Source organism: Nonomuraea sp. NPDC048881, assembly GCF_040649795.1.
In the GTDB taxonomy this organism is placed as follows: domain Bacteria; phylum Actinomycetota; class Actinomycetes; order Streptosporangiales; family Streptosporangiaceae; genus Nonomuraea.
Window position 1 is genome coordinate 56,777 of sequence record NZ_JBEZGC010000019.1, and the last position, 54,231, is coordinate 111,007.

The following is a 54,231-nucleotide window of genomic DNA, read 5'->3' on the forward strand; positions in this document are numbered from 1 at the left end:
CGCCGCCCGCCTCGCCGCCCGTCTCGTCGCCGGCTGTCTCCGCGCCCGCCTCGCCGGGCGCGGCGCCCAGTGCCACGCCGTCGAAGTCCCCCAAGCCCACGCTGTCACGGCTGCGGGACGTGGAGCGCCGGGCCGCGGCGCAGCGGCCCCGTCAGCTCGCCGGTCTGTCCCCCGGCGTGGCCCAGCTCCTCGCCAGCATCGGGGCGTGCGAGGCGGTCCACGCCGTGTCGCTGCCCAAGTCGTCGTGAACGGGATCGTGATGAACAGGATCGTGGTGGCAGCGTCGTGACGGCCGGGGACGACGTCGAGAAGCTGCGCAAGGCTCTGGCCGCCGAGCACGCCGCCGTGTTCGCCTACGGGCTCCTGGGGGCGCGTACGACCGGCTCCCTGCGGGACCTGACCGGCGCCGCGTACGAGGCCCACCGGGCCCGCCGCGACCAGCTCCGCAATCTGATCACCGGCCGCGGGGGCCGCCCGAACGAGTCGGAGCCCTCCTACGCGCTGCCGTACGTGCCCACGGGCGCCGCGCAGGCCGCCCGGCTGGCCGTGCAGCTGGAGAACGGCATCACGGCCGCCTACCTGGAGCTGGCCGCCGCCGCGGACCCGGCGCTGCGCAAGTACGCCGCCCTGGCCATGCAGGAGTCGGCGACCCGCGCCTACGCCTTCCAGCCGGCACCGCCCGCGGCCTTCCCCGGCATGCCGGGCAGCACCCCGCCTCCGACGCCGCCTCCCACGCCGGCACCGTCCCGCTCCGGCGGCTGACGACACCACGCCCGGCCCGGCACCACGGCCCCCCATCACGGGCCCGGACAGCGGTCCCGGCCCCATCACGGGAGCCGGGACAACGGACCAGTCCCATCACCGGAGCCGGACAGCCACCCGGCCCGCGGGGGTGTGGGTCAGCGGCAGGCGGCCAGGATGCGGGTGGCGGCCTCGGCGAGGGGGATCTCCTCCTTGACGCCGGTCACCCGGTCGCGCAGCTCGATGACGCCCTGCGACAGCCCGCGCCCGATCACCACGATCGTGGGCACGCCCAGCAGCTCGGCGTCCTTGAACTTGACGCCCGGCGAGACCTGGGCGCGGTCGTCGACGAGCACCCGCAGCCCCTGCGCCTCCAGCTCGCCGGCCAGCTCAAGGGCGGCCTCGACCTGGTTCTCCTTGCCGGTGCCGACGATGTGCACGTCGGCGGGCGCGACCTCGCGCGGCCACACCAGGCCGAGCTGGTCGTGGGCCTGCTCGGCGATGACGGCCACGGCCCGCGAGACGCCGATGCCGTAGGAGCCCATGGTGATGCGGACGGGCTTGCCGTCGGGGCCGAGGGCGTCGAGGCCGGCGGCGTCGGCGTACTTGCGGCCGAGCTGGAAGATGTGGCCGATCTCGATGCCGCGGTCGATGGACAGCGGGGAGCCGCAGCGGGGGCAGGGGTCGCCGGCGCGCACCTCGGCGGCCTCGATCGTGCCGTCGGGGACGAAGTCGCGCCCGGCGACCACGTCGGCGGCGTGCTTGCCGGGCTCGTTGGCGCCGGTGACCCAGGAGCTGCCGGTGACGACGCGGGGGTCGACGAGGTAGCGGATGCCGAGCTCGCGCAGGATCTGCGGGCCGATGTAGCCGCGGACGAGCCCGGGGTGGGCGGCGAAGTCGGCGGCCTCGAAGATGGCGGGCTCGCCGGGCGCGAGCGCGGCCTCCAGGCGCTTGAAGTCGACCTCGCGGTCGCCGGGCACGCCGATGATCAGCGTCTCGACCTTGTCGGAGCCGGGGGTGGTGACCTTGACGACGACGTTCTTCAGCGTGTCGGCGGCGGTGACGGACAGGCCGTGGCGCTCGTTGACGTAGGACACCAGGGACTCGATGGTCGGGGTGTCGGGCGTGTCGAGGACCCGCATCGGCGCGGCGCCGTCGAGGTCGCGGGCGGGCGGCGCGGTGGTGGTGACGGCCTCGGCGTTGGCCGCGTAGCCGCAGGAGTGGCAGGCCACGAACGTGTCCTCGCCGGTGGGGGTCGGCGCCAGGAACTCCTCGGAGGCCGAGCCGCCCATCGCGCCCGAGGTGGCGAACACGATCTTGTACTCGATGCCGAGCCGCTCGAACGTGCGGATGTAGGTCTCGCGGTGCTGCTCGTAGGAGCGCTTGAGACCGTCGTCGTCGAGGTCGAAGGAGTAGGAGTCCTTCATGAGGAACTCGCGGCCGCGCAGGATGCCGGCCCGGGGCCTGGCTTCGTCGCGGTATTTGGTCTGGATCTGGTAGAGCGTGACCGGGTAGTCCTTGTACGAGGAGTATTCGCCCTTGACCATGTCGGTGAAGAGCTCCTCGTGCGTGGGGCCGAGGAGGTAGTCGGCGCCCTTGCGGTCCTGGAGCCGGAACAGGGTGTCGCCGTATTCGGTCCAGCGGCCGGTGGCCTCGTAGTACTCGCGGGGCAGCAGGGCGGGGAAGAGCACCTCCTGGCCGCCCATCCGGTTCATCTCCTCGCGGACGATCCTGGTGACGTTCTCCAGCACCAGCTTGCCGAGGGGCAGCCACGAGTAGATGCCGGGGGCCACGCGGCGGACGTAGCCGGCGCGGACGAGGAGCTTGTGGCTCGGCACTTCCGCGTCTGCCGGGTCGTCCCGCAGGGTGCGAAGAAACAACGACGACATGCGCAGCAACACGGCTACTCCTTGCTCGGGCCTGGATCTGAAGGATTACAGGCTATCGACTCGGGGAGCCGCGCCGCGCGGCGTTAATCGGGCGCGGGTCCGGATCGGCCCGGATCGCCGGATTCGCGGCCGGTACGCGGGCTCAGGCCGAGAGGGGCAGCCAGCCGCCCACGAAGACGCCCAGGCAGAGGGTGAACAGTCCGGCGAAGACGGCCGAGACCGCCAGGGCGCGCACGCGGGCCCGCCGGTTCCTGCGCAGCACCGCGACCAGCGCCACGGCCAGCAGCGCGACCACCGTGGCCGGTCCGGGCCAGAACGACTGCTCGCTGTCGATGAAGCCGGGGGTCGCCCGGTCGACGACGTCGGCGATCAGCAGCGCGCCGATCGCGCCCGCGGCCAGGTCGCCCCAGCGGTCCCGCCTGCGGGTGACGTAGGCGAGCAGGCCGAGGCCGACGAGCAGGCCGACCGTCCAGTTCAGCCCGGCGACGCCGCCGCCGATGACGTCGAAGCCGTCCACACCGCGCAGCGCGCCCGCGCCCATGGCCGCGACCAGGGTGGACACGGCCGCCAGGAACGTGGTCAGCAGCGCCCAGCCGAACCCCGACGCGGTGGCGCCCACGACCAGCGCGAGGGTCAGGTAGGCGTACGGGTCGTAGAGCTGGCCGAACCATTCGGGGCCCTTGCCGGCGGTGAGCATGCCGATGAGGCCGACGGCCAGTCCTGCCAGGAAGGCCGCCAGCACATGGCGTTCCATGCGGCGCAGACGCCGGTCGCATTCGGCGAAGTCGGCGTACTCGATCGCGGTGTGGTTCATCTTCATTCCCTGGTCAATCCCTCCCCCGGAAATGTCTAGGGATGACCGCATCCAGATTATGTATCCATCCAAAAAAGGCAAATTTCGGTCATCCGTATCTAAGACAAGCAATCGCTTGGTTTACCATGCTCGGGTGACCCTCTCCGATGAGCTCGGCGCCGTCGTCCGTGCCTACCTCGCCGACCGGCCGGACGCGACCTGGCAGGCGTTCGCGCGGGACGTGGGCGCGGCGGGGCTGCTCGTGCCCGAGCGGTACGGCGGCGCGGGCTGCGGCCCGGCCGAGGCGGCGGCCGTGGCCGAGGAGCTGGGACGCGCGCTGTCACCCCACCCGTTCCTGCAGTCGGCCGTGCTGGCCGTCGGGGCGCTCATGGCCGACGGGGACGAGGACGCGCGGGCCCGGCTGCTGCCGGAGCTGGCCTCGGGGGCGGCGACGGCGACCGTCGTGCTGCCGGACGACGGGGACCTGGCACTGGCGGACGACCGGCTCTCGGGCTCGGCGCCGTACGCGCTGGACGGCGAGATCGTGCTCGTCTACACCGGCGGGCACCTGGTCGAGGCCGAGCCGACGCGGCGGACGGCGTACCCGACCATGGACGAGACCCGCCCCCTGGTCTCCCTGACCTTCGACCGCGCACCCGTACGAAGGCTGGGCCCGGGGACGTCGTGGGCCCGCGTACGCGACCTCGGGATCGCGGCCCTGGCGGCCGAGCAGACCGGCGGCGCGGCGCGCTGCCTGGAGATGGCCACCGAGTACGCGCGCTCGCGCCGGCAGTTCGGCCGGCCGATCGGCTCCTTCCAGGCGATCAAACACAAGCTGGCCGACGTCCTGCTGCTCGTGGAGTCCGCCCGCTCGGCGGCACGGGCGGCGGCGGAGGCGGCGGCTGCGGAGGCGGCGGCGGACACAGAGGCGGAGGCGGACACAGAGGCGGAGGTCTTCGCGGCTGTCGCGGGGTCGTACTGCGCGGAGGCCTACCTGACGGCGGCGGGCGAGAACATCCAGGTGCACGGCGGGATCGGGGTGACCTGGGAGCATCCGGCGCACCGGTATCTCAAGCGGGCCACGTCCGACGCCCAGCTCCTGTGCCCGCCGCGGACGCACCGCGCCCGCCTGGCCGCGCACGTCTTCGGCGAGGCGTGAGGCGGCTCAGCCGCCGAGCAACTCCTCCCACGGATGGCGGGTGTTGGTGCGGCGGGTGGTGTCGAGCGCCTCGGCCAGACGCCACAACCCCGGCCGCGCGCGCACCCGCGCCCGGCCCATGGGGTCGATCGCGCGCAGCTCGAGGCGCACCCCCAGCACCTCCAGCACCGCCGAGCCCGCGCCCGCGGGGCCGGCGGCCGTGAGCGGCGCGCCGCCGGCGTCGCCGACCTGGCCGGCGAGCAGCGCGGCCACCTCCGAGGCGTACGGCCCGTCGCGCCACTCGATGTGCCAGCTCCGGTCGGCGCCGCGCCACCACGTCAGGTCGCGGCACGACTCGATGACGTCGGCCTCGGTCGCGAGGGCGGCCATGACCCGGCCGAAAGCCTCGTAGCCGCGCGCGTCGGGGAGCGAGGGATCGTCGTCGCCATGGTCGTGGAACGTGCCGTCCTTCGACCGCCGCAGCGCGTGCTTTCGCCTCACGAGCAACCACTCTGATCGGCGGCGCGCCCTTCCCGCAAGTGTTCGGCCCTGATACGCTCTACCAAGCGAGCGCTTGGTTCACTACTTTCGCCGGAGGCGCGATGACGTCCCTACGGATCAGCCTGGGGTACGAACTGGAGGTCCGCGGCCGCACCCGCGAGGTCGAACGACAGGCGTTCCAGAACGTGATCGAGCAGGTCGTCCTCGGCGATCGGCTGGGGTTCGACACGGCCTGGTTCGTCGAGCACCACTTCACCAGGGGCTTCTCCCACTCCTCCGCCCCCGACCTGGTCCTCGCGGCCATCTCGCAGCGCACCGAGCGCATCCACCTCGGGCTCGGCGTGGTGCTGCTGCCGTTCCAGTCGCCCATCCGCACCGCCGAGCGGGTCGCCACCCTCGACGTGCTGAGCGGCGGCCGGGTCGAGTTCGGCACCGGACGCGGCGCCTCCCCCCTGGAGTACCAGGCCTTCCAGCGGCCGTTCGAGAAGTCGCGGCAGATCTGGGAGGACTCGCTGGAGGCCACCCTCGCCATCTGGCGCGCCGACGGCGAGCCGATCAGCAGGTCGACCGAGTTCTTCGAGATCCCCGACGTGGCCGTCTACCCCCGTCCGGTCCAGGAGCCGCACCCGCCCGTGTGGGTGGCCTCCACCTCGCTGGAGGGCTACCTGGCCGCCGCCCGGCACGGCTACAACCTGCTGGGCATGACGATGCTCAAGGGCATCGACGACGTCGCCGCCGACATCGCAAAATACCGGGAGTGCCTGGCCGAGAGCGGTTTCGACCCCGCCTCCCGGCGCGTGGCGCTGATGATCCCCTGGTTCGCCGCCCCCACCCGGGACGAGGCCACCGCCACCGCCGCCGACGCCGTCCTGTGGTACATCCGCCGCCAGGTCAACCTGGTCACCCCGCCCGACTACTACGACGCCCGGCACGCCACCCACCGCGTGCTGGGCCAGCTCGCCGCCGGGATGCCGCCGGAGGAGGCGATGGCCACCCTGCGCGAGCACCTCATGGTCGTGGTGGACGACGTCGAGGGCTCGCGCAAGGCCCTGGCCAGGATCGCCGAGGCCGGCGCCACGGACCTGATCATCCAGGCGCAGGTCGGCGGGCTGGCCCACGAGAAGGTGTGCGAGTCGATGACGCTGTTCATGAACGAGGTGGCCCGTTGACCGCCGCCCGCTGGCTGACCCGCGACGACCTCGCCTCGTCCGCACGCACCGCCGAAGGGCTGCTGCTCGTCGCGCCCGACCTGTCCAGCGTGTTCCCGCTCGGCCCGGAGGACGCCGCCGCCGCGACCGGGCTCACCGCGGCGGCGCTGCGCGCGGCCGGCGTCGGCGGGCGCGACCGGGTCGTGGTGGCGCTCGCCGAGCCCGCGGGCGCGTTGTGGACCGCCGCCGCCGCGCAGGTCGCGCGGGCCGCCGCCGCCGTCGGGCCGCGCGGCCGCCTGCGCCTGCACCACGCGCTGACCGCGCTCGGCGCGACCACGCTGGTCAGCACCCCGACGGGCGCGATGGACCTGCTGGCCCGCCTGCACCTGGAGTTCCTGCTCGACCCGCTCGACCTCGGGCTCGACCACATCGTCCTGACCGGCGAGATCGCCTCCAGGCGGACGATGGGACATCTGGCCGGCGAGTTCGGCTGCGCGGTCACCGAAGTGCTCGCCAGCCCGTTCGGCGGGGCCGCGCTCGCGTTCAGGGCCGCCGAGGACGCGCCGCTCACCCCGCTCGCGGACGGCGTGCTGGGCCTCGCCTCGCTGACCAAGGACGACCTGGCCGGCCCGCAGGACGCGCTCGCCGAGCTGGTCCTCACGCCGTCCGGGCACTCCACGCTGGGCGACGCCGTGCTCAGGACCGGCCTGGTGGCCAGGGCCGACGGATCCGGCGGCTCCGGGCTGCCCGCGCCCGCGCACACCGTCGGCGACCACGTGCTCGTCAGGGGCGTGTGGCTGGCGTTGCCGCGGGTCGAGAAGGCGCTGTCGAAGATCGACGGCGTGACCGGCTGGGAGCTGTCGGTCGAACGCCAGGGCACCCTGGACGCCGCCGCCCTGACCGTCTCCTTCGGCCGGGAGAGCCTGGTCAGGAACCCGATGTGGCGGTCGAGGATCGAGCAGGCCGTGCGCGCCCTGACCCCGATCTCGATCGACGTCCGCATCGCCCAGGACGTCCTGGAGACCCCCGTGCCCGGCACGGTGGACGACCGGCGCGGCCACCATCTCGGCCGGGACAGGGCCCTCGTCAGCTAGCGCGACGGAGTAGCCGATGGCATCGATGCCCGACTGGGGGACGCTCCCCCGCATGCTGCGCGACCAGGCCGCACGCCATCCGGACGCCGTCGCGGTCGTCGAGGGCGGCGCGCGCGTCACGCTGTCGGAGCTCAGGACGGGAGCCGCCGAGGTCGCCCGCGGGCTGATCGCCCTCGGCGTGGAGCCCGGCGACCGGGTGGCGATCTGGGGCCCGAACTCGGCGTCCTGGGTGCGGCACGCGTTCGGCGTCTGGGACGCGGGGGCCGTCCTCGTGCCGTTGTCGTCGCGGTACAAGGGCATCGAGGCGGCCGAGCTGATCGGCCGGACCGGGGTGAAGGTCGTCATCGTCGGCGATCCGCCGCTCGCCGGCCTGCTGCCGCCCATGGACGCCCGGGTGGCCGTGCGCGCGGCCGGCGACCTGGAGGCGGGCGGGGTGAGCGCACGGGCGGCCGAGGAACGGGCGCTGGCGGTCGGGCCCGGCGACCTGTGCGAGATCATGTCCACGTCCGGCACCACGGGCACGCCCAAGGGCGTGATGCTCGACCACGCCCAGGTCCTGCGCGGCTACTGGGACTGGGCGGAGATCGTCACGCTGGACGAGCACGACCGCTATCCGGTGATCGCGCCGTTCAACCACGGGTTCGGGCTGAACGCCGGGCTCGTCGCGTGCGTGCTGCGGCGGGCCACGATGTTGCCGATCCCGGTGTTCTCGCCGGACGCCCTGATGTCGCTGATCTCCTCCGAGAAGGTGACGATCCTGGCCGGGCCGCCCACCCTGTTCGCCCGGATCCTGGACGAGCTGGACCGCGCCGACTGGGACGTCTCCTCGCTGCGGGTGGCCATCTGCGGGGCCGCCTCCGTGCCCGCCACGCTGATCACCCGGCTGGCCGAGCGGGTCGGCCTGGAACGGATGATCAACGCGTACGGGCTGATGGAGGGCACGGTCGTGTCCATGACCCGGGCCGGCGACCCCATCGACGTGATCGCGAACACCACCGGCAGGGCCGTCCCGGGCATCGAGGTCAAGATCGTGGACGACGACGGCAAGGAGGTCGCGCCCGGCCGGCGCGGCGAGATCCTGCAACGCGGCTACGGCGTCATGCGCGGCTACTGGGACGAGCCCGCCAGGACGGCCGAGGTGATCGACGCCGACGGCTGGCTGCACACCGGCGACGTCGGCGTGCTGGACGAGGCGGGCAACCTCGCCATCGTGGACAGGAAGAAGGAGCTCTACATCGTCAACGGGTTCAACGTCTCCCCCGCCGAGGTCGAGTCGCTCCTGCTGCGCGAGGGCTCGCTGGCCCAGGCCGCCGTGGTCGGCGTGCCCGACCCGGTCTCCGGCGAGGCCGGCGTGGCGTACGTGGTGCCCCGGCCGGACGCCCGCGTCACCGCCGACGCGCTGCTGGCCTGGGCGAAGGCCAACATGTCCAACTACAAGGTGCCCAAGCGCGTCGAGGTGGTGGACGCGCTGCCCGTCAACGTCAACGGCAAGGTCGACAAGCTCGCCCTGCGCTCGCGGGCCGTCCCCGGATAGCGGCGTTTCAGGGGCTGCCATGAGGGGCCCCGTGAGCGAGAATCCGGTTGGACGGGTATTCACGGGAGACGGGTTCACCTGCGGGCGACCGGGGATACATCGAGCACACGGGCCGGTTGCACCTCTAGGGACGCGTCCTCCGCGTCGCACCTTCACCGGCATGAGGAGGCAGCGTGGCGTTGCACGTGGCGGTCATCGGGTCGGGGCCGGCCGGGATCTACACGGCCGAGGCGCTGGTCAAGCAGTCGGCCGAGCCTGTGCTGGTCGACGTCCTGGAACGGCTGCCCACGCCGTACGGGCTGGTCAGGTACGGCGTGGCGCCCGACCACACCTCGATCAAGTCGATCGCGAACTACCTGCGCAGGGTCCTCGAACTGCCCCAGGTGCGCTTCCTCGGCGGCGTCACGCTGGGCGACCACGTCTCGGTCGCGGACCTGCTTCGCGTCTACGACGCGGTCGTCTACTGCACGGGCGCGATGGTCGACCGGCGGCTCGGCATCCCCGGCGAGGAGCTGCCGGGCAGCGTGGCGGCCACCGACTTCGTCAACTGGTACTGCGGCCACCCCGACGTCGATCCCGGCCGCTTCACGCTGGACAGCTCCGAGGTCGCGGTGATCGGGGTCGGCAACGTGGCCGTCGACGTCGTCCGCGTGCTGGCCAAGACCGCCGACGAGCTGCGGCACACCGACGTGCCCCACGACGTCCTCGACCGGCTGAGCCAGAGCCAGGTCAAGGCGATCCACATGGTCGGCAGGCGGGGGCCCGAGCACGCCAAGTTCACCCTGAAGGAGCTGCGCGAGCTCGGCGAGCTGGCCAACGCCGACGTCTGCGTGCGCCCCGACGAGGCGGCCGTCCTCGGCGCCGACTTCCCGCGCCAGGTCCAGGGCAACATCAAGGTCCTGCAGTCGTGGGCCGGCCGCGAGCCCGTGGGCCGGCCGCGCCGCCTCGACGTGCGCTTCTGGCTGCGGCCGGTGGAGATCCTGGGCGCCGACCGGGTCGAGGGGCTCCGGCTCGAACGCACCCGCCTGTCGGAGGAGGGCCGCGTCGTCGGCACCGGCGAGTACGAGACGCTGCCCGTCGGCATGGTGCTGCGCTCGGTCGGCTACCAGAGCGTCCCGCTGCCCGGCGTGCCGTTCTCCGAGCGGACCATGACCGTGCCCAACGAGGCGGGCCGGGTGCGTCCGCGCGAGTACGTGGCGGGCTGGCTCAAACGCGGGCCGACGGGCGTCATCGGCACCAACAAGTCCGACGCCGCCGAGACGGTCCGCACGCTGCTGGCCGACCTGGAGGGCGAGTCCCTGGAGGGCGGCGCGCCGGTGTCGCGGCCGACGGTCGAGTCGCTGCTGGCCGAGCGGGGCGTGCGGCCGGTGACCTACGACGACTGGCTGGCCATCGAACGGGCCGAGGGCGAGCTGGCCAGGTCGCTCGGCCGGGGCGAACGCGTCAAGCTGGTCGGCGTCGACACCATGCTCCGCGCCTGCGCCCACCCGGAATGAGCCCGTACGTGCACGACGAGCCCGTGCCCGGCTTCGCCGAGGTCTACGCGGCGCAGCAGGCCCGCTACCCCATGGCCGAGCCGGGCTGGCAGCCGGTCCACACCGTCTACGTGCCGGCCGACCGGTTCTCCGCCTCGACCGTCGCCGAGTGGGGAGGGCGGGCGCTGTCGCTGGCCGAGGCGCATCTGGAGGCGTTCGCGCCCGGCGTGCGCGACCGGGTGCTCGGCAAGCTGGCCCGCGAGCCGGTCGAGGACCTGCGGATCGACTTCGAGGACGGCTACGGCGTGCGCCCGCACGAGGAGGAGGACGGGCACGCCGAACAGGCCGCGGGGGCTGTGGCCCGCCTGCACGCCGCCGGGACCCTGCCGCGGCGGTGGGGGCTGCGGGTGAAGTCGTTCGCCGACGGCGACCCGGCGAGGTCGGTGCGCACGCTCGGCGGCTTCCTGGCCGGGGTGCTGGAGCGGGCGGGCGAGCTGCCGGCGGGGTTCACGGTGACGTTCCCGAAGGTGCTGATGGAGGCGTACCTCGGGCAGTTCGCGGGCGTGCTGGAGCGGCTGGAGGCGCGGCTCGGCCTGTCCGGGCTGCGCTTCGAGATGCAGGTGGAGGCTCCCCAGACGCTGCCCTTCCTGCGGGCCGAGCTGCCCGGGACGCTCGGCGGGCGGCTGGCCGCGGCGCACTTCGGCGTGTTCGACTACACCGCCGCCATCGGCCTGCCGCCGCACGAGCAGCGGCTCGACCATCCGGCCTGCGACCACGCCAGGCACGTGATGCAGACGGCGTTCGCGGGCACGGGCGTCGAGCTGTCCGACGGCTCGCTGGCCGCCGGGCCCGCCTCCGACCGGGCGGACGACGTCCACGCCCTGTGGGGCAGGCACGCCCGGCTGGTCGGCCATTCCCTCGCCCACGGCTTCCACCAGGGCTGGGACATGCATCCGGCGCAGCTCGTCAGCAGGTTCGCCACCGTCTACGCCTTCCACCTCGCCCACTACGACTCCTACCGGGAGCGCGTACGGGCCTGGGAGGAGCGGCGGGCGGCCGGGGGCGGCGTCATGGACGAGCCGGCCACCGTCAGGACGCTGGCCGCCGCCCTCCGCCGCGCCGACGCGGCCCTGTACCCCTGAGGCGCGCGTCCAGAGGATCCGTGGGGCCCTGAGGGGCTCAGTCGCGCTCGACCAGGGAGCGCCACTGCCGGACCAGCCGCCACTCGACAGGGTCCGTCCAGCTCGCCCGTACGGCCGAGCCCACGTGGAAGGCGCGGATGCCGTAGTCCAGCAGGTCGGGCACGTGAGCGGGCTTGAGCCCGCCGCCGGCCAGGATGATCGACCCGTCGCCGGCCTCGGCCCTGGACCTGAGCGTGGACAGCCCCGCGCCGACGCCCTGGGGGGAGCCGGAGGTGAGCACGGTGGCCAGGTTGGGCAGCAGCCGCACGGCCCGCCAGGACGCCTGCACGTCGGCGGCGTGGTCGACCGCGCGGTGGAAGGTCCACGGGAGCGGCGAGACGGCGTGAATGAGCGCCTCGGTGGCCGCCAGGTCGACCACGCCCGCGTCGTCGAGGAAGCCGAACACGAACCCGGCCGCGCCGGCCTGCGCGAGCGCCTTGGCGTCGCGGCGCAGCCGGTCCAGGACATCGGGGTCGGCGGTGAAGTTGGCCTCGCAGCGCAGCATCACCATCTGGGGAAGGGGGCACTCCGCGGCGATCGCGGCGACCGTCTCCGGTGCAGGGGTGAGCCCGTCGGCCGCCATGTCGGCGACGACCTCCAGGCGGTCGGCGCCGCCCTGCTCGGCGGCCACGGCGTCGCGCACATTGAGCGCGATCACCTCAAGGAGGGATCCGGTCATGGCAAAGAGGTTATATGGCGCTCTGTCCACTTGCGCCGGAAACGCACGTGCCCATCGGGGCCGCTGCGGTACATGCCGACGAGGTGACCTGCCGCCTGACGTGAGGTGGCGCGCGACCACCGGCCGGGCCCGGCCCCCACCCGGACCGGGTCCGGCCAGAGGGGTTCGCTAGGCGCTGATCAGCTCCGCGACCGTCAGGTCACGGAAGGCCGTCGTGGACAGGTCGCGCGACGGCCGCTGGAACAGGGCCCCGGACGAGCGGTGCGGCAGGTCCACCGTACGGACGTGCCGGAAGCCGCGCATGCGGTAGTACTCCTGCAGCCGCGGGTTGGCCTTGGCGCAGTCGAGCCGGAGCCAGGGCAGCCCGGCGGAACGGGCCGCCGAGCAGGCCCAGTCGAGGAGCGCGTCGCCGAGCCCGCTGCCGGACCACGGCCTGGCCACGGCCAGCTTGTGGACGTAGAGCGCGGCCCCCGGGTCGTCGGCCGGGGTCCAGAACTCCGGGTCGGCGTTGCCGTCGAGGGCGATGGTCGCCACGGGCGGGGCCTGGACGTCGGGGTCGAGATAGCGCAGCTCGTCGTCGAGCAGGTACAGGACCCGCTCCTCGATGAGCGGCTCGATCCGCTCGGGGCCGAATCCCTGCCGCGGCCACTGCCGCACTCCCTGGGTGTGCAGCCACTCGGCGGTGTCCGCGAGCAGCCTGAGCACGCCGGGAAGGTCCGCGGGCTCCGCGCGCCGGAGTGCGAGCGGGTGAAGGAGGGTGTTTGTGTGCATAATACAGCCCTTCGATGCGTTGGGTGCCCATGCCGACACACAGCGTGATGACGCAATGTCGCGCAGGGGCGATATGGGTCCTCAACCCGATATATATGGATAAATGGCGATTTAGGGGAGTATGCACGACTCCCCTAGGCCAGCGAGGCGGCTTTCTCGCTGCGCCCGGCCGGCGGGATCACCCCTTCAACCGAGCCCGTCAGCGGCGACGATCGAGCTCGTATCTGATCAGATGTTTGTCGGCGGGCAGCACCGACACAGCGACACGCACTGGCATGTCGGCCCCGTCGTATCCGACTCGGACGTAGACCATGACTGGCGTGCCGAGTTCGAGTTGGAGGCGCTCGGCCTCCTCCTGGTTGGGCATACGGGCCCAGATGTCGTCGACGACGCGTATCTGCGCGTGCCCGAGTTCTTCCAGAACCCTGTTCGCCCCGCGCGCGATGTCTCCGGGCCTGGCGATCTCGGAGTCGGCGACCAGATCACGGGGGAAGTAGGAGTCGTTGGTGTTGTACGGCTGGCCGTCGACGAACCGCAGGCGGCGACGCACGACCGCCAGCTCTCCGTCGGCCAGTTCCAGCCTGCTGGCGATCTCCTCGACGGGAGAAACCGTCAGCACTTCAATGTACTGGCTCGGGGCCCGGCCTTCCTGCGCAACGGCGTAGGCGAAGGCCTCCTTCAGTTCTCCGGTGGGCTGCGGCTCCAGCTCGCGCTGCGGGTAGATGAGCAGCGGCCTGCGGTCGCGGACCACCGTGCCGCGCCTCGGCGTGCGCGTGACCAGCCCCTCGTTGACGAGCTCCCCGAGAGCCAGCCTGACGGTGTTCCTGCTCACCCCGTGGTCTTCCATGAGCTGTGCCTCGGTCGGCAGCTGCGCCCCGGGGCCGAGGACACCCGAGTAGATGGCTCGACGCAATTCCGCCGCCACCTGCTGATACAGCACCGACCTTGCCACTTTCACCCCTTTTGTTCCAACAATTTAGACGATCTGGTTCTAGCAGGCCACAACCCCTTGACCGAAGCCCCTCGACCGGCCCATCATCCATTCGTTGGTACAAATCCATCTAAAGGCCGGTGAGGGGGTGGAGGCCAAGTGTTGCCGGTTCACTCGGACACGCCGTTCCTGCCCTGGCAGGACCCCCGCGAAGCAACTCGTTTACTGCGTTACGCGTTGCGGCGCGACGGGTTCTCCCACAAGCACCAGAGCAAGGAAAAGGCGATGTCCGTGCTCTCGGTGTCGACCGAACTGACCGTGTGGTGCATAGACGGATCCTTTGTCTGGAACGAGGAGGGTGGCGCCCCCGTCACGCACCCCATCGATGACCCTGTCGGTGCGGCTCGACGCAGCACCGTTCGTCACCGGCGGCACGTGCCTTCGCACACCCCCACCGACTCCGTGCGCGAACTCGCGGCCTAGGACTCCATCCCTCGCCGGAGTCCTGGCGTCGCCGCGCACGGGGCAGGAAGCGCGTCCTGGCGGGTCCCCCACGCCCGCCAGGACGCGCCTTCCTCCGAGAGGGACCCTCTTGCGCCGCCGTACCGCCCCCGTGCCCGGAGGGCTGCGCGCCATCCGAGCCAGGCCCGGGCCGGCGGCAGGAGTCAGCGGTCGTGACCTCGGTGTCACGTCTGTCGCCGAGTCGCTACCGCACACGTACGCCGCCACGTCCGGGTCGCCTCCATGGTTGACGCCTCAGCTTCATCATCAACCCTCACGGGCCAACCTGTAGGCACCTTCGCAATGGTGGGACTGGTGGGAATTTCCGGTACGAATCGAATGTCCGGTTCTGGACCGATCAGCGGGAGGATGTGCGCTCGGGCGAATGGGCATCCGCGTCCCCGTCCAGGGGCTCCCAGTCGAGCAGGGTCAGCCGGTCGTCGATGCGCGTGCGCACCCCTCGTACGCGCTGGCCGGGCAGCGGCTCGGGAGCGGCGCTGCGCCAGTTCCCGTGCACCAGGCAGCCGGGGACGGCGTCCAGCCGGACCATCACCACGACGTACGGCTCCTCCGAACCCGGCAGGAAGGCCCGGCGGTTGACGATCCAGCTCTCGACCACGCCCTCGGCCGGCACCGGGAGCCACCGCCACGCCTCGCCCCGGCAGGACGGGCAGAAGGCCCGCGCCGGGAAGCGCGCGGTGCCGCAGCCGTCGCAGCGCTGCACCGCGAACCCCTCCCGCGCCAGGCGCTCCCACCATTCGGCGGAGTCGCGGTCGGGCTCGGGACGGGGACCGTGGGTCATGGGTCACGACCTCCTGAGGATCAGCGCGGAGGTGGCGGGCAGGATGTAGCCGGGCTGGGCCGTCGAGAGCGCCACCTCGGCGCCGGGCACCTGGCGGTCGCCGGCCTCGCCCCGGAGCTGGGCGACCGCCTCGGCGACGTGGTTGAGGCCGTGCACGTACCCCTCCGACAGGAAACCGCCGTGGGTGTTCACGGGCAGCTCGCCGTCCGGCGCCGTGGCGCCCGACTCCACGTACGGGCCGCCCTCGCCCTTGGCGCAGAAGCCGTAGTCCTCCAGCTGCACGATCACCGAGTACGTGAAGCAGTCGTAGATCTCGGCCACGTCCACGTCGCCGGGGCCGAGGCCGGCCTGCGCGTACAGGCGCGGGGCCAGGGCGGCGGCCGCGGTCACCGTGGGATCGGCCGGGCCCGTGCCCGACAGGTGGGACGTGCCGCCGCCCCAGGCCGCCGCCGAGATCAGGACGGGGTGGCGGCGCAGGTCGCGGGCGCGTTCGGCGGTGGTGACGACGAGGGCGCAGGCGCCGTCGGTCTCCAGGCAGCAGTCCAGCAGGCGGAACGGCTCGGCGATCCACCTGCCGGCCAGGTAGTCCTCCAGCGTGATCGGGGTGCGCATGAGGGCCCGCGGGTTCTTGACCGCGTTGGCGCGCTGGGTGACGGCGACGCGGCCGAAGTGCTCGGGCCTGGTGCCGTACCGGAGCATGTGGGCGCGGGCGTACATGGCGTACTGCTGCGGCGGGGCGAAGTAGCCGTACGGGGCCTGGTACTGGACCTCGGGGCTGACCGGCACGCCGCGCCCGGTGCCGCCCATGCGGAACTCGGAACGGGCGTTGATCGCGCGGTAGCAGACGACGGTCTCGGCCATCCCCGTCGCCACGGCCAGGGCGGCCTGGCCGACGACGGCGTGCGAGACGCTGCCGCCGCCGAACTGGTCGAGGTGCCAGGCGAGGTCGGGCAGGCCGAGGGCGGGGGCCACCAGGGAGGGCGCGGCCGAGTCGCCGACGCGGTGGGTGGCCAGGCCGTCCACGGCGTCCGGGGGCAGGCCGGCGTCGTCGAGGGCAGCCAGGACGGCACGGCAGGCCAGGGTGAGGGTGCTGACGCCCGAGTTCTTGGTGAAGGGGGTGTAGCCGATCCCCGCTATGGCGGTCACATCCCGGAAATCAAGCAAGCGCTTGGGCACACAGAGCACGCTAGACCCACCTTTTTTCCCATGTCAACCGCGGGCGACCCGGCCACCGGACGGCGGGCGGCAGCCGGGACGGGGTCCGGGCGGGTTGACAGGGCCTCCGGAACGCGCCTAGTGTCCAAGCAAGCGCTTGGTATGTATGATGGGCGCAGTCGGTGACGAGGAGGCGGACCCCATGAGCACACACGCTGCCCGGCTCATCGCGCCGGACGGCTGTCGCGGCCTTCCGACGCCCTACCAGCGCAGCAGGACTCGTAACGGAGCCGCCATGCCGCCCGGCCCTACACAGCACAACGGGAACGGCCGCATCGACGGCCGCCGGTTCCGTCAGGTCCTCGGCAGGTTCGCGACCGGCGTGGTGGCGATCACCGCCCTCGACCCGGCGAACGACCAGCCGTGCGGCCTGGCGGCCAACTCCTTCACCTCCGTCTCGCTCGACCCGCCGCTGGTGGCCTTCTGCGTGGCCCACACCAGCACGAGCTGGCCCCGGGTGCGCGGCGCGAAGGTCGTCACCGTGAACGTGCTGGCCGAGCATCAGCAGCCGGTCTGCGCGCAGATGGCGGCCAAGGGCGGCGACAAGTTCGCCGGCCTGGCCTGGACCGGCTCCCCCGGCGGCAACCCGGTGCTCGAAGGCGCGCTGGCCTGGCTCGACTGCGTGATCGAGGCCGAGCACCCGGCCGGCGACCACATGATCGTGGTGGCCCGGGTGCTGCAGCTCGACACGCACGCCGACGGCGGCCCCCTGGTCTTCTTCCAGGGCGGCTACGGGGGATTTGTTGAGCCTTCGTGAGCAGGCCCGCGCCTGGCTGGAGGAGAGCCTGTCCGGCGAGTTCGCGCACGTCCGCGGTCTCGGCGGCCCCGGCAGGGAGCACGAGGGGCACGACCTGCGCCTGGCCTGGGAACGCCGGCTCGGCCAGGCGGGCTGGACCTGCCTGAGCTGGCCCGAGCGGTACGGCGGCCGGGCCGCCTCCCTCGACGACCAGGTCGCCTTCTACGAGGAGTACGCCAGGGCCGACGCCCCCGCCCGGGTCGGCCTGATCGGCGAGGGGCTGATCGGCCCGACCATCCTGGAGTTCGGCACCGACGAGCAGAAGGACCGGTTCCTCCCGCCGATCCAGCGCGGCGAGGAGCTGTGGTGCCAGGGCTACTCCGAGCCCGAGGCCGGGTCCGACCTGGCGAACGTCCGGACCAGGGCGCGGCTCGAAGGCGACGAGTGGGTGATCACCGGGCAGAAGGTGTGGACGTCGCTGGCCCACGTCGCCGACTGGTGCTTCGTCCTGTGCCGTACCGAGGAGGGCTCGCAGCGGCATCGCGGGCTGTCGTACCTGCTGGTGCCGATGGGCGGGCCGGGCGTCACCGTACGCCCGATCAGGCAGCTCACCGGCACCTCCGAGTTCAACGAGGTGTTCTTCGACGGCGCGCGCACGGCGGCGGGGAACCTGCTCGGGGCGCCGGGCGAGGGCTGGCGGGTGGCCATGGCCACGCTGGGCCACGAGCGCGGCGCGTCCACGCTGGGGCAGCAGATCGGGTTCCGGCGGGAGCTGGCCGAGGTGATCGCGACCGCCCGGCGGACCGGGGCGGCGAAGGACCCGGTGCTGCGCGACCGGCTCGTCCGGTCGTGGCTGGAGCTGGAGATCATGCGGCTGAACGCCCTGCGGATGCTGGGCCCGGACCCGGGCCCGGAGGCGTCGATCGCCAAGCTCTACTGGTCGGAGTGGCATCGCCGGCTGGGCGAGCTGGCGCAGGAGGTGCAGGGCAAGGCCGGGCTCGTGGCGGCGGACGGCCTGAACGACCTGCAGCGCTTGTATTTGTTCAGCCGGGCGGACACGATCTATGCCGGGTCGAGTGAGATCCAGCGGAACATCATCGCCGAGCGCACTCTTGGACTCCCCCGCTGATTGGAGCACGGATGGCACCGCCCTATCCGAAGTCGCACGGTCTGCTCGACGGCAAGGTCACGCTGGTGACCGCCGCCGCGGGCGCGGGCATCGGCTACGCCACCGCCAGGCGCTGCGCGGAGGAGGGGGCGACGATCGTCCTGTCCGACCGGCACGAGCGCCGCCTGGCCGCCGCCGCAGAGGCGCTGACCGAGCTGACCGGCGTCAAGCCGCTGGCGGTCCCGTGCGACGTGACGTCGGAGCCGCAGGTGCTGGCGCTGTTCGACGCGGTGGTGGAGGCGCACGGCCGGCTCGACGTGGTGATCAACAACGCCGGCCTCGGCGGTACGGCCCCGCTGGCCGAGATGACCGACGAGCAGTGGCACGCGGTGCTCGACGTCACCCTCAACGGCACCATGCGCTGCACCAGGGCGGCGGTCCGGCACATGATCGGCCAGGGCTCCGGCGTGATCGTGAACAACGCCTCGGTGGCCGGCTGGCGGGCGCAGCGCGGGCAGGCGCACTACGCGGCGGCCAAGGCCGGGGTGATGGCGCTGACGAGGTGCGTCGCGCTGGAGGTCGCCGAGCACGGCGTCCGGGTGAACGCGGTGGCGCCGTCACTGGCCGTGCACCCCTTCCTGGCGAAGGTGACGAGCGAGGAGCTGCTGGCGGAGCTGGCCGCCAAGGAGGCGTTCGGGCGGTCGGCCGAGCCGTGGGAGGTGGCCAACGTGATCGTCTTCCTGGCCAGCGACTACTCCTCGTACATGACGGGCGAGACCGTCTCGGTGTCCTCGCAACATCCCTGACCTGGCCCTGTCAGGGAGAATTCGGGGTAGGCGGCGGGCATCGGGCGGGCTACCGTCCGTTGCATGGGCACACGCTCCTCCTTCCTGCTCGACGTCCTGATCAGCGAGTTCGGCGAGTCGATCAAACGGGACCCGGCCGCCTTCCGGCGCAAGTTCCGCAAGATGGCGGCCTCCCCCTTCGCCTTCTACCGGGGCAGCGCCGGCCTGTTCTACGCCGACCTGACCGGCGACTTCGCCGACGGCTCCTACCTCGACGAGCCCACGGGCCGGGTGTGGATCCACGGCGACCTGCACGCCGAGAACTTCGGCACGTACATGAACGCCTCCGGGGTGCTGGTCTTCAACGTCAACGACTTCGACGAGGCCTACGTCGGCCCCTACGTCTGGGACCTCAAGCGCTTCGCCGCCAGCGTGGCGCTGATCGGCTACGCCAAGGCGCTGTCGGACGAGACGATCAGCGCGCTGGTGACCGAGTTCGCGCGGGCGTACCTGGCCGAGCTGCACGGCATCGCCACCGGCGGCGACGACGCCATCGGCTCGCTCACCCTGGAGACCACCGGCGGCGTGCTGCACCGGGTGCTGCAGACGGCGCGGCTCAGCACGCGGGTGGCGATGCTCGACGTGGAGACCGTGATCGAGGACTACGACCGGCGCTTCGCCCTCATGGACGGCCGGGAGGAGGTCGACGCCGCCACCCGGGAGCGGGTGCTGGCGGCGTTCGAGGGCTACCTGGGGACGCTGCCCACGCCGTCCAGCCCGGTCGAGCACGTCGTCAAGGACGTGGCGCTGCGCAAGGGCGTGGGCATCGGGTCGGCGGGGCTGCCGTCGTACAACCTGCTGCTGGAGGGGCGTTCGCAGGCGCTGGAGAACGACGTCATCCTCTACATGAAGCAGGCCCAGGCGCCGGCCGTGGCCCGGTACGTCGACAACGAGAAGGCGGCCTCCTACTTCCTGCACCAGGGCCACCGCACGGCCGAGTCGCAGCGGGCGCTGCAGGCCTACGCCGACCCCTGGCTCGGGTACGCCTCGCTCGACGGGGTGGGCCAGCTCGTGGCCGAGGTGTCGCCGTACTCGGCCGACCTCGACTGGGACGACGTCAACGAGCCCGACGAGCTGCGTTCCATCATGCGCGACCTGGGACGGGCGGTGGCGCGCATGCACTCGGTGGCCGACGACGAGTCCAGCCACGACCTGGTGGACTTCTCGACGGAGGAGGCGATCGTCGCGGTCATCAATGGCGATCAATCCGGATTCATCGGCATGTTGGTGGATTTCGCCCACCGATATGGGGCACAGGCTCGTGAAGACCATCAACGGTTCGTCGACCTGTTCAGGAACGGTCGCCTGCCCGGCCTGTGAGCCCTCGCGGCGGCCGCGGAGGAGCATCGTGCGTCATCTCATGGGGCTGCTGCTGGGGACCGAGGAGGACTGGCCGGCGGCGTTCGAGACCGTGTTACGCCGGTTGGGGCCGATCAAGGGGGTGGGCGAGTTCGACGTCGAGCGCATCACGATCGAGCCGTTCGACCTGCGTGCCAAGCCACGTCACGAGCTGGTGATCGACCGGCTGGCGTACTGGTACTACCACCCCCGCGAGTGGCTGAAGAAGATCGCCATGATGGACGACGTCTATCTGCTGAACAGCCCGTTCACGTTCCAGTCGATGGAGAAGCACGCGGCCTACTGCGCGATGATGCGGCTCGGGCTCAAGGTGCCGGAGACGGTGCTGGTGCCGTACAAGAACCCGCTGGACAACTCCCGCTACGCCTACACCGCCGAGCGCTACAACCGGGCCTTCGACCTCGACGCGGTCGCCGAGCGCATCGGCTATCCGCTGTTCATGAAGCCGTACGACGGCGGCGCCTGGCGGGGCGTCTCCCGCGTCCGCGACCGCGACGAGCTGCACCGCGCCTACGACCAGAGCGGCGAGATGCTCATGCACCTCCAGCAGTCCGTCGAGGGGTACGACGCCTTCGCCAGGTCGTTGTCGATCGGCGCGGAGACCATGGTCATGCGCTTCCGCCCCGACGAGCCGATGCACGCCCGGTACGCCGTGGACCACGAGTTCCTCTCGCCGTCCGTGGGCGAGGAGGTCGTCACCGTCGGGCGGCTGGTGAACGCGTTCTTCCGCTGGGAGTTCAACTCCTGCGAGACGCTGGTCAAGGGCGCCGACGTGCACCCGATCGACTACGCCAACGCCTGCCCCGACGTGGCCCTGACCAGCCTGCACTACTACTTCCCCTGGGCGATCAAGGCGCTGGTGAAGTGGAGCGTGTTCTGCGTGGCCACCCGCCGCCGGCCGCGCATCGACCTGGAGACGCACGACTACTTCGAGGTCACCGGCGACTACGGGGAACGGCTGGACCAGTACCGGAAGCTGGCCGACCGGTATTTCGAGGTGGACCGGTACGAGGAGTTCTGCCGTACGCATCTGGGACACATCGACGAGATCGTGCTGGATTGGGTGGCCGGGCCGGAGTTCGACCGGTTACTGGTCGACACGGTGGCGGCCACGTACCCGGCGGCCGAGCGCGAGCGGTTCACCGAGCACTTCCGCGGGCTGCTGCGACTCTGGGTGAAGGACGAGGGCAGCTAGTAACCGACCAGTCGGTATGGCATGCTTCCGGAACATGAGTCTGTTCTCGGTGGAAGGCAAGACGGTCGTCGTCACCGGCGGTTCGCGCGGCATCGGCCGCATGATCGCCGCCGGGTTCGTGGCGGCCGGCGCGACCGTCGTCATATCGGCACGCAAGGCGGCGGAGGTCGACAAGACCGCCGCCGAGCTGGGCTGCACGGCCGTCCAGGCCGACCTGTCCACGCCCGAGGGGGTGGACACGCTGGTCACGGCGGTGGGCGGCCCGCTGCACGTGCTGGTCAACAACGCCGGCGCCACCTGGGGCGCGCCTCTGGAGGAGTATCCGGAGCACGCCTTCGACAAGCTCTGGGACATCAACGTCAAGGGCGTCTTCTACCTGACCCAGAAGTTCCTGCCGAACCTGCGCCAGGCGGCCGGCCCGGACGACCCGGCCCGGGTGATCAACGTGGGCTCGATCGACGGCATCCGGGTGCCCGCCCTGGAGAGCTACGCCTACTCCTCCACCAAGGCGGCCGTGCACATGCTGACCCGCCACCTGGCCAGGCAGCTGGCCAAGGAGCACATCACGGTCAACGCCATCGCCCCCGGCCCGTTCGACTCCAAGATGATGGCCTTCGCCCTGGACGACCCCTCCACCCGCGCCGCCATCGCCTCGACCGTGCCCCTGGGACGGATCGGCCGGCCCGACGACATGGCGGGCGCGGCCGTCTTCCTGTCCTCGCGGGCGGGGTCGTACCTGACGGGCACGGTCATCCCGGTGGACGGCGGGATCTCCTGCTGATCAGACCAGCTCTCCCAGAGCCCTGGCGAAGTTCGCCGGGGCGTCCGGCGCGTACCGCAGGAACAGGTACGGCTCGGTCAGCTCCAGCTCGATGACCACCGGCGTGCCGTCGGACAGCCGGACCAGGTCGATCCTGGCGTAGAGAAGGGCGTGGGGAATGGCTGCTAGCACCTTCTCGGCCAGGTCGACCTGGTCCGGGGCCGGGGTGCGGAGCTCGGCCCGCGCGTTGTAGTCGAGGGTGGTCCCCGCCGCCAGCATCGGATGGCGGCGGACGGCGTGGCTGAGGCGGCCGTTGAAGTACAGCAGGGAGGTCTCGCCCTCCGACTCCACCATGTCGAGGTAGGGCTGGACCATCGGCTGCCGCCCCGCGGCCTGGAGCGCGGCGGCCAGCTCCGCCGCCTTGTCACGGTCGGTGGTCCTGGTCGTGTCGCGGGCTCCGGCGGAGATCGCGGGCTTGACGACGTACTCGGGCCAGTCGGGCAGGTCGTGGGCGGACCAATGGGTCGGCACGGTCGGCACGCCCAGGTCTCTCAGGTACGTCTTGTCGGTGTTGCCCTCCAGGACGACGGCCGGGTTGAGCAGCTTGGTGACGGACTCGACGCGGCGGGCCCAGGCCAGGAACTCCGCGCGCCGGTCGATGTAGTCCCAGGCCGATCGCACCACGACGGCGTCGTAGGCGCTCCAGTCGGCCGCGGGGTCGTCCCAGCGTTCGGCGCGGCCCTCGATGCCGTTGGCGTGCCAGTGGGAGAGCGCGAGGTCACGCTCGTCGTCCTGGCCGGTTGGGTCATCAAAGGTGACATATGCACAGTTCGTCATCCAGGGATGGTAGTGGGGGCGGGCCGGGCCGCCTCGACCCGGCCCGCACGGGGACGCCCTCTCCGCGCCGGAGGGCGCCCCCGGGCCTGGCTAGGAGTCGACGCTGGTGCCGGCGTGGCCGGCGTCGTCGGCGGTCGTGGCGTTGCCGTTGACGTTGTTGACGCTGGTGGCGTCGGTGCCGCTCACGTTGACGTTCACGACGTTGCCGAAGTTGTTGCCCGACTGGGAGGTGTCGTGATTGGAGCTGGAGTTGCCCGCGGTGACGTCGGCGTGGGCCGGGGCGGACAGGAGCGTCAGGGCGGCGGCCGCGGCGACGGCGCCGGTGGTCACGCAGAGCTTCTTCATCATGTCGATGTCCCTTCCTCGGAGTTGTACGGAGGTCAGTAGAAGATGTAGGTCACCGCGATGCCGCCGTCGGTGGCGGTGGTCGCGACGCCGTTGATGTTGTTGACGTTGGTCGAGTCCCAGCCACCGCGGTTGGCCGCGGAGACGTCGCCGAAGTTGTTGCCCGACTGCGACGAGTCGCTGTTGCTGCTCCAGTTGTCGGACCAGGTGTCAGCGTGGGCGGGAACGGCCGATATGGCGACGCCGGCGGCCGCGGCCAGCACGGCACCTGCGGCGCACAGCCTTTTGATCACTTCTGCTCCTTCACCGGTGTGGACCCCTGCGAGGCGGCGGGCGCCAGGGCCCTGGGCAGCCGCCGCCCCCTTTTTGACCTTCTGTGACCCATTGGGATCAAGGTCAATGCGACTATATAACTCTGCGTTGCCGTTCGGTAGCACAGAGTTATCAGAACATTGTTCGCCGCCGACGCTGACATGAGGTGGCAGTGATCCGGCCCTAGCGTCCGGCCATGATCTACGAACTACGGCGGTACACCCTTCACCCCGGACGGCGCGACACCCTGATCACGCTGTTCGAGCGCGAGTTCGTCGAGCCGCAGGAGGCGGTCGGCATGCGCGTTCTGGGCACCTTCCGCGATCCCGACGCGCCCGACACCTTCACCTGGCTGCGCGCCTTCCCCGACATGCGGGCGCGCCGGGCGGCGCTGGAGGGCTTCTACGACGGCCCCGTCTGGCGGGCGCACCGCGACGCCGCCAACGCCACGATGATCGACTCCGACGACGTGCTGCTGCTCCGCCCGTCCGGTCCGGAGCTGCCCTCCTGGGAACGGCCGCCCGCGGGCGCCGCCGAGCCGCCCGCCGCCCTGTACGTCGCGACGATCTGCCACGTCGAAGAGGGCTTCGCCGAGTTCTTCGCAGGTCAGGTCGCGCCCGCGCTGGCCGAGGCCGGGACGCCGCCGGTCGGCTGCCTGGAGAGCGAGCACGCCGAGAACACCTTCCCCCGCCTGCCGGTCCGGGCCGGGGAGAACGTGTTCGTGTGGTTCACCCAGTTCGCCCGGCCCGAGGACGAGCGCCCGGCGGACCTCTCCATGCTGGACCCCCGCCTGACCGCGCCGCCGGTGCGGCTGCGCCTGCGTCCCACCGCCCGGTCGTCGATGCGCTGACGACTTCTTCCAACTTTCGCGCCCTCGGCGGAGTTGATGTCCTACATGGACCGCTACGAGGGGTTCCACGAGTTCGTACGCGCCCGTCAGCAGTCGCTGATGCGGACCGCGTACCTGCTCACCGGAGACCCCCATCTCGCCGAGGACCTGTTGCAGACGGTCCTCACCCGTGTCGCCTCGCATTGGGGCAAGCTCGCCGAGGACGGCAACCCCGAGGCGTACGCGCGCCGGGCCCTGGTGAACCAGACCATCTCCTGGCGCCGGCGCAGGCGGCCCGAGGTGCCCGCCGCCGAGTTGCCGGAGACCGGCGGGCACGCGCACGACGAGGCGACCGTGCGCCGCCTGACCCTGCTCAAGGCGCTGGCCCGGCTCACCCCGAAACAGCGCGCGGTGATCGTGCTGCGCTTCTACGAGGACCGCACCGAGCACGAGACCGCCCGGCTCATGGGCGTCTCGCTCGGCACGGTCAAGAGCCAGACGCACTACGCGCTGTCCAAGCTGCGCGCCCTCACCCCCGCGGAGGTGTACCGATGAAGACGCTGCGCGAGGACCTGCACGCGCTGGCCGAGCAGGCGCCGGTCGTCGACCTGGGGGCGCGGGCCGTCCTGCGCGCCCGGCGCAGGCGCGCGACCCGCCTGGCCGTGAGCGTCGCGGCGGCGGTCTGCGTGATCGGGGGCGGCGGTGCCGTGCTCCTGCAGCAGGCGCGTCCGGCGCCGCCGATCGTGCTCACCCCGCCGGCGGCCACCGCCCTTCCGCTGCCCGCCAAGGGGGTCGCGCCGGTCGAGCAGTTCTACCGGCCGATCTGCCGCACCGGCGGCCCGGCGTGCCCGTGGCGGCTGGTGACCCGGGACGGCGCCACGTACGAGCTGACCGACGGGCCGCAGAACGGGCCGGTCGAGGCGACGGCCGACGGGCGCCGGATCGCCTACTACAGCCCCGGCAGGCGCGCGATCGTCGTCCGGGACCTGGCCGGCGGCCAGATGTGGACGTCACCGCTGCCGCAGGACGACCAGGACTTCGCCGCCGAGTACGCGCTGCGGCTCTCCCCCGGCGGCCTGCGGTTCGTGGTGGCGGCGACGGGCGCGCCCCGGCTCGTGGACGTGGCGGGCGGCATGTCGATCTCCCTGCCGAAGGGCTCGTGGCCGGTGAGCGTGGCCGACGGGACGGGCCCGGTCGTGCTGGCCAGGGCCAAGGGGGACACCACGGCGCTGTGGGTGCTCGGCCGCGACCCGGTGACGGTCCCGGAGCACACCTACGACTTCAGCGCCCTGGCCCCGGACGGGCGCACGATCGCCCGCGTCGGCACGACCCTCGACCGGAGCCGCGAGCCCATGGTGCAGCGCGACGGCACGATCGTCGTCTTCGACGTCAAGGGAGGCGCGGAGCGCCGGGTCAGGCCGTCCGGGCTCGCCGAGGGGCTGCGGCCGGCCAAGCTGGGCGGCTGGACGTCCCCCCGCGAGGTGACGTTGCTGGCCTATCCGGACGACGACCCCCGCGCCGTCGCCGTGGTGTATGCGGTGGACGTGACCTCGGGGCGCGCCACCGAGCTGTTCGCGCTGCGGGGGGACGGCCAGACGTCCGTGCCCGGGCTGGTCCGCTAGCCGGCGGGGATCAGGGGGCCGCGCCGTAGACGGGCTCGGGGGCGGGCGCGGCCTCCAGGAGCGTGGCGACGGCCTCGCCCACCTCCTCCGGCGACCAGCGGGCGCCCCGGTCCGCGGCGGGGCCGTGGCGCCAGCCGGTGGCCAGCGCGATCGTGCCGCCCTCGACCTCGAAGACCCGGCCCGTCACGTGCGCGGAGGCCGCCGAGCCGAGCCAGACCACGAGCGGGGCGACGTTCGCCGGGTCCATGGGGTCGAACCCGGCCTGCGGCCTGGCCATGGTCGCCGCGAACACCTCCTCGGTCATCCGGGTGCGGGCGGCCGGCGCGATGGCGTTGACGGTGACGCCGTAGCGGGCCAGCTCGGCGGCGGCGACCTGGGTGAGCGCGGCGATCCCGGCCTTGGCCGCCGAATAGCCGGCCTGGCCGACGCTGCCCAGCAGGCCCGCGCCCGAGGAGGTGTTGACCACCCTGCCGGACACCTCCTCGCCCGCCTTCGACCGCTCCCGCCAGTACGCGGCCGCGTGCCGCAGCGGCAGGAAGTGGCCTTTGAGGTGCACGCGGACGACGTCGTCCCAGTCCTGCTCGGTCATCGAGACCAGCATGCGGTCGCGCAGGAAGCCGGCGTTGTTGACCAGGACGTCCAGCCGGCCGTACGCGCTGACGGCGGTCTTCACCAGCCGGGCGGCGCCGGCCCAGTCGGACACGTCGTCGCAGTTGGCCACCGCCCTGCCGCCGAGGGCCTCGATCTCGGCGACGACCTCGTGGGCCGGGCCGGCGGACGCGCCGCCGCCGTCGCGGGCGGTGCCGAGGTCGTTCACCACGACGCGGGCGCCCTGCCGGGCGAACTCCAGGGCGTGCTGCCTGCCGATGCCGCGTCCGGCGCCTGTCACGATCACCACGCGGCCAGCGCAAATGCCCACAAGACCTCCCAAGGGGATCATGCACAGATATCAAGAAATATCGTCAGAAGCCAGGTGTTGCCAGGCGGGGATCTCGCCGCCGCCGTCCACCCGTACCTCGGCGCCGGTCACGTAGCCGGGGGCGGCCAGCCACAGGCAGGCCGCGGCCACGTCGGCGGGCGTGGCGGGGCGGCCCGCGGGGATGGCGGCGTCCGCCCGCCCCTGGCCGGTGTACCGCTCGGCCGCCGTGGTGTCGGCCAGGCCGACCACGACCGAGTTGACCCTGACCTCGGGGGCCCATTCGGCGGCCAGGCAGCGGGCCAGGTGGTGCAGGCCCGCCTTGGCGGCGCCGTACGCGGCGGTGCCGGGCGAGGGACGGGCGCCGCTGACGCTGCCGATCATCACGATCGCCCCGCGGGCGGCGGCCAGCAGCGGGTGGGCCCGCTGGGAGACCAGCAGGGGGGCGGTCAGGTTGAGCTCGATGACGCGGGCGTGCAGGCGCGGCGAGGTGCCCGACACGGGGGCGGGCGGCGAGCCGCCGGCGTTGTTGACCAGCACGTCCAGCCGGTCGAACCCGGCGACCAGCCGTTCGACGTCCGCCGGGACGCGCACGTCGGCCTGGACGAAGCGCAGGCCGTCCAGGGGGCCGGGGTCCTTCCTGGCGCAGACCGTCACGTCGGCGCCGGCCGCGCGGAAGGCCCTGGCGATGCCCGCGCCGATGCCCTGGGTGCCGCCCGTCACCAGCACGGACCTGCCCGTGTAGTCGTAAGTGACCGTCACGGATGCTACCGTACCAAGCAAGCGTTAGGTGCGACCAGGGAGCGCGATGGGGATCACACTGCGGGACGGGCCGATCGCCGAGGTCGTGGTGGACGTGCCGCCGGTGAACGCGTTGACCGTCCAGGGCTGGGCCGACCTGGCGGCGGCGGTGCGCGCGGCCGGGCGCGACCCGGCGACCAGGGTGGTGGTGCTGTGGGCCGAGGGCCGCGGGTTCAACGCCGGCGTGGACATCAAGGAGATGCAGGCCGATCCCGGGCACACGGCGCTCGTCGGCGCGAACCGGCAGTGTTTCGAGGCGTTCGCGGCCGTCTACGAGTGCGAGGTGCCGGTGCTCGCCGCCGTGCACGGACACTGCCTGGGCGGCGGCGTCGGCCTGGCCGGCAACGCGGACGTGGTGGTGGCCAGCGAGGACGCCTACTTCGGGCTGCCCGAGGTGGACCGCGGCGCGCTCGGGGCGGCCACGCACCTGGCCCGGCTGGTGCCCCAGCACCTCATGCGGGCCATGGTCTACACGTGCCGGAACGTCACGGCGGCCGAGCTGCACGCGTTCGGGTCGGTGCTGGAGGTGGTGCCGCGCGACAAGCTGCGCGCGGCGGCGATGGAGGTGGCCGGGCGGATCGCGGCCAAGGACCCGTACGTCATCCGCCGCGCCAAGGAGTCGCTGAACGGCATCGACCCGGTGGACGTGCGGCGCAGCTACCGCTTCGAGCAGGGCTTCACCTTCGAGCTGAACCTCATGGGCATGGGCGACGAGCACAGGGAGCGGTTCCGATGAGCAAGGTGATGTCCGTCGAGGAGGTCGCGGCCTCGGTGGAGAGCGGGATGACGGTCGGGATCGGCGGCTGGGGCTCGCGGCGCAAGCCCATGGCCCTGGTGGGCGGCCTGCTGCGGACGTCCGTCCGGGATCTGACGGTCGTCTCCTACGGCGGCCCGGACGTCGGCATGTTGTGCGCGGCGGGCAAGGTGCGCCGGGTCGTGGCGCCGTTCGTCACGCTCGACTCCATCCCCCTCGAACCGCACTTCCGGGCGGCCAGGCAGGCCGGCACGGTCGAGTTCACCGAGTACGACGAGGGCATGTTCATGTTCGGGCTGCTGGCGGCGGCGCACCGGCTGCCGTTCCTGCCGACGCGGGCGGGGCTGGGGTCCGGCGTGCTGCGGGTCAACCCGGAGCTGCGGACCGTGCGCTCGCCGTACGGGGACGGGGAGGAGCTGGTCGCGGTGCCCGCCCTGACCATGGACGTGGCGCTGGTGCACCTGAACCGGGCCGACGCCCGCGGGAACGCGCAGTACCTGGGCCCCGACCCGTACTTCGACGACCTGTACGCCAAGGCGGCCGGGCGCTGCTACGTGTCCTGCGAGCGGCTGGTGGACACCGCCGACCTGCTGAAGGAGGGGCCGGTGCAGTCGTTGCTGATCAGCCGGTCGATGGTGACCGGCGTGGTCGAGGCGCCCGGCGGGGCCGGGTTCACCTCCTGCGAGCCGGACTACGGGCGCGACGAGGAGCGGCAGCGGCGGTACGCGGAGGGCGGCGTCGATGAGTGGAAGTGAGACGAGCAGGGCTGACGTGTGTGTGCTGGCCTGCGCGGAGGCGTTCAGGGGCGACGGGGAGATCCTGGCGGCCGGGATCGGCGGGGCGATCACGGTGCTGGCCGCGCGGCTGGCCCGGCTGACGTTCGAGCCCGATCTGCTCACCTCCGACGGCGTCTGCCTGCTCACCGGCGACGTGCCCGCGCTGGGGGTGGCGCCCGGGGTGGTGGAGGGGTGGCTGCCGTTCCGGGAGCACCTGTGGCTGGTGCTGAACGGCCGCCGGCACGTGATGCTCGGCGCGAGCCAGATCGACCGGCACGGGAACAGCAACATCTCCTGCATCGGCGACTGGGCCCGTCCCAAGGCGCAGCTCCTCGGGGTGCGCGGGGCGCCGGGGAACACGCGGTGCGACCCGACGAGCTACTGGATCCCGCGGCACTCGCGGCGGGTGTTCGTGCCCGAGGTGGACATGGTGAGCGGGCTGGGCACCGACCGGGGGGCGTACGAGCTGCGGCGGGTGGTGACGGACCTGGCGGTGCTCGACTTCGGCACGCCCGACGGCTCGATGCGCCTGGTGTCCACGCATCCGGGGGTGAGCGTGGCCGACGTGCTGGCCGCCACCGGCTTCGACCTGGTCGTCCCGCCGGAGGTGCCCACGACGCGGGAGCCGGACGCGGTCGAGCTGGCCGTCCTGGACCGGCTGGATCCCGGCCGGGCGCGCGACCGCGAGGTGGCCCGGTGAGGACGGCGCTGACCGAGCTCACCGGCTGCCGCCATCCCGTCGTCCAGACCGGCATGGGGTACGTCGCGGGCGCCCGGCTGGCCGCGGCCGTCTCGGCGGCGGGCGGGCTGGGCGTGATCGGCGCCGCCACCATGTCGGTGCCCGAGATGACGGCGGCGGTCAGGCGGGTCAAGGAGCGGACCGACGCCCCCTTCGGGGTGAACATCCGCTCCGACGCCGACGACGCGGCCGAGCGGGTGGCGGTGATGATCAGGGAGGGCGTGCGGGTGGCGTCGTTCGCCCAGGCGCCCCGGCGCGAGCTGATCGCCCGGCTCAAGGACGCGGGGGTCGTCACCATCCCGTCGGTGGGAGCGCGCCGGCACGCCGAGAAGGTGGCCGCGTGGGGTGTGGACGCGGTGATCGTGCAGGGCGGCGAGGGCGGCGGGCACACCGGCCCGCTGGCCACCACGCTGCTGCTGCCACAGGTCGTGGACGCGGTGGACATCCCGGTGATCGCGGCGGGCGGCTTCTTCGACGGCCGGGGCCTGGTCGCCGCGCTGGCCTACGGCGCGTGCGGGATCGCCATGGGCACCCGGTTCCTGCTGACCCGCGAGTCCCCGGTGCCCGGCGCGGTCAAGGACGTCTACCTGGCCGCCCGCGAGACCGTCGTGACGACCAGGGTGGACGGCGTGCCGCACCGCGTGCTCAGCACCCCGTTCGTGGCCTCGCTGGAACGGTCGCGGCTGCTGCGCGCGGTGCTGAACGGCGCCCGGTTCCGGCGGCTGTCCGGCCTGTCGTGGGGCGCGCTGGTCCGCGAGGGACGCCGGATGCGCCGCGGCCGGGAGCTGACCTGGGCGCAGGTGCTCCAGGCGGCCAACACGCCGGTGCTGCTGCGCGCGGCGATGGTGGACGGCCGGGCCGACCTCGGGGTGATGGCATCGGGGCAGGTGGTGGGCGTGATCGAGGACCTGCCGTCGTGCGCCGAGCTGATCGGCCGGGTGATGGCCGAGGCCGAGGAGGCGCGCAAACGCCTGGCCTGACCCCACGCGGAGCCTGACCCCACGCGGAGCCTGACCCCACGCGGAGCCTGACCCCACGCGGAGCCTGGCTCACAGGACGGTGATGCCGCGGACCAGCAGGATGGCGTTGGCCTGGGTCTGGTTGATGATCGCGCCGGCGAAGGCGCGCAGCTTGGCGTCGTCGGGCTGCCCGAGGTCGGCGCCGCGCAGGTCGGCCTTGGCGAACGTGGTGTTGAGCAGCCGCGTGCCGATGAGCCGGCAGTCGCTGAAGGTGGCCTCGGTGAAGTCGCAGCCCGACAGGTCGGCGTCGTCGAAGCGCACGCCCTCGATGAACTCGCCGCGCAGCGAGCAGCCGCCGAGGTTGGCCAGCGTCAGGTTGCACCGCGCGACCTTGAAGCCGGTGCCGCGCGAGGCCGTGAGCGCGGCGCCGATCATGCGGCAGCCCTGGAAGGAGGCGTCGGTGAGCAGGGCGCCGCCGAACTGGGCCGAGGACAGGTCGACGTCGGTGAACGTGGCGTCGATCAGGTCGGCGTCGTTGAACCTCGGGCGCATGCCGCCGCCGCCCGCGAAGACCGCGCCGTCGAGGTCGGCCTTGCGCAGGTCGGCGCCGTCGAGCACGCAGGACTCGAAGCGGGAGCCGGCGAGTGCGGCTCCGGACAGGTCGGCCTCGGTCAGGTCGCAGCCGCGGAAGACGTGCGGCCCGTCGTGGAGGGCGGGGCGGCTGTGGGAGAGGTCTTCGCCGTCGAGGATCACGGTGTCACAGCGTACCGGTGAGCACCTCCGCCGCCGCCTGGCCGCAGACCCGCGCCGACCCGTACGTGGCGATGTGCACGGCGCCGAGGTCGGAGCGGGCGGGCAGGCCCATCTCCACGACGACGGCGTCCGGCCGGGCGCTGAGCAGGTGCCGCAGCGCCTCGCCCTGCCAGGCGTAGCGGTGGGCGTCGCGGACCACGATCACCAGGGGGCGCTGCGCCGCCTCGCCGATCAGCCGCTCCAGCCTGGCCCCGGTGGTGTCCCCGGCCGCCAGCCGGGTGACGGCGGTGCCGGGCAGCAGCCGTCCGAGCGGCTCGCCGACGCCCCACGGGGTGCCCTTGTCGATGGCCAGGTTCATCTCGGGCGTCAGCTCGACCACGTGCGCCGCCCCGGTGAGCGGCAGCACGGGGGCCGTGGACCTGCGGGTGACGCGGACGGCCCGGCGGGCGGCGGAGAGCCCGAGGTAGCCGTCCTCCGGTACGGGGCTGCCCGAGGAGGTGGTCCAGGCGGCCAGCTCGCGGACCCTGCGTGCGGCGTCGGCCAGTCGCTCCTCGGGCAGCAGTCCTTCGGTCACGGCGGCGGCGATGGCGTCGCGGACCTCGACGGCGGTGGCCTCGTCGGCCCGCTCGCCGCCCACGCAGATCGCGTCGGCCCCCGCGGCTATGGCGCGGGCGGAGGCGCCCCCGATCCCGTACGCCCCCGACACCGCGGCCATCTCTATGCCGTCCGTGATGATCATTCCCTGGAAGCCCAGCTCCTCGCGCAGCAGGCCCGTGAGGACCTTGGGGCTGAGCGTGGCGGGCAGTTCGGCGTCGTAGGAGGGCACGAGCAGGTGGCCGGTCATGATCGACCTGACCCCCTCCTTGATCGCCTCCCGGAACGGGAAGAGCGCCTCCTCGATGCCGGCGTCGGCCACCACGGGCACGCCGTGGTGGGAGTCGACGGTGGTGTCCCCGTGGCCGGGGAAGTGCTTGGCGCAGGCGGCCACCCCGGCCGACTGCATGCCGCGGACGAACGCCCTGGTGTGCCGGGCGACGAGCGCGGGGTCGGCCCCGAAGGAGCGCAGGCCGATGACCGGGTTGTCGGGGTTGGAGTTGACGTCGGCGGACGGGGCGAAGTCGATCGTGATGCCCGCGGCCGCCAGTTCGCCGCCCATGTCCCTGGCCAGCGCCTCGGTGAGGCCGACGTCGTCCACGACGCCGAGCGCGTACCCGCCGGGACGGCTGCTGCCGGTGCTCACCTCCAGCCGGGTGACCTCGCCGGACTCCTCGTCGGTGCCGACGAGCACCGCGGGGTTCTCCGCGCGCAGCGCGGCGGTGAGCCGGGCGACCTGCGCGGGGTCGGCGATGTTGCGGGAGAACAGCACCACGCCGGCCAGTCCCTCGCCGAGTCGGCGGCGGAGCCAGTCCGGAGGCATCTGTCCCGCGAAACCAGGGAGGAGGACGGCGTCGGCGAGGCGAAGAAGGTCACCGCTGAGGGGCATGACCCGAAATCTAATAGGAAAGTTTCCTATTTGCTAGAGGCATTTTCTGATGTCAGCCCGGTTCCTTCCGTGTCTTATTCAACCATTGCCGCAAATGCTCACTTCAGTTGCGCGGCGCGGCCTTTCAGCCGAGGCGTTCGATGACGGTGACGTTCGCCTGTCCCCCGCCTTCGCACATCGTCTGCAGGCCGTACCGGCCGCCGGTGCGTTCGAGTTCGTGCAGCAGCTTCACGGTCAGGACCGCGCCGGTCGCGCCGAGCGGATGGCCGAGCGCGATGGCGCCGCCGTTGGGGTTCACCCGGGCCGGGTCGGCGCCGGTCTCCTTGATCCAGGCCAGCACGACGGAGGCGAACGCCTCGTTGATCTCGATCGCGTCGAAGTCGTCGATGGCCAGGCCGGTCCGGCCCAGGGCGTGGGCCGTGGCGGGGATGGGCGCGGAGAGCATCATGATCGGGTCCGCGCCGCGCGCCGAGAGGTGGTGCACGCGGGCGCGCGGGGTCAGCCCGTGGTCGCGTACGGCCCGGGGCGAGGCGACCAGCAGCGCCGCCGCGCCGTCGGAGATCTGGGACGCCAGCGCCGCCGTGAGCCGCCCCCCTTCGGTCAGCGGCCGGAGCGCGGCCATCTTCTCCGGCGTGGTGTCCCGGCGGGGGGCCTCGTCGTCGGCGACGCCCTCGCAGGGGACGATCTCGCGCCGGAAGCGCCCCTCGTCCACGGCCCGCAGCGCGCGGCGGTGGGACTCGTAGGCATAACGCTCCATGTCCTCGCGCGACAGGTCCCAGGCCACCGCCATCTGCTCGGCCCCGGCGAACTGGGAGACCTCCGCCGTGCCGTAGCGGGCGGACCAGCCCTTGGACCCGGCGTACGGGGTCTCGTGCCCGAGCGGCCGGCCCGCCAGCATGGCCGAGGAGATCGGGATCATGCTCATGTTCTGCACGCCGCCCGCCACCACCAGGTCGCTGGTGCCCGACAGCACGGCCTGGGCGGCGAAGTGCAGGGCCTGCTGCGAGGAGCCGCACTGGCGGTCGACGGTGACGCCCGGCACCTCCTCGGGCAGCCCGGCGGCCAGCCAGCAGGTGCGCGCGACGTCCCCGGCCTGCGGCCCGATCGTGTCCACGCAGCCGAAGATCACGTCCTCGACGGCGGCGGGATCGGCGTCCGCGCGGTCCATCAGCTCGCGGAGCACGTGCGCGCCGAGGTCGGCGGGGTGGGCCGCGGCCAGCCCGCCGTTCCTGCGCCCGACGGGGGTACGGACGGCGGCGACGATGTAAGCCTCGTTCATCCCCGCATCCTAACAAGCGCTTGGTAAGCAAGATAATGCCCTACGAGCTGGGGCTGACGTGTGAACAAGCGATTGTCTGAGGGCTCATAATGGGAAACGTGACCACGCGAAAGAACTCCGGCACCACCACGTCACCGGCGAAGCGTCAGCGCGCCTCCTCCACTGGGGCGGCCTCAGAGCGGCGCGACCACCTCGTCAAACTCGCCGCGGAGCTCTTCGCGCGCAAGGGCTTCCAGGCCACGACCGTACGCGAGATCGCCGACGAGGCGGGCATCCTGTCCGGCAGCCTCTACCACCACTTCGACTCCAAGGAGACGATCGTCGACGAGGTGCTGTCCACCTTCCTCGACGACCTCATCGCCCGCTACCGTGCCGCCGTCGACACCAGCTCCGACGCCCGCACGGTCCTGTCGGAGATGGTCCGCATCGGCTTCGGCACGCTGGAGCCCCACCGCGCCGCGATCACCGTCATGCAGAACGACTGGAACTACCTGCGCCAGTTCGAGCGCTTCAACTACCTGGTCAAGGCCGAGGACGAGGTCGAGCAGATCTGGGTGACCCAGATCAAGGCCGGTCAGGCGGCCGGGCTGTTCAGGGCCGACGTCGATCCCAAGCTGACCTACCGGATGATCCGCGACACCATCTGGGTGGCCGTGCGCTGGTTCCGTCCCGGCGGCAGGCTCAACACCACCGCGCTGGCCGAGCACTACATCACGGTGCTGTTCGACGGGCTCGCCACCGGCGAGCGCACGACCCAGCGTCAGGGATGAGCCTGGGCAAGGCGGTGCGGCTGGCCCTTGAGGAGGCCGCCGAGCCGGACAAGGCCGAGCCGATGCGCGCGTACATGAAGTCGGAGATGCCCTTCCTCGGCGTGCAGGCCACGCCGAGGCGTGCGGCGCTGCGGCGGGTGTTCGCCCGCCACCGCATCGACTCCGCGCCCGAGTGGCGGCGCGCGGTGCTCTCGCTGTGGCGGGAGGCCGAGTACCGCGAGGAGCGTTACGCCGCCGTCGAGCTGACCGGCCACCACTACTACCGCGACTTCCAGACCCTCTACACCGTGCCGATGTACGAGGAGATGATCGTCACCGGCGCCTGGTGGGACCTGGTCGACGAGCTGGCCACCCATCGCGTCGGCGACCTGCTGGCGGCCTTTCCCGACACCATGCGCCCGCTCATGCTGGAGTGGGCGGCCGACGCCGACCTGTGGAAGCGCCGCACCGCGATCCTGTGCCAGAACCGCTTCAAGTCCCGCACCGACACGGCCCTGCTGTACGCCTGCATCGAGCCCAGCCTGTCCGACACCGACTTCTTCGCCCGCAAGGCCATCGGCTGGTCCTTACGCGAGTACGCCAAGACCAACCCCGACGAAGTCATCCGATACGTCCGCGCCAAGGGCATCTCCGGCCTGAGCCGCCGCGAGGCCCTGAAGAACCTGCCTGTGAGTTAGCCGTCCTCATCTGGTCCAGAGCGCGTCCTGCACCGCCTGCACCAGCGCCATCAGCTCCGGCGTCACGCGCTCCCGCGCCCAGGCCAGCGCGTAGGTGATGCGCAGCTCCCCCGCCTCCAGCGGCACGAACCGCACGTCGTCCCGTCTGACGGACCTGACCAGGAGCTGCGGGATCGGCAGCACCCCCGCCCCGGCGGCCACCAGGTCGAGCGCGGCGGCGAAGTCGTCGTCGGCCACCATCCGCGCACGCCCCGGCAGCCCCGCCCACGGCCGGCTCCCCGGCGTCAGCAGCACCTGGCCGCCCAGGTCGTCCGGCGTGACCCTGCCGTGCCCGGCCAGCCGGTGCCCGAGCGGGACGGCCAGATGGTCGACGGACACGTGGAAGCGGGCCGCCGTGACGAACTGCGCGGGCGCCGGCGTGGCCAGGATCGCGGCCGAGACCTCCCCGCCGCCCAGGGCCTGGGCCGCGGCGCCCCGTCCGGCCACGACGAGTTCCACGCCGATCGCCGGAGCGCGGCCGGCCAGCCGTCTGGCGATGCGCGCGGCGAGCGTGCCCACCAGCGGTGGATAAGCCAGGTGAATCGTCGGCCGGGCCAGTCTGGCGGCTTCCGCGGTGAACGCCTGGGCCGATTCGAGCACCTGCCGGGCGTACGGCAGCAGGCCCTTGCCCTCGGCGGTCAACCGCACCTCGCGGGCGTTGCGCTCGAAGAGCCTGACCCCGGCCGCGCGTTCGAGCCGGGTGATGGCCTGGCTCACGGCGGGCTGCGACATGCCCAGGTCGGCGGCGGCGGCCGAGAAGCCGAGCCGCTCGGCGACCAGGAGGAAGCAGTGGATCTCCTTGAGCATAAGCAGCACTTATCGATGATGCACCACCTCGGTCCCGCCGGACACGATTCCCGCATCTGACCGACGTGATCGAGGAGCTGAGATGTCGCCATTCCCCACGTCCACGGTGCTCGGGTACCCGAGGATCGGGCCGCGACGGGAGCTGAAGCGGGCCCTGGAGTCGTACTGGGACGGGCGGTCCGGCCGCGCGGAGCTGGAGCGGACGGGCAAGGAGATCAGGGAGCGGACCTGGCGGCGGCTGGCCGAGCTGGGCCTGGACGGGCTGCCGTCCAACACCTTCTCCCTGTACGACCACGTGCTGGACACGGCGGTGCTGCTGGGCGCGGTGCCCGAGCGTTACCGCGCGGCCGAGGACCCCTACTTCGCGATGGCCAGGGGCACCGAGGGGCTGGCGCCGCTGCGGATGACGAAGTGGTTCGACACCAACTACCACTACATCGTGCCGGAGATCGGCCCGGAGACCGTCTTCAAGCTGGACGCCGCCAAGCCGCTCGCCGAGGTGCGCGAGGCCCGCGCACTGGGCTACGAGACGCGGCCCGTCGTGGTCGGGCCGGTGACGTTCCTGCTGCTGGCCGGGGCGCCCGAGCGGCTGGAGGACGTGCTCGGCTGCTACGAGGAGCTGCTCGCGGCGCTGGCCGCCGAAGGCGTCGAATGGGTGCAGCTCGACGAGCCGGCGCTGGTCGGCGACCGCACGCCCGAGGAGCTGGCGGCCGTGCGGCTCGCCTACGACCGGCTGGGGTCGGCGGCCGTCCGCCCGGGGCTGTTCGTGGCCTCCTACTTCGGCGACCTCGGGCCCGCGCTGCCGGTGCTGGCCGGCACGCCCGTCGAGGCGGTCGGCGTGGACCTGGTGCGCGGCGGCGCCGTGCCCGACCTGCCGGGCAAGACCGTGGTCGCGGGCGTGGTGTCGGGCCGCGACGTGTGGCGCACCTCGCCGGAACGCGCCCTGGCCGCCCTCGGCGGCGTGCGCGCGGACCGGGTGACGGTGAGCACGTCCTGCTCGCTGCTGCACGTGCCCTACGACGTGGACGCCGAGCCCGACCTCGATCCGGCGCTGCGGGAACGGCTGGCGTTCGCCGAGCAGAAGGTGGCCGAGGTGGTGGCGCTGGCCCTCACCGTCGCCGAGGGGCCGGACTTCCGGGGGCCGGTCCCGGCCGCGCCCTCGGTGCCGCTGACCGCGCCGGCCGCGCCGCAGGAGCGGGCGCCGTACCCGGTGCGGGCCGCCGCCCAGGCCGCCCACCTGGGCCTGCCCGTGCTGCCGATCACCACCATCGGCTCGTTCCCGCAGACCGGCGAGCTGCGCGCGGCGCGGGCGGCCGTGGTGGCCGGGACGCTGCCGGAGGAGGACTACGAGCGGCGCGTCGAGGCCGAGATCGAGCGCGTCGTCAGGGTGCAGGAACGCCTCGGCCTGGACGTGCTCGTGCACGGCGAGCCCGAGCGCAACGACATGGTGCAGTACTTCGCCGAGCACCTGGACGGGTTCGCGGTCACCAGGAACGGCTGGGTCCAGTCGTACGGGTCGCGCTGCACCCGGCCGCCGATCCTGCACGGCGACGTCGGCCGTCCCGGGCCCATCACCGTGCGCTGGGCCTCCTACGCGCAGTCGCTCACCGCCAAGCCGGTCAAGGGCATGCTCACCGGGCCGGTGACGATCGTGGCCTGGTCGTTCGTCCGCGACGACCTGCCGCTGCGGGACGTGGTGTTCCAGGTGGCCGACGCGGTGCGCGAGGAGGTGCGCGACCTGGAGGCGGCCGGGGTGTCGATCATCCAGGTGGACGAGCCCGCCCTGCGCGAGCTGCTGCCGCTGCGGCGGGCCGCGCAGGCCGACTACCTGGAGTGGGCGGTGGCGGCGTACCGGCGGGCCACCTCGGGCGCGGCCGACCGCACCCAGATCCACACCCACCTGTGCTATTCGGACGCCGACCAGATCCTGGCCGCCATCGACGGCCTGGACGCCGACGTCACCACGATCGAGTCGGCCCGCTCGGGGGCGCGCATCCTGGGCGCGGTGCGCGCGTTCGGCCGCGGCCTCGGCCCCGGCGTGTACGACATCCACTCCCCGCGCGTGCCCGGCGCGGACGAGGTCGAGGACCTGCTGCGCAGGACGCTGGCGGCGCTGCCGGCCGAGCGGGTCTGGGTCAACCCCGACTGCGGGCTGAAGACGCGCACGTACGAGCAGGTGGAAGCCTCGCTGGCGCACGTCGTCGAGGCCACCGGGCGGCTGCGGGCCGAGCTTCAGCCGTAGCGCTCGGTGAACTCCTCGACCGTCATCCCGAACAGGATCCCGTCGTCGTAACGCCCGGCGGCGAAGCGGCTCCTGCGCCGGCGGCCCTCCTCGACGAAGCCGAGCCGCCGGTGCAGGGCCTGCGACGGTTCGTTGGAGCTGTAGACCCACGCCTCGGCCTTCTGGAAGCGGCGCTCGGCGAACATGTAGCGCAGCAGCAGGACGATCGCCTCGCTGGCGTAGCCCTTGCGATGGTGGGGCGTGCCGATGGAGATGCCGTAGCAGAACGTGCCGTGCATGCGCTCGACCTCGTGCGTGTTGAGCATGCCGACCGGCCGGTTGTCGCCGGCGTCGGCGATCACCAGGCGTAGCTCGTCCATGTCGGACTCCTGCTCGGCCAGCTCCCTGGCCCACTTCTGGGCCTGGGCGGCCGAGCGGGGCGGAGGCAGCCGCCAGCCGTTCCTGGCCGCGTCGGTGTCCTCCTCGAAGGCGAAGAGCGCCGCCCAGTCCTCCGGTTCGATGGCCCTCAGGCGCACGCGCTCGCCGACCCACGCAGACGTCATGATGTGGAGCAAACCAGAGCACGCCCCCCGCGCGCGAACCCTTTTCCGGCCCTCACCCACGCCCGTACGTGTCCTCGGCCCGCCAGAAGTACCAGAGCCCGAGGGTCAGTCCGGCGACCGCCCAGAACGCGCAGCTCAGCCAGACGAGCGGGCGAGGGCTGGAGGCGTGGATCAGGATGTCGCGCATGAACTCGATGGTGGAGGCGGCGGGGTTGAGATACATGACGTCGGCCACCCACTGCGGCAGCCCGACCCCGCCGACCGGCTCGCCGGTGACCGGGTCCGGATATCCCACGATCTTGTACTGGATCGAGAAGAAGACCCCGGAGGCGTACAGCCAGGTCCGCAGGACGAACGGCAGGAGCTGGTTCACGTCGCGCAGCGAGGCCCCCAGCCGCGCCAGGACCAGGCTCAGCCCGATGTTGAACATCGTCTGCAGGAGCAGGGCGACCGGGACCAGCAGCCAGAACCAGGTGGGGAACTCCCCCATGACGACCACGAGGACGAGCAGCACCCCCATGGAGACGGCCGCCTGCCGCAGTTCCTGAAGGGTGTAGGCCAGGGGCAGCGCGGCGCGGGGGAAGTGCAGGGCGCGGATGAGCGAGAGGTTCCCCGAGACGGACTTGGCCCCCGCCGAGGCCGACCGCTGGCTGTAGGTGAAGACGAACATCCCCGTGACGAGGAAGGCCGCATAGTTCTCGATGTGCTCGTGTCCGCCCAGGACGAGGCCGAACATGACCCAGTAGATACCGGCGTTCAGCAGCGGCGTCACCACTTGCCAGAGTTGACCGAGCGCGGAGGCGGAGTACTTCGAGGCGGTGCGCGAGGTCGCGTACACCAGGATGAAGTGCCGGCGTTCCCATAATCGGCGCAGGTAGACGCGCATGTCCGGGCGGGCCATGGATCGCCGCAGCCCGTGACGGGTCGCGAGGGCGGCGAGTGATTCCTGTTCGGGCGCGGATGGCATGGGAGTCTCCTCACGGCCTGCTGCGTCGCGGAATGCCCAGGAGTCTAGGTTCCGGGGCGGCGAGACGGGCGTCCTGGCGCGCCTTCGAGGGGCGTCGGGTCAGGTGGCTCGTCCGTCGAGGAAGTCGACGACGCGGGCGTTGAGGTCGGCGGGCTCGTGCCACGGCATCGCGTGATGGGACAGGCGCGGCAGCACCACGGTCCGCGCGCCCGGCAGCAGGCGGGCGGCGGCCGACGCGACGCGGTGCGGGGAGTGCGCCTTGCCGCGGCCGGCGACGAGCACGAGGGCGGGCGTGGTGAGCCCGCGCAGCGATCCGGGCTCGGGCCGTTTCCCGGTGACGACCTTCGTGTCCGGGAACTCCGCGGCCAGGCCGTAGAGCCGCAGCCAGGCGGGGTCGGCGGGCGCGCCGCCGGTCTCCCACTCCAGGAAGGCCCGCGCGCGCGAGGCCGTCGGCCGCAGCAGGGTGGGCAGCGCGCGGGCCAGGTATCCGGCCCGGAACCCGCCGAAGCACTGCGTCGGGTCGAGCAGGACGAGCCGCTCGACCCGCCGGGGTGCGTGGAGCGCGTACGTCAGGGCGATCCACCCGCCGTAGGAGTGTCCGCACACCGCGGCGCTGTCGATGCCGAGGCCGTCGAGCACGCCGTCCAGCCAGCCGAGCAGGTCGCCGGCGCTGCGCAGGGGGCGTTCGCCGCGGATGCTCCGTCCCGGCTCGCCGATGCGGTCGACGGCGTACACGCGATGGCGGCGGGCGAACGCGGCGACGTTGGCGAACCACATCGCCGCCGTGGTGCCGCCGCCGTGCAGCAGGACCAGCGGCGGGCCGTCGGCGGGGCCGCACGCGTTCACCCGGGTCGTGCCGTACGCCGAGACCAGGTCGATGGGCTCGACCGGAACCGGCCAGCGTTCGAGGACCGCGTCGTAGGCGGAGAGGAAGTCGGACATGCCGCACCTAACTGAATAGCTTGCTCAGCAATAATCTCGCTGGGCGAGATAATGCCATACTGGTGGCATGACGACGCCGCCGCCGGAGCATGCCGCGACCGTGGACGACCAGGACGCCGGGATGCGGCTGGTCCATCTGCTGCGCGCCGTCACCGTGGAACTCGACCGCATGGGCGAGCGGTTCGCCGCCGCGCACGCCCTGCACCCGACCGACGTACGCGCCCTCATCTGCCTCCTCGACGCCGCCCGCACCGGCACCCCCGCCACCCCCGGAACGCTGGGCACACACCTCGGCCTCAACTCCGCGGGCACCACGGCGGTGGTGGACCGTCTGGAACGGCTCGGTCACGTCCGCCGGGAACGCGACACCCGGGACCGGCGGCGGGTGCTGCTGAAGGTCGACGAGAGCGCCGTCACGCTCGGCTGGAGCTTCTTCGGCCCGCTCATCCAGGAGATCGTCACCCTCCTGGGCCGGTACGACACCACGGAACAGGCCACCATCGAGCGTTTCCTCAGCGACGTCCACAAGGCCGTCACCCAGGGTTAGGCCGGCGGCTCAGGTGAACATGGCTGTCGCAGCCTGCTCTCGGCCTGGAGGTTCCCGGCCAGTTCCGCCAGGGTCGCCCCGCAGCGGACGTTGGAGAGCCCGCTGTCACGGGACACGAGGGGGACGCGGAACGCGACCCAGCCGCCGGTCACGTCGGTGATCCGCCACCCGGGAAACCTGCCGAGAACTTCCTGGAGCGTCAGGCTCACGCCCGTGCTCCGGCGGTGAGCGCGGCGCTCTGATGCGACCTTCGCGGTTCCGCGCAGCGGAGAGCGACTGGCCGTGCCGCTCTTCCCGGCCCCGGACCGGTACGCCAAGTGAAGCCAGTGTGAGCGGACCTTCCAGGCTCGCCGCGGCAGGGCGAACCGGTCGGAGCTCGTGGAGGTCTTTCCCGACCGTGCCGGCGTGCCTCGTGAGCTCTGGCTACGGCTACTCACCGACGCTCAGGAGCGGGTGGACGTCCTCGTCTTCTCAGGGACGTTCTACGCCCAGACGCAACCCGGGATCGCCCGCTTGCTCAGCGAGATCGCGCAGCGCGGTGTCGCGATCAGGTTGTGCTTCGGCGATCCCGACGCGCAGTCGGTGGAGACGCGAGATCGCGAGGAAGGGCTGGGCGGAACGCTGCCCGCCAAGATCCGCTCGTCCTTGACCTACTACCGGACGCTGCCGGACGTGGATGGCTGCGAGATTCGTCTGCACGCGACCACTCTGTACGCCTCGCTGTTCCGCTACGACGACGACATCCTGGTCAACCCGCACGCGTACGGCGAACCAGCCTCCGCCCACCCGACCTTCCACTTCCATCGCCTCGACGGAGGGACGATGGCCGAGCACTACATGTCATCGTTCGAGCGAGTCTGGGCCGGAGCCGTTCCGTGGTCCGGCGCGCAAGTCTGAGGAGGCGTTCCCCGTGGGACGAGTCGAGTACTGGAACGACCCGGACGCCCCCAAGGCCAACAGCCTGGTGCCGGCCTGCGGGACGTTGACCGTGGACGACGCCGGCCGCATCCTCATGCAGCGCCGGCGCGACACCGGTCAGTGGGCGTTGCCGATGGGCAAGATGGAGATCGGCGAGACCCCTTCACGGTGCGCCGTACGGGAGACGGAGGAGGAGACCGGCGTCCGCGTCGAGCCCACCGGCCTCCTCGGCGTCTACTCCGACCCGGGCCACATCGTGGCCTACACCGACGGCGAGGTCCGTCAGGAGTACGAGGTGATGCTGATCGCCCGCCCGGTCGGCGGCCGTCCGGAGGCCAACGACGAGGCGAGCGACGTGCGCTGGGTCGAGCCGGGCGAACTGCACACGCTCGACATCCATCCGACCCAGTGGCGACAGCTCAACGACTATCTGCGGCAGAGGCATCCCCACGTCGATTGAGGTCGGCCGGTTACGGCGGCAGCGTCTAGTAGATCATTCCTGACGGATGGTGCAGGCGCCGGAGGTCGGCGTAGCGGGAGGCAATCCGGCGCGCGGCCAGTGATGGCTCGACGGCCGGATCCGCATCCGCAGCGAGAAAGGCATCCGATGGGGCGGACGCCCGGTCTCCGCCGCAGCCTGATCAAACGCCCCTGGTGGAGAACGTCAGATGCTCGCACTACGGGCGATGCGGTACAGCACGTTCGGACGCAGTGGCCCTTCGGGCTCGGTGGGGTCGTCGAAGTCGTCGGCCGGGTCCCGGGTCATGCCGATCCGGCGCATCACCGCCTGGGAACGAAGGTTGGTGGCCGTTGTGACAGCGAGGATCTCAGGAAGCTCAAGAGCGTCGAAGCCGTGGGCCAGGACTGTCAGCGCAGCCTCGGTGGCGTAGCCCTGGCCCCAGGCCGAGCGGGCGAGCCGCCAGCCGATCTCCACTCCTGTGAACGGCATGTGGTCGTCCACTTCGTCCAAGCCTGCGAAGCCGATGAACTGGCCCGTGGCCTCCACCTCAACCGCCCACCACCCGTAGCCTCGCTGGTCGAACTCGGCCTGAAATTGCGACACGGAGGCATCGCTCTGTTCGCGGGTAAGCAGGTCGCCCAAGTGCTCCCGGACCTCGAGATCGGCGTTCATGGCCGCCCACGGTTCAAGGTCGGAGTCACGCCATCGGCGCAGGACGAGGCGCTCGGTACGCAGTTCAGCCATGCCGGCCAGCCAACATGAGCTTTGACCCCCAGGCAACCAATTTTCTTGTGACACCGCCTCCCAGAAACACAGGCCGCTCCAAGGGCCGACGAAGCGACCACCGATCCGGCGAACGTACGCGGTCAGAGCACTGGCGCCGGCGGGGCCATGGCGCCGCCAGGCGCGGGGGTTGCGCCGCCAGGCGCGGGGGTTGCGCCGCCAGGCGCGGGGGTTGCGCCGCCAGGCGCCTCAAGGAGAATCGCCTGAGCTCACGAGGCGCGAAGCGCTCCATCGGCGAAGACCATTGGCCGAAGGCGACGTCCCCCTATTTGAGGGCTCCAGAGGTCAGGCCGGACTGGATCTGGCGTTGGAACACCGTGTAGACCACCAGCATCGGCAGGATCGCCAACGTCAGCGCGGCGAACAGCGCCGACCAGTCCTGGTCGTACCCCGCGGACGTGGAGATGTCAGCGATCCCCTGCGTGAGCACCCATTTGTCCCGGTCCTGGAGCAACACCAGCGGCAGCTGGTACTGGTTCCACTGCCCGAGCACGTTGAAGATCGTGATGCTGATGATGCCCGGCCTGGCCATCGGCAACATGATCTGGAAGAACACGCGGGTGTGCGAGGCGCCGTCCACCATCGCCGCCTCCCCCACCGCCGTGGGCAGCGTACGGAAGAACGCGGTCAGGAAGAACACCGTGAACGGCATCGAGTACGCGATGTAGACCAGCACCAGCCCCGCATGCGTGTTCAACCCGATGTACGGCCCCACCAGCGGCACCGCCCCCATGTTCTGCACGACGAAGAACAGCGGCGTCAGCTTCAGGTACACCGGGAAGGCCAGCCCGGACACGAACAGGAAGTAGATCGGCCGGTTGGCGCGGAAGGGGTACCGGGCCAGCACGTACGCGGCCATCGAGCCGAGCAGCATCGTCCCGGCCACGCTGAAGGTGACGACGATGACGCTGTTGAGCATGTACTGCCCGATGTGCGCCTGCTCCCAGGCGCGGGCGAAGTTGTCCCAGTTGAGCTTGGCCGGCAACCCCCACGCCTCGCCGAAGATCTCGTCCTCGCTCTTCACCGAGGCCAGGAAGGTCCACAGGATCGGCACCACGACGAGCACCGTCCACACCAGGAGCGCGGCGTGGGAGAGCACGGCCATCGGCCCGAGCCGCCGCCGGCGCTCCTGACGGGCCAGTTTGCGGGAGTTCGCCACCGTCCACGTGGTCGTCGTTGTCATCTAGTACTCGATTCGTTCGCGGCGTGACAGGCGCAGCGAGAGGATGGCGAAGCCGACGGTGAAGAAGAACATCATGACGCCGAGGGCCGAGGCGTAGCCGAAGCGGAAGTACTGGAAGGCGTTGCGGTAGATCTCGGCGGCCATGACGGTGGTCGACCAGTCGGGGCCGCCGTGCTGGTCGGTCATCACCCACACGATCGCGAACGCGTCGAGCGCCAGGATGCCGAGGTAGACCCAGGCCACCTGGATCGTGTCCCACAGCAGCGGCAGCGTGATGCGGAAGAACAGGCTGAACCGGCCCGCGCCGTCGATCTGCGCCGCCTCGAACATGTCGCGCGGGATGGAGGCCAGCCCGGCCGAGAACAGCACCACGTAGAAGCCGACCGCCTGCCAGACCAGCACGCCGAGCACCGACCAGAAGGCCACGCCGGGGTCGGACAGGAAGCCGACCGGCTTGGCGCCGAGCGCGATCAGCGGCCCGTTCAGCATGCCGCTGCCGTCGGGCCGGAACACCTGCTGGAACAGCACGCCCACCACGGCCACGGCCAGGACCTGCGGGAAGAAGAACACCACCCGGTAGAACTTCGAGCCCGCAATGCCCGAGGAGCCCTTGCGCCCGCCCACGTTGAGCAGGAAGGCGAAGAACAACGCGATGACGATCGTGAGCAGCGGCAGCAGCACGAGAAGCATGGCGTTGTGGCTGACGGCCTTCCAGAAGACGCCGTCCTTGAACAGCCGGACGAAGTTGTCCAGCCCGATGAAGTCCGGCGTGGCCGTCACGCCGCGCCAGTCGGTCATCGCGATGCGGAACGCCTGGATCAGCGGCGAGATGACGTAGGCGAGGTAGAGGATCACCGGGGCTGCCAGGAACGCGGTGATGAACAGCCCGCGGCGATACCTGTTGAACAACATCAGCGCTTGAACTTCTTGATCGAGGAGTCGTTCTTGATCTCGTCGGCCTTCTTCTGCATGCGCTCCAGGTACTTCTCCGGCGTCAGGCCGCCGGACATCAGCTCGCCGGTGGCCGCGATGCCCTCGTCCTTGAGCTGGCCGTACCAGGTGTTCCAGCGGTAGTAGACGGTGTTGGCGCCCGCGTCGGCGACGGCCTTGGAGGCGCTGGTGACGCCGGGCGAGATCGTGCGGCCCTCGGTCGCGCCCTTGACCGCGGTCACCGTCTTGACCATCTCGCTGAAGTCGCCGGCCGCCTTCTTCGACAACATGCCGCGCAGGTACTCGATGCCGCCCTGCGGGTTGGCGCTCCTGGCCGCGACCATGAAGTTCTCGCCGGGCTGGGTGTGCAGGGTGCCGTACGGCATCTTGTCGGAGCCGGTGACGTCGGGGATCGGGAACATGCCGTACTCGAAGTCGGGCGGGGTGGTGCTCTTCTGCTCGTTCTCCAGCCACGACCCGGACGGCAGCATGGCCACCTTGTACTTGTTCTGGGCCGTCTGGGTCTGCACGTGGTCGAGACCGGTCGTGCCCTCCATGAGGTACTTGGCGCCCACCTCGGCCCAGGCCGCGGCGGCGGTCTTCATGGCCTCGGTGGTCCAGGCGCCGTCCTCCAGGTTGTCGATGTTGACCAGCACCTCGTTGCCGCCGATCTTGGCGGCCATGGTCAGCAGCGGCTCGTACAGGTACTGGGGGAACTTGCCGGCGTACGTGAAGGGCGCCATCTTGCCGGACTTCTTGATCGTCTCGCAGAGCTTGACGAACTCGTCCCAGGTCTTGGGGATCTCCCAGCCGTTGTCCCTGAACACCTTCTGTGAGTACCAGATGCCGTGGATGTAGTTCACGTAACCGAGCACGCTGAACTTGCCGTCGTAGGTGCCGATGTCGATGACCGACTGGTCGATGGTGTCCCTGACCTTGACGGCGGGGTCGTCCCAGCTCGGCGCGTCGAGCAGGGGGGTGAGGTCCTGGAGCTGGCCGTCCTGGGACAGGGCGCCGAAGTCCATGAAGTTGGCGCCGGAGTTGTCGATCACCTCCGGCGGGTTGCCGCCGGCGAACCGCGGCTGGAGGACCTTGGTGATCTCCTTGGTGGCGTTGTGCTTGATCTCGCTCTTCGGGTACTTCGCTTTGAACAGCGGCTCGTGGATGTTCTTGGCGTAGTCCTGGCCGAAGCCGCCGTCGAAGATCCACACCTCCAGCGGCTTGCCGTCCGCGACGCCGAACGGGTTGGCCGCGCTGGTCGCCACCGGCGCGGACGAGGCGGTGGCCGTGGGCTTGGCGGCCGGGGTGGCGCAGGCGGCCAGCGCCCCCGCGACGGGGACGAGGGCCGCGCCGCGCAGGAGTTGACGACGGCTGATATGGGGGGTGTCAGGCATTGATGGCTCCTAGCTGTTCATGATCCTCGTCGTATTCGCCCTGCGTATCGGCTCTCCAGGGCCTTGTTGTGCTCGTCGCCGCCGGTCACGTTGACCGACAGGTAGACGGGAGGCCGCTCGCCCAGGGCGACGAGCTCCTCCACCGCCTCGGTGACCACCATCTGCGCGAGCAGCGCCGAGGTGATCGTGGAGACCGCGCCGTACGTGCCGCCGTCCGGCAGGTCGAGGACGGCGTCCCCGTACGGGGAGCCGTTGTCGAGCACGACGTCGGCCAGGTCCATGAGCTTGCCGCCCGAGGGATGGCGCGAGGTCATGCGCGTGCTGTGCGCGACCGAGGTGATCGCGACGAGCGGGTGGCCGCGCTCCTTGACCAGCGTGGCCAGCTCCACGACCGTGCCGTTCACGCCGGAGCTGGAGATCAGGACGAACACGTCCTGCGGCTCGACGGGGGCCAGGTCGTAGATCTCGTGGGCGACGGCCGGGTCGCGTTCCAGCTCCGGGGTGAGCACGCTCGGCGGCCGGCCGCCGTACAGGACGAGGTCGCGCGGGGAGAGGCGGTTGCTGGGCACCAGGCCGCCGGCCCGTCCGGCGATCTCCATGGCGATGGCCTCGGAGTGCCCCGACCCGAACGCGTTGACCACCCCGCCGGCGCGCAGCGCGGCGACGATCAGGGCGGCGGCCCGGCGCACCGGCTCCGCCTGGCTCTCGGCGACCTGTCCGGCGAGGGCGAGGGCCTTGGACGCGTACCGCATGTCAGCCTCTCTCCACGCGGTGGCTCTCCACCGCGCTGATCGTCAGCTCGAACGCCTCGTTGGTGCGCTCGTACGTGCGCTGCGCGACCGCCACGTAGACGGCGTCGAGCACGAAGATCTGCGAGTGCACGGCCGCCAGCCCGCCCAGCCGGAACGTGGTCTCCCTGCTGGCCGTCGTCAGCACCAGGCCGGCCAGCTCGGCCAGCGGCGAGCGGGCGAAGGAGGTGACGGCGACCGTGGTCGCGCCGTGGCTGCCCGCCTCGGCCAGCGCCTCCATGACCTCGCGGGTGCGGCCCCGGTGGCTGATGCCGATGGCGACGTCGTCCGCGCCGAGCAGCGCCGCCTCCGACAGCGCCACGTGCGCGTCGCCGGCGCTCCAGCACGGGATGCCGATGCGGCGCAGCCTGCCTTCGAGCATGGTGGCGACGTTCCCGCTGGTGGAGACGCCGATCAGCAGCACCCGGCGGGCCCTGACGACGGCGTCGGCGACCTGGGCGACCATCGCGAGGTCGAGTTGGGCGGCGGTGTCCTGGATGAGCCTGGCGTCGGCGGCGGCCATCACCTCGATGGCCGAGTCGAGCGGGTCGTCGGGGCCGATCTCGTGCCCGACCCCCGCCCCCCAGCCGGCCTGCGCGGCCCTGCCGGTCTCCGTGGCGAGGGCGACCCGCAGCTCGGCGTAGCCGGAGAAGCCGAACGCCCGGCAGAACCTGGTCACGGTGGCGGGCGAGCTGCCCGCCCGTTCGGCCAGCGCGATGATGGTCGACCGCGCGGCCTCGGCGGGGTCGCCGAGGATCACCTCGCCGACCCGGCGCAACGCCTCCGGCAGACCGGGCAGTTCTGTTTCGACGCGCCCGAGGGCTCCTGAAGTCACGAATATTCCTTCCGAATACTCGGTCTTCTGGCGAAAATTATTCTTGCTTCCCGGTCACGTCAACCCCCAGAATTCGACCGTGACCAAATCGCTGGTGGTCGGTGTCGACGCGGGGGCCACCTCGACGCGCGTCTCCGTCCACACCCTCGACGGCACCCGCGTCGGCTACGCGCGGGCGGGCGCCGGCAACCCCTCGGCACACGGTCTGGACAAGGCGGTGGCGGCGATCGGCACGGCGCTCGGGCGGGCGCTGGGGTCGCACGACGGCGGCCGGGTCGTGGCCTCGCTGGCCGGGGTCGCGGGCCAGGTCGACACGCTGGTTCCCGAGCTGGCCCGGGTGTGGGCCGGCCACGGCATCGAGGCGGGCCCGCTGATCGAGCGCGACGTGGCGGTGGCCTACGCCGCCGGCACCGCCGAGCCCGACGGCTCGCTGCTGCTGTCGGGCACGGGCGCGGTCGCGGCCAGGGTCGCCGGCCACCGCATCGACACGATCGCCGACGGGCTCGGCTGGCTGCTGGGCGACGAGGGCTCGGGCTTCTGGATCGGCCGCGCCGCCGCCAAGGCCGTGGTCTCCGCCCTCGACCGGGGTGCGACGGGCGAGCCGGGCAGCCTGGTCGCGCTCGTCGTCGAGCATGTCCTGGGCGAGGAGCGTCCGGCGTCGCCGCGGGCGGTCGCCGACCGGTTCGTCCGGCTCGCGCAGGCCGACCACATGCGCCTGGCCGCGCTGTCCGCCCTGGTCAGCCGGGCGGCCGAGGCCGGTGACCCGATGGCGCTCAAGGTCGCCGAGGAGGCCGCCGACCGTCTGGTGGCCACCCTGCGCAGGGTGCACGTCTCGGGCGACATCGTGCTCGCGGGCAGCGTGCTGACCAACGAGGGGCCGGTGCGCCGGGCCGTGCTGGCGCGGCTGTCCGGCGAGCGGGTGCGCACGGCGCGCGACGCGGCGGGCGCGGCGGCCTGGCTGGCGGCCCGCGGCGTGCTGTCCGGCGACGACGGCCGGAGCTCGCACGCCGCGTTCACGCTCACTCCCTGACGTTCGCTCCCTGACGTTCGCTCCCTGACGTTCACTGCCTGACGTTCACCGGGTGAGGAGGGCCGCGCTGCCGTAGCTGCCGCCGAACCCGGTCACCAGGGCGGTCTCGCGCCCGGCGCGCAGTTCCCGCACCGCCTGGGCCACGTTGTTGAGCCCGTGCACGTACCCCTCCGACAGCAGGCCGCCGTGCGGGTTCACCCACGCGTGCCGCCGCTCCAGCAGGTACGCCCCCAGGTCCTCCCGCGCCACCAGCCCGAAGTCCTCCAGTTGCCGGGGCACCAGCCAGGAGTAGGCGTCGTAGAGCAGCGCCGCCCGGACGTCCGCGGGCCGCATCCCGGACGCCGCCCACAACAGCGGCGCGACGTGCGCGGAGAAGACGGCCGTCACGTCCGGCGAGCGGTCCATGGAGGAGCAGCCGGGCCCGCCGCCGCGGACGACCGCCCGGATGCGCGGGCCGTCCAGGACGCCGCTCACCAGCAGCGCGCACGCGCCGTCGGTCTCCAGGCAGCAGTCGGCGGTGCGCAGCGGCGTGCAGACGTACGGTTTGGCCAGGTAGGCGGCCAGGTCGAGGGGCTCGCGGCGCAGGGCGCGCGGGTTGGCGGCGGCGTTGCGCCTGGACTGGGCGACCACGGCGTGCAGGTGCTCGGCGGTGAGCCCGGTGTCGTGCAGGTAGCGGGTCGCGGCCATGGCGAACAGCGGGATCGGCCCCGCCAGGCCGTAGGTGTGGCGTTCCAGGGGGCCGGTGGAGGCGGTGTTCATCCGCGTGCCGGACCGCCCGTTGAGCGCCCGGAAGACCAGGACGTTCCTGGCCACGCCGGCGTGGATCAGCATGGCCGCGTCCCCCAGCACCGACGCCGCCTGTGTCCCGCCGCCGGCGATGTCGTTGTGCCAGCGCAGCCGCTCGATCCCCAGCGCGCGGGCCACCTGGACGACCGGCGCGGAGTCGTTCATGTGGTAGCTGAGCAGCCCGTCGACCTCGCCGGGGACGATCCCGGCGTCCGCGCAGGCGGCCCGGCACGCCTCGGCGGCCAGCTCCAGCTCGGTGCGCCCGGACTGCCTGGTCAGCTCGGTCATCCCGATCCCGGCCACGGCCGCGCACCCGGCGAAGGACTGCATCCCGCACGATAACACGTCCAGACAAGCGCTTGCTCGGTTCGCGGACGGCCGAGGCGCCAGAGGTGCCGTACGCGGAGTTTCCGGGCGGCCACAACGGCCACGTCTTCCGTCCGAAGGTCTTCGCCGCCAGGTTGGGCGAGGTCCTGAGCAGCGGGAAGGCACAAGCCGTGACTGGATGCCTTCACGCGGGCTGCCCCGTCTTGTAATACGGAGAGGTGATCAGCCGATAGCCCATCATCATCACCCCGAGGTGAGAGATGGATCTGCGCTACGTCAGATACGCGATGGCGATCGCGCGCGCCGGCAGCCTCCGCCGCGCCGCGACCGCGCTGCACATCGCGCAGCCCACGCTGTCGGAGCAGCTCAGGGCGCTGGAGAAGGAGATAGGCGTCGAGCTGTTCAGCCGTTCGTCCAGCGGCGTGCGGCTCACCGAGGCGGGCGAGGCGTTCCTGGCCCAGGCCACGGTCGCGCTCGACGCCTACGAACGGGCCGTGGCCGCCGCGCGCGGCACGGGCCGCACCGCCCGGCTGGGCGTGGCCGACGGGCTGGCCGACGTGGCCGCCCGGCTGCTCGCGCAGCTCCAGAACGTGCCGGTGCGGATCGCGCCGATGAGCACGGCCGAGCAGTTGGTCTCCATCGCCGACGGCACGTTGCAGGCCGGCCTCGGCTACGCCCCCGGCTCGCTGCCGAGGGGCGTGGCCCGGATGCTCGTCCACCGCTTCCCGGTCCGCGCGCTGCTCCCCCGCGACCACCCCCTGGCCGGGCAGGAGACGCTGTCGCTGGCGGACCTGGCCGGCGAGCCGCTGATCATGCCCGAGTCGGACGCGGTCGCCGGGGCCCGGCGGTTCCTGGAGGGGTTCGTCCGGCATCGGCTGCATCCCCGGCTGGGCCCGGCCGCCGCCACCCATGACCTGGTGATCGACATGGTGGGCGCGGGGGCCGGCTACAGCCTGTGCGTCCACGAGGGCAGCGCGGTGCCCGACGCGCTCACCTTCGTGCCCATCAAGGAGGACGTGCCGCCGCTGGAGGCGGTCTTCCTGTGGAACCGGCAGGCCGACGTCCACGAGGTGGTGAGCGCGGCCCGCCACGTCGCCCGCTCTGGATAGCGCTATTATCTATCGATGCGCATCTCAGAACTGAGCGCCCGATCCGGTGTCGCCATCCCCACGATCAAGTACTACCTGCGTGAGGGCATGCTGCACCAGGGCGAGCAGACCGCCGCGACCCGCGCGGAGTACGACGAGTCCCACCTGCGCAGGCTGCGCCTGATCCGGGCCCTGCTGGAGGTGGGCAGGCTCCCCGTGGCCGCCATCAAGCAGGTCATCGCCGCCGTCGACGACGAGACGCTGCCCATCCACCACATGCTGGGGATCGCGCACTACGCGCTCGGCCCGGTCGTCGAGCCCGAGCAGGACGAGGAGTGGCGAACCGCCAGGGCCGAGGTCGACCGGCTGATCGACGAGCTCGGCTGGAACGTCGTCGAGGACGCCCCCACCCGCGACGAGCTGGCGCAGACGATGGTCCGCATGCGCCAGCTCGGCCTGCGCGTCGACCTCGCACCGTACGTCGAGGCCGCCAGGAAGCTGGTGACCGAGGTCGAGATGGACACCATCCCCTTCGACGGGCCGCGCGACGCCGCCGTGGAGGCCCTGGTGCTGGGCACCGTCCTGTACGGCAAGGCGTTCGACACGCTGCGCCGCATGGCCCAGGAGTCGGAGTCGGCCCGCCGGGTGGGGCAGCGCCAGCGGTAAGAGCCGGTCGGGGGCCGTCAGAGCACGCCGTTGCGCCGCAGGATCTCGACGGCCCGCACGGTGGCCGCGCCCCGCCATTCGAGCGCGCCGGCGGGCGAGATCCGCGCGTAGTCCACGACCCAGCCGCCGTCCACCTGCTGCGTCCCGGCCAGCCGGTCGAGGTCGGCGGCGATCACCTCGGGCGCGAACAGCTCGCGCGCCGGCCGTCCGGGGTAGGGGGCGAAGTCGAGGGGGTGCAGCCGCTCCTCCGCGGTGCCGCCCTCCACGGGCACCCGCCCGTCCTCCGGGATGTGCGCGGCCAGCCGCTTGAGCAGCCCGGCCGCCTCGGGCCGCGTCCCGTGGACGGCGTCCAGGAAGCGCACGGCGAAGGAGAGCACGTAGGCGTGCGGCCGTTCGTCCAGCGCCTGGATCGCGTCGAGGCAGTAGCGGGTGGCCCGCTCCAGCCACGGGTGCGCGGCCACGGCCGGATCGTGGGCGGCCACGCCGTGGGCCGCCGCCGCGGAGATGGCCGTGATCTGCAACGACGAGGTGCTCGTGTCCGCGCCCGCCCACCAGGGCGCGGTGCCCTCGGTCAGGGTGAGCGGCAGCGCGAACGGCAGCCCGCCGTCGGGCATCGTCACCGACTCCAGCCAGTCGCACAGGGCGACGGCCTGCGGCGCGGTGTCGGGGCCGATCTCCTCGAACACCTCGAAGGCGTGCAGCGCCGCGC

60 protein-coding genes (2 of these 60 only partly in view) are annotated in these 54,231 nt (G+C 72.2%); 31 read left to right on the forward strand and 29 right to left on the reverse strand.

All coding sequences use genetic code 11. The features are described from left to right. Nucleotides 1–248, forward strand: the 3' portion of a protein-coding gene (locus AB0C33_RS41595; protein WP_358298438.1) for a hypothetical protein. It extends 268 nt beyond the left edge of the window; the window shows 248 of its 516 coding nt (coding positions 269–516); its start codon lies beyond the left edge, outside the window; its stop codon occupies nucleotides 246–248. A gap of 37 nt (nucleotides 249–285) precedes the next feature. After that, a complete protein-coding gene (locus AB0C33_RS41600) occupies nucleotides 286–762 on the forward strand; it encodes a ferritin-like domain-containing protein (RefSeq protein ID WP_358298440.1) in 477 nt (158 codons plus the stop codon). A 137-nt stretch (nucleotides 763–899) separates the two neighbouring features. On the opposite strand, the gene AB0C33_RS41605 is transcribed toward AB0C33_RS41600, so the two are convergent. Both AB0C33_RS41605 and AB0C33_RS41610 read right to left on the reverse strand, forming a co-directional pair. After that, on the reverse strand, nucleotides 900–2,642 hold the full coding sequence (locus tag AB0C33_RS41605; protein WP_358298442.1) for a proline--tRNA ligase: 1,743 nt from the start codon (nucleotides 2,640–2,642) through the stop codon (nucleotides 900–902). 130 nt (nucleotides 2,643–2,772) lie between these two features. Beyond that, the gene (locus tag AB0C33_RS41610) at nucleotides 2,773–3,444 is read right to left on the reverse strand and encodes a hypothetical protein (RefSeq protein ID WP_358298444.1); all 672 of its coding nucleotides are present in this window, start codon (nucleotides 3,442–3,444) and stop codon (nucleotides 2,773–2,775) included. 133 nt (nucleotides 3,445–3,577) lie between these two features. Between AB0C33_RS41610 and AB0C33_RS41615 the strand changes: the two genes are divergently transcribed. Next, nucleotides 3,578–4,582, forward strand: a complete 1,005-nt coding sequence (locus AB0C33_RS41615) for an acyl-CoA dehydrogenase family protein (protein ID WP_358298446.1) — start codon at nucleotides 3,578–3,580, stop codon at nucleotides 4,580–4,582. Between the two features lie 6 nt (nucleotides 4,583–4,588). Here the strand turns inward: AB0C33_RS41615 and AB0C33_RS41620 are convergent, their stop codons facing one another. Beyond that, the gene (locus AB0C33_RS41620; protein ID WP_358298448.1) at nucleotides 4,589–5,062 is read right to left on the reverse strand and encodes a hypothetical protein; all 474 of its coding nucleotides are present in this window, start codon (nucleotides 5,060–5,062) and stop codon (nucleotides 4,589–4,591) included. A gap of 101 nt (nucleotides 5,063–5,163) precedes the next feature. Between AB0C33_RS41620 and AB0C33_RS41625 the strand changes: the two genes are divergently transcribed. The 5 genes from AB0C33_RS41625 to AB0C33_RS41645 all read left to right on the forward strand — a co-directional run bounded on the left by AB0C33_RS41625 (nucleotide 5,164) and on the right by AB0C33_RS41645 (nucleotide 11,455). Then, complete coding sequence (locus tag AB0C33_RS41625) at nucleotides 5,164–6,231, forward strand: LLM class flavin-dependent oxidoreductase (RefSeq protein WP_358298450.1); 1,068 nt, start codon at nucleotides 5,164–5,166, stop codon at nucleotides 6,229–6,231. Next, on the forward strand, nucleotides 6,228–7,304 hold the full coding sequence (locus AB0C33_RS41630) for a hypothetical protein (RefSeq protein ID WP_358298452.1): 1,077 nt from the start codon (nucleotides 6,228–6,230) through the stop codon (nucleotides 7,302–7,304). Before AB0C33_RS41625 ends, AB0C33_RS41630 begins: the two co-directional genes overlap by 4 nt. Nucleotides 7,305–7,320: 16 nt before the next feature. After that, nucleotides 7,321–8,838 carry an AMP-binding protein gene (locus tag AB0C33_RS41635; RefSeq protein WP_358298454.1) on the forward strand — a complete coding sequence of 506 codons (1,518 nt, stop codon included), beginning with the start codon at nucleotides 7,321–7,323 and terminating at the stop codon, nucleotides 8,836–8,838. Nucleotides 8,839–9,011: 173 nt separating this feature from the next. Next, nucleotides 9,012–10,334, forward strand: a complete 1,323-nt coding sequence (locus tag AB0C33_RS41640) for an FAD-dependent oxidoreductase (protein ID WP_358298456.1) — start codon at nucleotides 9,012–9,014, stop codon at nucleotides 10,332–10,334. Between the two features lie 8 nt (nucleotides 10,335–10,342). After that, nucleotides 10,343–11,455 carry an aldolase gene (locus AB0C33_RS41645; RefSeq protein WP_358298458.1) on the forward strand — a complete coding sequence of 371 codons (1,113 nt, stop codon included), beginning with the start codon at nucleotides 10,343–10,345 and terminating at the stop codon, nucleotides 11,453–11,455. A 37-nt stretch (nucleotides 11,456–11,492) separates the two neighbouring features. On the opposite strand, the gene AB0C33_RS41650 is transcribed toward AB0C33_RS41645, so the two are convergent. The 3 genes from AB0C33_RS41650 to AB0C33_RS41660 all read right to left on the reverse strand — a co-directional run bounded on the left by AB0C33_RS41650 (nucleotide 11,493) and on the right by AB0C33_RS41660 (nucleotide 13,884). Continuing rightward, nucleotides 11,493–12,173: a copper homeostasis protein CutC gene (locus AB0C33_RS41650; RefSeq protein ID WP_358298459.1), complete on the reverse strand. Its 681-nt coding sequence runs from the start codon at nucleotides 12,171–12,173 to the stop codon at nucleotides 11,493–11,495. A gap of 168 nt (nucleotides 12,174–12,341) precedes the next feature. Continuing rightward, on the reverse strand, nucleotides 12,342–12,878 hold the full coding sequence (locus tag AB0C33_RS41655) for a GNAT family N-acetyltransferase (protein ID WP_358298461.1): 537 nt from the start codon (nucleotides 12,876–12,878) through the stop codon (nucleotides 12,342–12,344). A 265-nt stretch (nucleotides 12,879–13,143) separates the two neighbouring features. Next, nucleotides 13,144–13,884, reverse strand: a complete 741-nt coding sequence (locus tag AB0C33_RS41660; RefSeq protein WP_352363150.1) for a GntR family transcriptional regulator — start codon at nucleotides 13,882–13,884, stop codon at nucleotides 13,144–13,146. A 150-nt stretch (nucleotides 13,885–14,034) separates the two neighbouring features. Here AB0C33_RS41660 and AB0C33_RS41665 point away from each other — a divergent pair, with 150 nt between their 5' ends. Then, nucleotides 14,035–14,358 carry a hypothetical protein gene (locus AB0C33_RS41665; RefSeq protein ID WP_358298463.1) on the forward strand — a complete coding sequence of 108 codons (324 nt, stop codon included), beginning with the start codon at nucleotides 14,035–14,037 and terminating at the stop codon, nucleotides 14,356–14,358. A gap of 376 nt (nucleotides 14,359–14,734) precedes the next feature. On the opposite strand, the gene AB0C33_RS41670 is transcribed toward AB0C33_RS41665, so the two are convergent. Both AB0C33_RS41670 and AB0C33_RS41675 read right to left on the reverse strand, forming a co-directional pair. Further along, nucleotides 14,735–15,178, reverse strand: coding sequence for an OB-fold domain-containing protein (locus tag AB0C33_RS41670; RefSeq protein WP_358298465.1), 444 nt, complete (start codon nucleotides 15,176–15,178; stop codon nucleotides 14,735–14,737). A gap of 3 nt (nucleotides 15,179–15,181) precedes the next feature. Next, a complete protein-coding gene (locus AB0C33_RS41675; protein ID WP_358298636.1) occupies nucleotides 15,182–16,342 on the reverse strand; it encodes an acetyl-CoA acetyltransferase in 1,161 nt (386 codons plus the stop codon). A 286-nt stretch (nucleotides 16,343–16,628) separates the two neighbouring features. Here AB0C33_RS41675 and AB0C33_RS41680 point away from each other — a divergent pair, with 286 nt between their 5' ends. From AB0C33_RS41680 to AB0C33_RS41705, 6 genes are all read left to right on the forward strand, one after another. Continuing rightward, entirely contained in the window at nucleotides 16,629–17,150 is a 522-nt protein-coding gene (locus tag AB0C33_RS41680) for a flavin reductase family protein (protein WP_358298689.1), read from the forward strand. Next, a complete protein-coding gene (locus AB0C33_RS41685) occupies nucleotides 17,137–18,258 on the forward strand; it encodes an acyl-CoA dehydrogenase family protein (RefSeq protein ID WP_358298467.1) in 1,122 nt (373 codons plus the stop codon). The genes AB0C33_RS41680 and AB0C33_RS41685 overlap by 14 nt, the downstream gene beginning before the upstream one ends. Before the next feature lie 11 nt (nucleotides 18,259–18,269). Further along, nucleotides 18,270–19,043, forward strand: coding sequence for an SDR family oxidoreductase (locus AB0C33_RS41690; protein WP_352363141.1), 774 nt, complete (start codon nucleotides 18,270–18,272; stop codon nucleotides 19,041–19,043). A gap of 63 nt (nucleotides 19,044–19,106) precedes the next feature. Continuing rightward, nucleotides 19,107–20,402, forward strand: a complete 1,296-nt coding sequence (locus tag AB0C33_RS41695; RefSeq protein ID WP_358298469.1) for a DUF2252 domain-containing protein — start codon at nucleotides 19,107–19,109, stop codon at nucleotides 20,400–20,402. Between the two features lie 28 nt (nucleotides 20,403–20,430). Then, nucleotides 20,431–21,636 (forward strand): hypothetical protein, encoded by a 1,206-nt coding sequence (locus tag AB0C33_RS41700; RefSeq protein ID WP_358298471.1) that lies wholly within the window; start codon nucleotides 20,431–20,433, stop codon nucleotides 21,634–21,636. 34 nt (nucleotides 21,637–21,670) lie between these two features. Further along, nucleotides 21,671–22,417, forward strand: a complete 747-nt coding sequence (locus tag AB0C33_RS41705) for an SDR family oxidoreductase (protein ID WP_358298473.1) — start codon at nucleotides 21,671–21,673, stop codon at nucleotides 22,415–22,417. On the opposite strand, the gene AB0C33_RS41710 is transcribed toward AB0C33_RS41705, so the two are convergent. The 3 genes from AB0C33_RS41710 to AB0C33_RS41720 all read right to left on the reverse strand — a co-directional run bounded on the left by AB0C33_RS41710 (nucleotide 22,418) and on the right by AB0C33_RS41720 (nucleotide 23,871). Continuing rightward, complete coding sequence (locus AB0C33_RS41710) at nucleotides 22,418–23,233, reverse strand: hypothetical protein (RefSeq protein WP_358298475.1); 816 nt, start codon at nucleotides 23,231–23,233, stop codon at nucleotides 22,418–22,420. Between the two features lie 90 nt (nucleotides 23,234–23,323). Then, nucleotides 23,324–23,581: a hypothetical protein gene (locus tag AB0C33_RS41715; RefSeq protein ID WP_358298476.1), complete on the reverse strand. Its 258-nt coding sequence runs from the start codon at nucleotides 23,579–23,581 to the stop codon at nucleotides 23,324–23,326. A 32-nt stretch (nucleotides 23,582–23,613) separates the two neighbouring features. Next, the gene (locus AB0C33_RS41720; protein WP_358298478.1) at nucleotides 23,614–23,871 is read right to left on the reverse strand and encodes a hypothetical protein; all 258 of its coding nucleotides are present in this window, start codon (nucleotides 23,869–23,871) and stop codon (nucleotides 23,614–23,616) included. 215 nt (nucleotides 23,872–24,086) lie between these two features. On the opposite strand from AB0C33_RS41720, the gene AB0C33_RS41725 reads away from it, so the two are divergent. The 3 genes from AB0C33_RS41725 to AB0C33_RS41735 are packed head-to-tail and all read left to right on the forward strand — an operon-like array spanning nucleotide 24,087 to nucleotide 26,341. Continuing rightward, a complete protein-coding gene (locus AB0C33_RS41725; protein ID WP_358298480.1) occupies nucleotides 24,087–24,740 on the forward strand; it encodes an NIPSNAP family protein in 654 nt (217 codons plus the stop codon). Nucleotides 24,741–24,776: 36 nt separating this feature from the next. Beyond that, nucleotides 24,777–25,274 carry a SigE family RNA polymerase sigma factor gene (locus tag AB0C33_RS41730; RefSeq protein WP_358298482.1) on the forward strand — a complete coding sequence of 166 codons (498 nt, stop codon included), beginning with the start codon at nucleotides 24,777–24,779 and terminating at the stop codon, nucleotides 25,272–25,274. Next, complete coding sequence (locus AB0C33_RS41735) at nucleotides 25,271–26,341, forward strand: hypothetical protein (protein ID WP_358298484.1); 1,071 nt, start codon at nucleotides 25,271–25,273, stop codon at nucleotides 26,339–26,341. The genes AB0C33_RS41730 and AB0C33_RS41735 overlap by 4 nt, the downstream gene beginning before the upstream one ends. 10 nt (nucleotides 26,342–26,351) lie before the next feature. Here AB0C33_RS41735 and AB0C33_RS41740 read toward each other — a convergent pair whose 3' ends face one another. Further along, nucleotides 26,352–27,281, reverse strand: coding sequence for an SDR family oxidoreductase (locus AB0C33_RS41740; RefSeq protein WP_358298485.1), 930 nt, complete (start codon nucleotides 27,279–27,281; stop codon nucleotides 26,352–26,354). 9 nt (nucleotides 27,282–27,290) lie between these two features. After that, entirely contained in the window at nucleotides 27,291–28,019 is a 729-nt protein-coding gene (locus tag AB0C33_RS41745; RefSeq protein WP_358298487.1) for an SDR family oxidoreductase, read from the reverse strand. Between the two features lie 46 nt (nucleotides 28,020–28,065). On the opposite strand from AB0C33_RS41745, the gene AB0C33_RS41750 reads away from it, so the two are divergent. The 4 genes from AB0C33_RS41750 to AB0C33_RS41765 are packed head-to-tail and all read left to right on the forward strand — an operon-like array spanning nucleotide 28,066 to nucleotide 31,307. After that, nucleotides 28,066–28,794: an enoyl-CoA hydratase family protein gene (locus AB0C33_RS41750; RefSeq protein ID WP_358298489.1), complete on the forward strand. Its 729-nt coding sequence runs from the start codon at nucleotides 28,066–28,068 to the stop codon at nucleotides 28,792–28,794. Continuing rightward, the gene (locus AB0C33_RS41755) at nucleotides 28,791–29,567 is read left to right on the forward strand and encodes a CoA-transferase (protein ID WP_358298491.1); all 777 of its coding nucleotides are present in this window, start codon (nucleotides 28,791–28,793) and stop codon (nucleotides 29,565–29,567) included. Before AB0C33_RS41750 ends, AB0C33_RS41755 begins: the two co-directional genes overlap by 4 nt. After that, entirely contained in the window at nucleotides 29,554–30,288 is a 735-nt protein-coding gene (locus tag AB0C33_RS41760) for a CoA-transferase (protein WP_358298493.1), read from the forward strand. The genes AB0C33_RS41755 and AB0C33_RS41760 overlap by 14 nt, the downstream gene beginning before the upstream one ends. Next, nucleotides 30,285–31,307, forward strand: a complete 1,023-nt coding sequence (locus AB0C33_RS41765; RefSeq protein ID WP_358298495.1) for a nitronate monooxygenase — start codon at nucleotides 30,285–30,287, stop codon at nucleotides 31,305–31,307. The genes AB0C33_RS41760 and AB0C33_RS41765 overlap by 4 nt, the downstream gene beginning before the upstream one ends. A gap of 69 nt (nucleotides 31,308–31,376) precedes the next feature. Here AB0C33_RS41765 and AB0C33_RS41770 read toward each other — a convergent pair whose 3' ends face one another. The 3 genes from AB0C33_RS41770 to AB0C33_RS41780 form a co-directional block, all read right to left on the reverse strand. Then, nucleotides 31,377–32,039 carry a pentapeptide repeat-containing protein gene (locus AB0C33_RS41770; RefSeq protein ID WP_358298497.1) on the reverse strand — a complete coding sequence of 221 codons (663 nt, stop codon included), beginning with the start codon at nucleotides 32,037–32,039 and terminating at the stop codon, nucleotides 31,377–31,379. 4 nt (nucleotides 32,040–32,043) lie between these two features. Then, on the reverse strand, nucleotides 32,044–33,522 hold the full coding sequence (locus AB0C33_RS41775) for a glycoside hydrolase family 3 N-terminal domain-containing protein (RefSeq protein WP_358298499.1): 1,479 nt from the start codon (nucleotides 33,520–33,522) through the stop codon (nucleotides 32,044–32,046). 124 nt (nucleotides 33,523–33,646) lie between these two features. Further along, entirely contained in the window at nucleotides 33,647–34,801 is a 1,155-nt protein-coding gene (locus AB0C33_RS41780; RefSeq protein ID WP_358298501.1) for an acetyl-CoA C-acetyltransferase, read from the reverse strand. A 98-nt stretch (nucleotides 34,802–34,899) separates the two neighbouring features. Between AB0C33_RS41780 and AB0C33_RS41785 the strand changes: the two genes are divergently transcribed. Next, nucleotides 34,900–35,571 (forward strand): TetR family transcriptional regulator, encoded by a 672-nt coding sequence (locus tag AB0C33_RS41785; RefSeq protein WP_352363105.1) that lies wholly within the window; start codon nucleotides 34,900–34,902, stop codon nucleotides 35,569–35,571. Next, nucleotides 35,568–36,248, forward strand: a complete 681-nt coding sequence (locus AB0C33_RS41790) for a DNA alkylation repair protein (RefSeq protein ID WP_358298503.1) — start codon at nucleotides 35,568–35,570, stop codon at nucleotides 36,246–36,248. Before AB0C33_RS41785 ends, AB0C33_RS41790 begins: the two co-directional genes overlap by 4 nt. A 6-nt stretch (nucleotides 36,249–36,254) precedes the next feature. Here AB0C33_RS41790 and AB0C33_RS41795 read toward each other — a convergent pair whose 3' ends face one another. After that, nucleotides 36,255–37,094, reverse strand: coding sequence for a LysR family transcriptional regulator (locus AB0C33_RS41795; protein ID WP_358298691.1), 840 nt, complete (start codon nucleotides 37,092–37,094; stop codon nucleotides 36,255–36,257). Between the two features lie 82 nt (nucleotides 37,095–37,176). On the opposite strand from AB0C33_RS41795, the gene metE reads away from it, so the two are divergent. Continuing rightward, nucleotides 37,177–39,336 (forward strand): 5-methyltetrahydropteroyltriglutamate--homocysteine S-methyltransferase, encoded by a 2,160-nt coding sequence (gene metE, locus AB0C33_RS41800; RefSeq protein WP_358298505.1) that lies wholly within the window; start codon nucleotides 37,177–37,179, stop codon nucleotides 39,334–39,336. Here metE and AB0C33_RS41805 read toward each other — a convergent pair. From AB0C33_RS41805 to AB0C33_RS41815, 3 genes are all read right to left on the reverse strand, one after another. Continuing rightward, the gene (locus AB0C33_RS41805; protein ID WP_358298507.1) at nucleotides 39,327–39,878 is read right to left on the reverse strand and encodes a GNAT family protein; all 552 of its coding nucleotides are present in this window, start codon (nucleotides 39,876–39,878) and stop codon (nucleotides 39,327–39,329) included. The two genes, metE and AB0C33_RS41805, sit on opposite strands and share 10 nt — an antisense overlap. 52 nt (nucleotides 39,879–39,930) lie before the next feature. Beyond that, nucleotides 39,931–40,845, reverse strand: coding sequence for an ABC transporter permease (locus AB0C33_RS41810; RefSeq protein WP_358298508.1), 915 nt, complete (start codon nucleotides 40,843–40,845; stop codon nucleotides 39,931–39,933). 99 nt (nucleotides 40,846–40,944) lie between these two features. After that, the gene (locus tag AB0C33_RS41815; RefSeq protein WP_358298510.1) at nucleotides 40,945–41,787 is read right to left on the reverse strand and encodes an alpha/beta hydrolase; all 843 of its coding nucleotides are present in this window, start codon (nucleotides 41,785–41,787) and stop codon (nucleotides 40,945–40,947) included. 67 nt (nucleotides 41,788–41,854) lie between these two features. Between AB0C33_RS41815 and AB0C33_RS41820 the strand changes: the two genes are divergently transcribed. Beyond that, the gene (locus AB0C33_RS41820) at nucleotides 41,855–42,334 is read left to right on the forward strand and encodes a MarR family transcriptional regulator (RefSeq protein ID WP_358298512.1); all 480 of its coding nucleotides are present in this window, start codon (nucleotides 41,855–41,857) and stop codon (nucleotides 42,332–42,334) included. Here AB0C33_RS41820 and AB0C33_RS41825 read toward each other — a convergent pair. Then, entirely contained in the window at nucleotides 42,331–42,543 is a 213-nt protein-coding gene (locus tag AB0C33_RS41825; RefSeq protein ID WP_358298514.1) for a hypothetical protein, read from the reverse strand. The genes AB0C33_RS41820 and AB0C33_RS41825 overlap by 4 nt on opposite strands. A 244-nt stretch (nucleotides 42,544–42,787) precedes the next feature. On the opposite strand from AB0C33_RS41825, the gene AB0C33_RS41830 reads away from it, so the two are divergent. Then, nucleotides 42,788–43,231 (forward strand): hypothetical protein, encoded by a 444-nt coding sequence (locus AB0C33_RS41830; protein WP_358298516.1) that lies wholly within the window; start codon nucleotides 42,788–42,790, stop codon nucleotides 43,229–43,231. 13 nt (nucleotides 43,232–43,244) lie between these two features. Continuing rightward, complete coding sequence (locus AB0C33_RS41835) at nucleotides 43,245–43,712, forward strand: NUDIX domain-containing protein (protein WP_358298518.1); 468 nt, start codon at nucleotides 43,245–43,247, stop codon at nucleotides 43,710–43,712. Between the two features lie 204 nt (nucleotides 43,713–43,916). Here the strand turns inward: AB0C33_RS41835 and AB0C33_RS41840 are convergent, their stop codons facing one another. The 6 genes from AB0C33_RS41840 to AB0C33_RS41865 form a co-directional block, all read right to left on the reverse strand. After that, nucleotides 43,917–44,456, reverse strand: coding sequence for a GNAT family N-acetyltransferase (locus tag AB0C33_RS41840; RefSeq protein ID WP_358298520.1), 540 nt, complete (start codon nucleotides 44,454–44,456; stop codon nucleotides 43,917–43,919). A gap of 304 nt (nucleotides 44,457–44,760) precedes the next feature. Next, nucleotides 44,761–45,678 carry a carbohydrate ABC transporter permease gene (locus AB0C33_RS41845; RefSeq protein ID WP_358298522.1) on the reverse strand — a complete coding sequence of 306 codons (918 nt, stop codon included), beginning with the start codon at nucleotides 45,676–45,678 and terminating at the stop codon, nucleotides 44,761–44,763. Beyond that, the gene (locus tag AB0C33_RS41850) at nucleotides 45,679–46,590 is read right to left on the reverse strand and encodes a sugar ABC transporter permease (protein WP_352319946.1); all 912 of its coding nucleotides are present in this window, start codon (nucleotides 46,588–46,590) and stop codon (nucleotides 45,679–45,681) included. After that, nucleotides 46,590–48,002 carry an N-acetylglucosamine/diacetylchitobiose ABC transporter substrate-binding protein gene (gene ngcE, locus AB0C33_RS41855; protein WP_358298524.1) on the reverse strand — a complete coding sequence of 471 codons (1,413 nt, stop codon included), beginning with the start codon at nucleotides 48,000–48,002 and terminating at the stop codon, nucleotides 46,590–46,592. The genes AB0C33_RS41850 and ngcE overlap by 1 nt, the downstream gene beginning before the upstream one ends. A gap of 17 nt (nucleotides 48,003–48,019) precedes the next feature. Beyond that, entirely contained in the window at nucleotides 48,020–48,754 is a 735-nt protein-coding gene (locus AB0C33_RS41860) for an SIS domain-containing protein (protein WP_352319949.1), read from the reverse strand. Nucleotide 48,755: 1 nt separating this feature from the next. Beyond that, a complete protein-coding gene (locus tag AB0C33_RS41865) occupies nucleotides 48,756–49,625 on the reverse strand; it encodes a MurR/RpiR family transcriptional regulator (protein WP_358298526.1) in 870 nt (289 codons plus the stop codon). A gap of 79 nt (nucleotides 49,626–49,704) precedes the next feature. On the opposite strand from AB0C33_RS41865, the gene AB0C33_RS41870 reads away from it, so the two are divergent. Next, the gene (locus AB0C33_RS41870; protein WP_358298528.1) at nucleotides 49,705–50,655 is read left to right on the forward strand and encodes a BadF/BadG/BcrA/BcrD ATPase family protein; all 951 of its coding nucleotides are present in this window, start codon (nucleotides 49,705–49,707) and stop codon (nucleotides 50,653–50,655) included. A gap of 45 nt (nucleotides 50,656–50,700) precedes the next feature. On the opposite strand, the gene AB0C33_RS41875 is transcribed toward AB0C33_RS41870, so the two are convergent. Next, entirely contained in the window at nucleotides 50,701–51,771 is a 1,071-nt protein-coding gene (locus tag AB0C33_RS41875; RefSeq protein WP_358298530.1) for an acetyl-CoA acetyltransferase, read from the reverse strand. A gap of 257 nt (nucleotides 51,772–52,028) precedes the next feature. Between AB0C33_RS41875 and AB0C33_RS41880 the strand changes: the two genes are divergently transcribed. Together AB0C33_RS41880 and AB0C33_RS41885 are read left to right on the forward strand one after the other, a co-directional pair. After that, nucleotides 52,029–52,877: a LysR substrate-binding domain-containing protein gene (locus AB0C33_RS41880; RefSeq protein ID WP_358298532.1), complete on the forward strand. Its 849-nt coding sequence runs from the start codon at nucleotides 52,029–52,031 to the stop codon at nucleotides 52,875–52,877. Nucleotides 52,878–52,892: 15 nt separating this feature from the next. Then, nucleotides 52,893–53,522 (forward strand): MerR family transcriptional regulator, encoded by a 630-nt coding sequence (locus AB0C33_RS41885; protein WP_358298534.1) that lies wholly within the window; start codon nucleotides 52,893–52,895, stop codon nucleotides 53,520–53,522. 17 nt (nucleotides 53,523–53,539) lie between these two features. On the opposite strand, the gene AB0C33_RS41890 is transcribed toward AB0C33_RS41885, so the two are convergent. Further along, a protein-coding gene (locus AB0C33_RS41890) for a hypothetical protein (RefSeq protein ID WP_358298535.1) crosses the window boundary here: on the reverse strand, nucleotides 53,540–54,231 show its 3' portion. 196 nt of this gene lie beyond the right edge of the window; only the last 692 of its 888 coding nucleotides appear in the window; its start codon lies off the right edge, out of view; its stop codon occupies nucleotides 53,540–53,542.

Coding starts and splice junctions, on each gene's coding strand:
- AB0C33_RS41610 (WP_358298444.1), bottom strand. CDS start 3,444: ATGAACCACACCGCGATCGAGTACGCCGACTTCGCCGAATGCGACCGG.
- AB0C33_RS41625 (WP_358298450.1), top strand. CDS start 5,164: ATGACGTCCCTACGGATCAGCCTGGGGTACGAACTGGAGGTCCGCGGC.
- AB0C33_RS41635 (WP_358298454.1), top strand. CDS start 7,321: ATGGCATCGATGCCCGACTGGGGGACGCTCCCCCGCATGCTGCGCGAC.
- AB0C33_RS41650 (WP_358298459.1), bottom strand. CDS start 12,173: ATGACCGGATCCCTCCTTGAGGTGATCGCGCTCAATGTGCGCGACGCC.
- AB0C33_RS41670 (WP_358298465.1), bottom strand. CDS start 15,178: ATGACCCACGGTCCCCGTCCCGAGCCCGACCGCGACTCCGCCGAATGG.
- AB0C33_RS41680 (WP_358298689.1), top strand. CDS start 16,629: ATGCCGCCCGGCCCTACACAGCACAACGGGAACGGCCGCATCGACGGC.
- AB0C33_RS41690 (WP_352363141.1), top strand. CDS start 18,270: ATGGCACCGCCCTATCCGAAGTCGCACGGTCTGCTCGACGGCAAGGTC.
- AB0C33_RS41695 (WP_358298469.1), top strand. CDS start 19,107: ATGGGCACACGCTCCTCCTTCCTGCTCGACGTCCTGATCAGCGAGTTC.
- AB0C33_RS41705 (WP_358298473.1), top strand. CDS start 21,671: ATGAGTCTGTTCTCGGTGGAAGGCAAGACGGTCGTCGTCACCGGCGGT.
- AB0C33_RS41710 (WP_358298475.1), bottom strand. CDS start 23,233: ATGACGAACTGTGCATATGTCACCTTTGATGACCCAACCGGCCAGGAC.
- AB0C33_RS41715 (WP_358298476.1), bottom strand. CDS start 23,581: ATGATGAAGAAGCTCTGCGTGACCACCGGCGCCGTCGCCGCGGCCGCC.
- AB0C33_RS41725 (WP_358298480.1), top strand. CDS start 24,087: ATGATCTACGAACTACGGCGGTACACCCTTCACCCCGGACGGCGCGAC.
- AB0C33_RS41730 (WP_358298482.1), top strand. CDS start 24,777: ATGTCCTACATGGACCGCTACGAGGGGTTCCACGAGTTCGTACGCGCC.
- AB0C33_RS41735 (WP_358298484.1), top strand. CDS start 25,271: ATGAAGACGCTGCGCGAGGACCTGCACGCGCTGGCCGAGCAGGCGCCG.
- AB0C33_RS41740 (WP_358298485.1), bottom strand. CDS start 27,281: ATGATCCCCTTGGGAGGTCTTGTGGGCATTTGCGCTGGCCGCGTGGTG.
- AB0C33_RS41750 (WP_358298489.1), top strand. CDS start 28,066: ATGGGGATCACACTGCGGGACGGGCCGATCGCCGAGGTCGTGGTGGAC.
- AB0C33_RS41755 (WP_358298491.1), top strand. CDS start 28,791: ATGAGCAAGGTGATGTCCGTCGAGGAGGTCGCGGCCTCGGTGGAGAGC.
- AB0C33_RS41760 (WP_358298493.1), top strand. CDS start 29,554: ATGAGTGGAAGTGAGACGAGCAGGGCTGACGTGTGTGTGCTGGCCTGC.
- AB0C33_RS41775 (WP_358298499.1), bottom strand. CDS start 33,522: ATGCCCCTCAGCGGTGACCTTCTTCGCCTCGCCGACGCCGTCCTCCTC.
- AB0C33_RS41780 (WP_358298501.1), bottom strand. CDS start 34,801: ATGAACGAGGCTTACATCGTCGCCGCCGTCCGTACCCCCGTCGGGCGC.
- AB0C33_RS41790 (WP_358298503.1), top strand. CDS start 35,568: ATGAGCCTGGGCAAGGCGGTGCGGCTGGCCCTTGAGGAGGCCGCCGAG.
- AB0C33_RS41795 (WP_358298691.1), bottom strand. CDS start 37,094: ATGCTCAAGGAGATCCACTGCTTCCTCCTGGTCGCCGAGCGGCTCGGC.
- metE (WP_358298505.1), top strand. CDS start 37,177: ATGTCGCCATTCCCCACGTCCACGGTGCTCGGGTACCCGAGGATCGGG.
- AB0C33_RS41805 (WP_358298507.1), bottom strand. CDS start 39,878: ATGACGTCTGCGTGGGTCGGCGAGCGCGTGCGCCTGAGGGCCATCGAA.
- AB0C33_RS41810 (WP_358298508.1), bottom strand. CDS start 40,845: ATGCCATCCGCGCCCGAACAGGAATCACTCGCCGCCCTCGCGACCCGT.
- AB0C33_RS41815 (WP_358298510.1), bottom strand. CDS start 41,787: ATGTCCGACTTCCTCTCCGCCTACGACGCGGTCCTCGAACGCTGGCCG.
- AB0C33_RS41820 (WP_358298512.1), top strand. CDS start 41,855: ATGACGACGCCGCCGCCGGAGCATGCCGCGACCGTGGACGACCAGGAC.
- AB0C33_RS41840 (WP_358298520.1), bottom strand. CDS start 44,456: ATGGCTGAACTGCGTACCGAGCGCCTCGTCCTGCGCCGATGGCGTGAC.
- AB0C33_RS41845 (WP_358298522.1), bottom strand. CDS start 45,678: ATGACAACGACGACCACGTGGACGGTGGCGAACTCCCGCAAACTGGCC.
- AB0C33_RS41850 (WP_352319946.1), bottom strand. CDS start 46,590: ATGTTGTTCAACAGGTATCGCCGCGGGCTGTTCATCACCGCGTTCCTG.
- ngcE (WP_358298524.1), bottom strand. CDS start 48,002: ATGCCTGACACCCCCCATATCAGCCGTCGTCAACTCCTGCGCGGCGCG.
- AB0C33_RS41860 (WP_352319949.1), bottom strand. CDS start 48,754: ATGCGGTACGCGTCCAAGGCCCTCGCCCTCGCCGGACAGGTCGCCGAG.
- AB0C33_RS41875 (WP_358298530.1), bottom strand. CDS start 51,771: ATGCAGTCCTTCGCCGGGTGCGCGGCCGTGGCCGGGATCGGGATGACC.
- AB0C33_RS41880 (WP_358298532.1), top strand. CDS start 52,029: ATGGATCTGCGCTACGTCAGATACGCGATGGCGATCGCGCGCGCCGGC.
- AB0C33_RS41885 (WP_358298534.1), top strand. CDS start 52,893: ATGCGCATCTCAGAACTGAGCGCCCGATCCGGTGTCGCCATCCCCACG.